This window comes from Bacillus sp. es.036 (assembly GCF_002563635.1).
In the GTDB taxonomy this organism is placed as follows: domain Bacteria; phylum Bacillota; class Bacilli; order Bacillales; family Guptibacillaceae; genus Guptibacillus.
On the sequence record NZ_PDIZ01000001.1, the window covers coordinates 1,609,754 to 1,667,424 of the forward strand.

At 34.9% G+C, this 57,671-nt stretch carries 64 protein-coding genes and 2 pseudogenes (2 of these 66 running past the window's edge); 9 read left to right on the plus strand and 57 right to left on the minus strand.

The annotated features are described in order from the left end of the window. Positions 1-154: the 3' end of an acetate uptake transporter gene (locus ATG70_RS08170; RefSeq protein ID WP_202407228.1), read on the plus strand. It extends 470 nt beyond the left edge of the window; 154 of the gene's 624 nt are visible here — the last part of the coding sequence; its start codon lies off the left edge, out of view; it ends in the stop codon at positions 152-154. Between the two features lie 358 nt (positions 155-512). Here the strand turns inward: ATG70_RS08170 and ATG70_RS08175 are convergent, their stop codons facing one another. After that, entirely contained in the window at positions 513-956 is a 444-nt protein-coding gene (locus tag ATG70_RS08175) for a DUF6376 family protein (RefSeq protein ID WP_098443836.1), read from the minus strand. 164 nt (positions 957-1,120) lie between these two features. Continuing rightward, complete coding sequence (locus ATG70_RS08180) at positions 1,121-1,489, minus strand: nuclear transport factor 2 family protein (RefSeq protein ID WP_306472694.1); 369 nt, start codon at positions 1,487-1,489, stop codon at positions 1,121-1,123. A 318-nt stretch (positions 1,490-1,807) separates the two neighbouring features. Between ATG70_RS08180 and ATG70_RS08185 the strand changes: the two genes are divergently transcribed. Both ATG70_RS08185 and ATG70_RS08190 read left to right on the plus strand, forming a co-directional pair. After that, on the plus strand, positions 1,808-2,239 hold the full coding sequence (locus ATG70_RS08185; protein ID WP_098443837.1) for a DUF1641 domain-containing protein: 432 nt from the start codon (positions 1,808-1,810) through the stop codon (positions 2,237-2,239). A 30-nt stretch (positions 2,240-2,269) separates the two neighbouring features. Then, positions 2,270-3,451 carry an NAD(P)/FAD-dependent oxidoreductase gene (locus ATG70_RS08190; RefSeq protein ID WP_098443838.1) on the plus strand — a complete coding sequence of 394 codons (1,182 nt, stop codon included), beginning with the start codon at positions 2,270-2,272 and terminating at the stop codon, positions 3,449-3,451. A gap of 60 nt (positions 3,452-3,511) precedes the next feature. Here ATG70_RS08190 and ATG70_RS08195 read toward each other — a convergent pair whose 3' ends face one another. The 8 genes and pseudogenes from ATG70_RS08195 to ATG70_RS08230 all read right to left on the minus strand — a co-directional run bounded on the left by ATG70_RS08195 (position 3,512) and on the right by ATG70_RS08230 (position 12,364). Beyond that, positions 3,512-4,975: a glycoside hydrolase family 32 protein gene (locus ATG70_RS08195; protein ID WP_098443839.1), complete on the minus strand. Its 1,464-nt coding sequence runs from the start codon at positions 4,973-4,975 to the stop codon at positions 3,512-3,514. A gap of 39 nt (positions 4,976-5,014) precedes the next feature. Then, positions 5,015-6,424: a PTS transporter subunit EIIC gene (locus ATG70_RS08200; RefSeq protein ID WP_098443840.1), complete on the minus strand. Its 1,410-nt coding sequence runs from the start codon at positions 6,422-6,424 to the stop codon at positions 5,015-5,017. Between the two features lie 198 nt (positions 6,425-6,622). After that, positions 6,623-7,585, minus strand: a complete 963-nt coding sequence (locus ATG70_RS08205; RefSeq protein WP_098445762.1) for a LacI family DNA-binding transcriptional regulator — start codon at positions 7,583-7,585, stop codon at positions 6,623-6,625. 118 nt (positions 7,586-7,703) lie between these two features. Next, positions 7,704-8,753 (minus strand): PQQ-dependent sugar dehydrogenase, encoded by a 1,050-nt coding sequence (locus ATG70_RS08210; RefSeq protein WP_257147645.1) that lies wholly within the window; start codon positions 8,751-8,753, stop codon positions 7,704-7,706. 32 nt (positions 8,754-8,785) lie between these two features. Further along, positions 8,786-9,133 (minus strand): VOC family protein, encoded by a 348-nt coding sequence (locus ATG70_RS08215; RefSeq protein WP_098443842.1) that lies wholly within the window; start codon positions 9,131-9,133, stop codon positions 8,786-8,788. A 281-nt stretch (positions 9,134-9,414) separates the two neighbouring features. After that, on the minus strand, positions 9,415-9,852 hold the full coding sequence (locus ATG70_RS08220; RefSeq protein ID WP_098443843.1) for a cell wall hydrolase: 438 nt from the start codon (positions 9,850-9,852) through the stop codon (positions 9,415-9,417). Positions 9,853-10,010: 158 nt separating this feature from the next. Then, a pseudogene (locus ATG70_RS08225) lies at positions 10,011-11,270 on the minus strand (LVIVD repeat-containing protein); the annotation flags it as partial. Positions 11,271-11,584: 314 nt separating this feature from the next. Beyond that, positions 11,585-12,364 (minus strand): alpha/beta fold hydrolase, encoded by a 780-nt coding sequence (locus ATG70_RS08230; RefSeq protein WP_098443844.1) that lies wholly within the window; start codon positions 12,362-12,364, stop codon positions 11,585-11,587. A gap of 360 nt (positions 12,365-12,724) precedes the next feature. Here ATG70_RS08230 and ATG70_RS08235 point away from each other — a divergent pair, with 360 nt between their 5' ends. After that, complete coding sequence (locus ATG70_RS08235; RefSeq protein ID WP_098443845.1) at positions 12,725-13,120, plus strand: hypothetical protein; 396 nt, start codon at positions 12,725-12,727, stop codon at positions 13,118-13,120. Between the two features lie 123 nt (positions 13,121-13,243). Here the strand turns inward: ATG70_RS08235 and ATG70_RS08240 are convergent, their stop codons facing one another. After that, positions 13,244-13,690, minus strand: a complete 447-nt coding sequence (locus tag ATG70_RS08240) for a hypothetical protein (protein ID WP_098443846.1) — start codon at positions 13,688-13,690, stop codon at positions 13,244-13,246. A 267-nt stretch (positions 13,691-13,957) separates the two neighbouring features. Here ATG70_RS08240 and ATG70_RS08245 point away from each other — a divergent pair, with 267 nt between their 5' ends. Next, positions 13,958-14,407 (plus strand): DUF1569 domain-containing protein, encoded by a 450-nt coding sequence (locus ATG70_RS08245; protein WP_098443847.1) that lies wholly within the window; start codon positions 13,958-13,960, stop codon positions 14,405-14,407. A 559-nt stretch (positions 14,408-14,966) separates the two neighbouring features. Here the strand turns inward: ATG70_RS08245 and ATG70_RS08250 are convergent. The 9 genes from ATG70_RS08250 to ATG70_RS08295 all read right to left on the minus strand — a co-directional run bounded on the left by ATG70_RS08250 (position 14,967) and on the right by ATG70_RS08295 (position 20,890). Beyond that, complete coding sequence (locus ATG70_RS08250; RefSeq protein WP_098443848.1) at positions 14,967-15,197, minus strand: hypothetical protein; 231 nt, start codon at positions 15,195-15,197, stop codon at positions 14,967-14,969. Between the two features lie 165 nt (positions 15,198-15,362). Continuing rightward, a complete protein-coding gene (locus ATG70_RS08255; RefSeq protein WP_098443849.1) occupies positions 15,363-15,599 on the minus strand; it encodes a DUF3953 domain-containing protein in 237 nt (78 codons plus the stop codon). 174 nt (positions 15,600-15,773) lie between these two features. Beyond that, a complete protein-coding gene (locus ATG70_RS22455) occupies positions 15,774-15,932 on the minus strand; it encodes a hypothetical protein (RefSeq protein ID WP_179886223.1) in 159 nt (52 codons plus the stop codon). A 172-nt stretch (positions 15,933-16,104) separates the two neighbouring features. Continuing rightward, on the minus strand, positions 16,105-16,404 hold the full coding sequence (locus tag ATG70_RS08260) for a hypothetical protein (RefSeq protein ID WP_098443850.1): 300 nt from the start codon (positions 16,402-16,404) through the stop codon (positions 16,105-16,107). 219 nt (positions 16,405-16,623) lie between these two features. Beyond that, the gene (locus tag ATG70_RS08265; RefSeq protein ID WP_098443851.1) at positions 16,624-16,815 is read right to left on the minus strand and encodes a hypothetical protein; all 192 of its coding nucleotides are present in this window, start codon (positions 16,813-16,815) and stop codon (positions 16,624-16,626) included. A 473-nt stretch (positions 16,816-17,288) separates the two neighbouring features. Next, complete coding sequence (locus ATG70_RS08275) at positions 17,289-17,621, minus strand: hypothetical protein (protein WP_098443853.1); 333 nt, start codon at positions 17,619-17,621, stop codon at positions 17,289-17,291. A gap of 551 nt (positions 17,622-18,172) precedes the next feature. Then, positions 18,173-18,421, minus strand: a complete 249-nt coding sequence (locus ATG70_RS08280) for a hypothetical protein (protein WP_098443854.1) — start codon at positions 18,419-18,421, stop codon at positions 18,173-18,175. Positions 18,422-18,609: 188 nt separating this feature from the next. Further along, a complete protein-coding gene (locus ATG70_RS08285) occupies positions 18,610-19,254 on the minus strand; it encodes a hypothetical protein (RefSeq protein ID WP_257147770.1) in 645 nt (214 codons plus the stop codon). A 1,450-nt stretch (positions 19,255-20,704) separates the two neighbouring features. Further along, positions 20,705-20,890 carry a hypothetical protein gene (locus ATG70_RS08295; protein WP_098443857.1) on the minus strand — a complete coding sequence of 62 codons (186 nt, stop codon included), beginning with the start codon at positions 20,888-20,890 and terminating at the stop codon, positions 20,705-20,707. Positions 20,891-21,399: 509 nt separating this feature from the next. On the opposite strand from ATG70_RS08295, the gene ATG70_RS08305 reads away from it, so the two are divergent. Together ATG70_RS08305 and ATG70_RS08310 are read left to right on the plus strand one after the other, a co-directional pair. After that, positions 21,400-21,603, plus strand: a complete 204-nt coding sequence (locus tag ATG70_RS08305) for a hypothetical protein (RefSeq protein ID WP_098443859.1) — start codon at positions 21,400-21,402, stop codon at positions 21,601-21,603. Next, positions 21,600-22,199 (plus strand): zeta toxin family protein, encoded by a 600-nt coding sequence (locus ATG70_RS08310; protein ID WP_257147646.1) that lies wholly within the window; start codon positions 21,600-21,602, stop codon positions 22,197-22,199. The genes ATG70_RS08305 and ATG70_RS08310 overlap by 4 nt, the downstream gene beginning before the upstream one ends. A 155-nt stretch (positions 22,200-22,354) precedes the next feature. On the opposite strand, the gene ATG70_RS08315 is transcribed toward ATG70_RS08310, so the two are convergent. From ATG70_RS08315 to ATG70_RS08370, 11 genes are all read right to left on the minus strand, one after another. Further along, positions 22,355-22,819, minus strand: a complete 465-nt coding sequence (locus ATG70_RS08315) for a GNAT family N-acetyltransferase (protein WP_098443860.1) — start codon at positions 22,817-22,819, stop codon at positions 22,355-22,357. Positions 22,820-23,049: 230 nt separating this feature from the next. Next, positions 23,050-23,733 carry a VOC family protein gene (locus ATG70_RS08320; protein WP_098443861.1) on the minus strand — a complete coding sequence of 228 codons (684 nt, stop codon included), beginning with the start codon at positions 23,731-23,733 and terminating at the stop codon, positions 23,050-23,052. After that, positions 23,730-24,209 carry a VOC family protein gene (locus tag ATG70_RS08325; RefSeq protein WP_098443862.1) on the minus strand — a complete coding sequence of 160 codons (480 nt, stop codon included), beginning with the start codon at positions 24,207-24,209 and terminating at the stop codon, positions 23,730-23,732. Before ATG70_RS08325 ends, ATG70_RS08320 begins: the two co-directional genes overlap by 4 nt. Positions 24,210-24,883: 674 nt before the next feature. Continuing rightward, positions 24,884-25,081: a hypothetical protein gene (locus ATG70_RS08330; protein ID WP_098443863.1), complete on the minus strand. Its 198-nt coding sequence runs from the start codon at positions 25,079-25,081 to the stop codon at positions 24,884-24,886. 211 nt (positions 25,082-25,292) lie between these two features. Further along, positions 25,293-26,567: an FtsW/RodA/SpoVE family cell cycle protein gene (locus ATG70_RS08335; protein ID WP_098443864.1), complete on the minus strand. Its 1,275-nt coding sequence runs from the start codon at positions 26,565-26,567 to the stop codon at positions 25,293-25,295. Further along, positions 26,564-26,980: a PadR family transcriptional regulator gene (locus tag ATG70_RS08340; RefSeq protein ID WP_098443865.1), complete on the minus strand. Its 417-nt coding sequence runs from the start codon at positions 26,978-26,980 to the stop codon at positions 26,564-26,566. Before ATG70_RS08340 ends, ATG70_RS08335 begins: the two co-directional genes overlap by 4 nt. Further along, on the minus strand, positions 26,980-27,519 hold the full coding sequence (locus ATG70_RS08345) for a sigma-70 family RNA polymerase sigma factor (RefSeq protein WP_098443866.1): 540 nt from the start codon (positions 27,517-27,519) through the stop codon (positions 26,980-26,982). The genes ATG70_RS08340 and ATG70_RS08345 overlap by 1 nt, the downstream gene beginning before the upstream one ends. A gap of 154 nt (positions 27,520-27,673) precedes the next feature. Then, entirely contained in the window at positions 27,674-27,904 is a 231-nt protein-coding gene (locus tag ATG70_RS08350) for a DUF3953 domain-containing protein (protein WP_257147647.1), read from the minus strand. A 194-nt stretch (positions 27,905-28,098) separates the two neighbouring features. Next, positions 28,099-28,731 carry a type 1 glutamine amidotransferase family protein gene (locus ATG70_RS08355; protein WP_098443868.1) on the minus strand — a complete coding sequence of 211 codons (633 nt, stop codon included), beginning with the start codon at positions 28,729-28,731 and terminating at the stop codon, positions 28,099-28,101. 74 nt (positions 28,732-28,805) lie between these two features. Next, positions 28,806-29,768 (minus strand): helix-turn-helix transcriptional regulator, encoded by a 963-nt coding sequence (locus ATG70_RS08360; protein ID WP_098443869.1) that lies wholly within the window; start codon positions 29,766-29,768, stop codon positions 28,806-28,808. Positions 29,769-30,652: 884 nt separating this feature from the next. Continuing rightward, positions 30,653-31,006, minus strand: coding sequence for a hypothetical protein (locus ATG70_RS08370; protein ID WP_098443870.1), 354 nt, complete (start codon positions 31,004-31,006; stop codon positions 30,653-30,655). A gap of 368 nt (positions 31,007-31,374) precedes the next feature. On the opposite strand from ATG70_RS08370, the pseudogene ATG70_RS08375 reads away from it, so the two are divergent. Further along, positions 31,375-31,899: pseudogene (locus ATG70_RS08375) on the plus strand (DDE-type integrase/transposase/recombinase); the annotation flags it as partial. A gap of 262 nt (positions 31,900-32,161) precedes the next feature. Here the strand turns inward: ATG70_RS08375 and ATG70_RS08380 are convergent. The 6 genes from ATG70_RS08380 to ATG70_RS22460 all read right to left on the minus strand — a co-directional run bounded on the left by ATG70_RS08380 (position 32,162) and on the right by ATG70_RS22460 (position 38,009). Beyond that, entirely contained in the window at positions 32,162-32,875 is a 714-nt protein-coding gene (locus tag ATG70_RS08380; RefSeq protein WP_098443871.1) for a hypothetical protein, read from the minus strand. Between the two features lie 2,122 nt (positions 32,876-34,997). Beyond that, the gene (locus ATG70_RS08390; RefSeq protein WP_098443873.1) at positions 34,998-36,044 is read right to left on the minus strand and encodes a DUF1835 domain-containing protein; all 1,047 of its coding nucleotides are present in this window, start codon (positions 36,042-36,044) and stop codon (positions 34,998-35,000) included. A 140-nt stretch (positions 36,045-36,184) separates the two neighbouring features. Next, entirely contained in the window at positions 36,185-36,739 is a 555-nt protein-coding gene (locus tag ATG70_RS08395; RefSeq protein WP_098443874.1) for a CPBP family intramembrane glutamic endopeptidase, read from the minus strand. Positions 36,740-36,844: 105 nt separating this feature from the next. Continuing rightward, entirely contained in the window at positions 36,845-37,030 is a 186-nt protein-coding gene (locus ATG70_RS08400; protein WP_098443875.1) for a hypothetical protein, read from the minus strand. 214 nt (positions 37,031-37,244) lie between these two features. Beyond that, positions 37,245-37,799: a DJ-1/PfpI family protein gene (locus ATG70_RS08405; protein ID WP_098443876.1), complete on the minus strand. Its 555-nt coding sequence runs from the start codon at positions 37,797-37,799 to the stop codon at positions 37,245-37,247. 60 nt (positions 37,800-37,859) lie between these two features. Then, positions 37,860-38,009 (minus strand): hypothetical protein, encoded by a 150-nt coding sequence (locus ATG70_RS22460; protein ID WP_179886224.1) that lies wholly within the window; start codon positions 38,007-38,009, stop codon positions 37,860-37,862. A gap of 389 nt (positions 38,010-38,398) precedes the next feature. On the opposite strand from ATG70_RS22460, the gene ATG70_RS08410 reads away from it, so the two are divergent. Continuing rightward, on the plus strand, positions 38,399-39,619 hold the full coding sequence (locus tag ATG70_RS08410; RefSeq protein WP_098443877.1) for an MFS transporter: 1,221 nt from the start codon (positions 38,399-38,401) through the stop codon (positions 39,617-39,619). A 152-nt stretch (positions 39,620-39,771) separates the two neighbouring features. On the opposite strand, the gene ATG70_RS08415 is transcribed toward ATG70_RS08410, so the two are convergent. The 20 genes from ATG70_RS08415 to secD all read right to left on the minus strand — a co-directional run. After that, complete coding sequence (locus tag ATG70_RS08415; RefSeq protein ID WP_098443878.1) at positions 39,772-40,215, minus strand: hypothetical protein; 444 nt, start codon at positions 40,213-40,215, stop codon at positions 39,772-39,774. A gap of 83 nt (positions 40,216-40,298) precedes the next feature. Beyond that, positions 40,299-40,757: a hypothetical protein gene (locus tag ATG70_RS08420; protein ID WP_098443879.1), complete on the minus strand. Its 459-nt coding sequence runs from the start codon at positions 40,755-40,757 to the stop codon at positions 40,299-40,301. Between the two features lie 156 nt (positions 40,758-40,913). Next, complete coding sequence (locus ATG70_RS08425) at positions 40,914-41,453, minus strand: GNAT family N-acetyltransferase (protein ID WP_098443880.1); 540 nt, start codon at positions 41,451-41,453, stop codon at positions 40,914-40,916. Positions 41,454-41,576: 123 nt separating this feature from the next. Continuing rightward, complete coding sequence (locus tag ATG70_RS08430) at positions 41,577-42,410, minus strand: GNAT family N-acetyltransferase (RefSeq protein WP_098443881.1); 834 nt, start codon at positions 42,408-42,410, stop codon at positions 41,577-41,579. Positions 42,411-43,438: 1,028 nt separating this feature from the next. Then, positions 43,439-44,005, minus strand: coding sequence for a class I SAM-dependent methyltransferase (locus tag ATG70_RS08440; RefSeq protein WP_098443883.1), 567 nt, complete (start codon positions 44,003-44,005; stop codon positions 43,439-43,441). Then, positions 44,002-44,919 (minus strand): NAD(P)/FAD-dependent oxidoreductase, encoded by a 918-nt coding sequence (locus tag ATG70_RS08445; RefSeq protein ID WP_098443884.1) that lies wholly within the window; start codon positions 44,917-44,919, stop codon positions 44,002-44,004. The genes ATG70_RS08440 and ATG70_RS08445 overlap by 4 nt, the downstream gene beginning before the upstream one ends. Before the next feature lies 1 nt (position 44,920). Further along, positions 44,921-45,517, minus strand: coding sequence for an SAM-dependent methyltransferase (locus ATG70_RS08450; RefSeq protein ID WP_098443885.1), 597 nt, complete (start codon positions 45,515-45,517; stop codon positions 44,921-44,923). Further along, entirely contained in the window at positions 45,514-46,053 is a 540-nt protein-coding gene (locus ATG70_RS08455; RefSeq protein WP_179886225.1) for a TetR/AcrR family transcriptional regulator, read from the minus strand. The genes ATG70_RS08450 and ATG70_RS08455 overlap by 4 nt, the downstream gene beginning before the upstream one ends. Positions 46,054-46,866: 813 nt before the next feature. After that, positions 46,867-47,067 (minus strand): hypothetical protein, encoded by a 201-nt coding sequence (locus ATG70_RS08465; RefSeq protein WP_098443888.1) that lies wholly within the window; start codon positions 47,065-47,067, stop codon positions 46,867-46,869. A 421-nt stretch (positions 47,068-47,488) separates the two neighbouring features. After that, on the minus strand, positions 47,489-48,148 hold the full coding sequence (locus ATG70_RS08470; RefSeq protein ID WP_098443889.1) for a hypothetical protein: 660 nt from the start codon (positions 48,146-48,148) through the stop codon (positions 47,489-47,491). A gap of 586 nt (positions 48,149-48,734) precedes the next feature. After that, complete coding sequence (locus tag ATG70_RS08475) at positions 48,735-49,808, minus strand: DUF4030 domain-containing protein (RefSeq protein WP_098443890.1); 1,074 nt, start codon at positions 49,806-49,808, stop codon at positions 48,735-48,737. After that, positions 49,798-50,367 carry a sigma-70 family RNA polymerase sigma factor gene (locus tag ATG70_RS08480; RefSeq protein ID WP_098443891.1) on the minus strand — a complete coding sequence of 190 codons (570 nt, stop codon included), beginning with the start codon at positions 50,365-50,367 and terminating at the stop codon, positions 49,798-49,800. The genes ATG70_RS08475 and ATG70_RS08480 overlap by 11 nt, the downstream gene beginning before the upstream one ends. A gap of 779 nt (positions 50,368-51,146) precedes the next feature. Beyond that, on the minus strand, positions 51,147-51,338 hold the full coding sequence (locus ATG70_RS08490; protein WP_098443893.1) for a hypothetical protein: 192 nt from the start codon (positions 51,336-51,338) through the stop codon (positions 51,147-51,149). A gap of 209 nt (positions 51,339-51,547) precedes the next feature. Then, positions 51,548-52,801, minus strand: coding sequence for an aminopeptidase (locus tag ATG70_RS08495; protein WP_098443894.1), 1,254 nt, complete (start codon positions 52,799-52,801; stop codon positions 51,548-51,550). 595 nt (positions 52,802-53,396) lie between these two features. Further along, positions 53,397-54,113 carry a permease prefix domain 1-containing protein gene (locus tag ATG70_RS22465; RefSeq protein WP_179886226.1) on the minus strand — a complete coding sequence of 239 codons (717 nt, stop codon included), beginning with the start codon at positions 54,111-54,113 and terminating at the stop codon, positions 53,397-53,399. Further along, the gene (locus ATG70_RS08510; protein ID WP_098443896.1) at positions 54,100-54,450 is read right to left on the minus strand and encodes a PadR family transcriptional regulator; all 351 of its coding nucleotides are present in this window, start codon (positions 54,448-54,450) and stop codon (positions 54,100-54,102) included. The genes ATG70_RS22465 and ATG70_RS08510 overlap by 14 nt, the downstream gene beginning before the upstream one ends. Positions 54,451-54,630: 180 nt before the next feature. Then, a complete protein-coding gene (locus ATG70_RS08515; RefSeq protein ID WP_098443897.1) occupies positions 54,631-55,389 on the minus strand; it encodes a serine hydrolase in 759 nt (252 codons plus the stop codon). 199 nt (positions 55,390-55,588) lie between these two features. Next, the gene (locus ATG70_RS08520; protein WP_098443898.1) at positions 55,589-55,870 is read right to left on the minus strand and encodes a hypothetical protein; all 282 of its coding nucleotides are present in this window, start codon (positions 55,868-55,870) and stop codon (positions 55,589-55,591) included. 161 nt (positions 55,871-56,031) lie between these two features. Further along, positions 56,032-56,502 (minus strand): hypothetical protein, encoded by a 471-nt coding sequence (locus ATG70_RS08525; protein WP_142329566.1) that lies wholly within the window; start codon positions 56,500-56,502, stop codon positions 56,032-56,034. 291 nt (positions 56,503-56,793) lie between these two features. Continuing rightward, on the minus strand, positions 56,794-57,671 hold the 3' portion of the coding sequence (gene secD / locus ATG70_RS08530; protein ID WP_098443900.1) for a protein translocase subunit SecD. Its footprint extends 382 nt past the window's final position; the window shows 878 of its 1,260 coding nt (coding positions 383-1,260); its start codon lies off the right edge, out of view; its stop codon occupies positions 56,794-56,796.

The following is a 57,671-nucleotide window of genomic DNA, read 5'->3' on the forward strand; positions in this document are numbered from 1 at the left end:
TTTCCCTGAAGGCATGCACTTCTTAGCCGCAATTGCTGAGTTCTGTATTGCAATCTTGAGTTTCTACGGTTCAGCTGCTAGCGTATTAAATACCCATTTCGGCAAGGTGACACTACCTGTCGGAAAGCCTTTTGGTATTTTCAAGCAGGCTTAATAAAGACAGATGAAAGTTAATTCTTTCATCTGTCTTTTTTGTATCACTATTTGCTTTTTGAACGAGCTTATTTTGCTAAAACCCATCTTTCAAACGCTTTCCAAGTAAATGAACATTCTCTTTGCCCTCTAATCATAAATCGTAATTCTTTCATCCCTGCAAACAATTTTCTTTGTTCCATTCTGCTTCACCATGACGAGTAAGATAAATTTTCAACATACTCCACTTTTAGTTTACAATAATATAATTATGTAAAAAATATTCTTTCTTGAAAATTATTTAGCGCATTTAGAAGTTTTTGTATTCGACGAATAAAAAAGAGGCAAAGGATCCAAGTCCCATGCCTCACCAGCTGTTCTTATTCATTTAACTGATTAATCTGATCAATGACATCATTAATCTCTGTTAAGGTTTGGAATGCATCCGTATTTTCAACCATCGAAGGATCCAAATTTCCATCTTCTATATTCTTTAAAAATTGATCAATTGTATTCATAGCTTTTTCATTTCGATCAACAATGTTTTGATGGAGTTCCGCTCCAACTTTCGGCGCTTCTAACTCGTTAAATTCCTGTATATCTTTCTTCATCTCTTCAAGTCGACTTTCAAATTCATTCAATGCCTGTTCATCATTAATCGCCTGTTTGGCTAAAGTAGGAGCTTCATTCGCAAAATCACTCGCCTCACTAGCGTATTCACGTGCCTCATCGACATAGTTTAGCGTACTGTTCACATCCTCGAGAAAAGAACAGCCTCCGAGAAATAAGATTGTCGTAACAAAAACGATCGCTATTTTCTTCATTTGTATTCCTCCCTTAATTTCCCGAACATATAATAGGCTCAAAACACATCTTTCATGCTTAGCTTTTATACGAATCAGAAAAAATTAGGTTTCATTAACAGTGAAAATCATCTCATCTAGTCAATAGGAAGTATTTCATTTACTCCGGATGACTTATTGGTGATTCATGACTTAGCTAATGTTCCCTGGTGAAAGAACAGTTGCCATTGATCCTCATTTTTTCTCCATATCGAACTTCGAAGCGTTTGTTGATTTCTCGTTTTATCATGAACCCGATATGTAGCAAGCATCACATCTTTTGCTAAAGGGTGAATGTCAAAATCAGATAATGTCATTTCTCTTAGCGAAAGCCCTCCTTCTACTGCATCCTTTTTACTCCAAATCGTTCCCGAACTTCCAAACTCAAAAAAATCAGTAGCGAGTATAGAATTTAACTTCAATGAGTCCTCCCTCAATTGAGGCGTAAGTAGCTCCTTTTCCAGATGGAATATCTGTGTTTTGATTTCATCGATTCTCATGTTTTCACCTCTCATTTTTTACCATTACCTCCATTTTACTCCTTCAAAAAACCAGTAGCAGCAGTAATTTTAACGAAATTATTGATGTAAGCGGTTAAGTGAACGGCTATGCATTGAAATTCACTCAAGGATAATTTAACCTATTAGGGTAGGTATAAAAGATAACTGGATGATGGACACTTTAAAAGAAAAATACAATGAGTTACGTCCCATTTTTCTTCTGTCGCTTGATTAGTGCCTTTTACATATAATCAGGCTTTTGAATACCTTAACATGGTTTTGCCTTACGATAGAACAAACAAGCGTAATTGCTTAAAAGAAGGAGAAGTGACTATGTCAGAATCAATCACAACCGAAACAAGCGAAAAACGCGTTCCTACTCAAGACGAGCGCGAACTGCTTGATCAGCTTTTAGATCCTAAAGTTCAGGAGTCACTAAGCGTACTTGTAAAGGAACTACCTAAAGTAACAGAACTTGTCAATATGATGTCTAAATCATATGATACCGTACAAGCTCTCGCAACAGATGATGTATTAAAAAATGATACTGTCGAATTCATGTCTGAAATTCTTCACCCTGTCAAAAATTCAGTAAAAGACGTTGCTGCTAATGCTATTGAAGCAAAGGATGAAGCAGAAAAAAGCTCTGAAGTTATTGGCCTTTTCGGACTTTTGAAAATGCTCAAAGATCCACAAGCTCAAAAACTTTTCAGATTTGTAAATGCCTATCTTAAAGTTTCAGGCGAAAAAAGCAACCAAAAATAATACTGATCTGCTAGAAATGGAGGAACAATCATGTCAAAACAAATAGTCATTTTGGGCGCAGGTTATGGTGGGCTTCTTTCTGCTTTATCCGTACGTCAATACTTAAACGAATCAGAAGCAACTGTTACATTAATCAACAAAACACCAACACACCAAATCATTACTGAATTGCACCGGTTAGCTGCTGGTAATATCTCTACTGAGGCTGCGGCACTTCCACTCGACAAGTTATTAAAAGGAAATGACATTAACCTTAAAGTTGCAACGGTTGATTCTTTCTCTGTTGATAACAAGGAAGTGAAGCTTTCAGATGGCTCTACACTTTCTTACGATGCACTAGTCGTTGCACTTGGTAGTAAAACTGCTTACTTCGGCATTCCAGGACTTGAAGAAAACAGCATGGTTTTGAAGTCTGCTGAAGATGCAAACCGTATCCACGCTCATGTGGAAGAACGCATTAAGAGCTTTGCAGCGTCAGGTGACGAAGCGGACGCTACGATCCTTATTGGCGGTGGCGGTCTTACAGGAACTGAGCTCGTAGGCGAACTAGCTGATGAAACACCTAAGCTTGCTCGTAAGTACGGCGTAGATCCAGCTAAAATCAAATTGAAGCTTGTTGAAGCGATGCCTAAGATTCTTCCAATGCTTCCGGACGAATTGATTAATCGTGCAATGACTAGTCTTGAAAAGCGCGGCGTTGAATTCCTAACAAACCTTCCTGTTACAAATGTTGAAGGTAACGTCGTTGAACTAAAAGACGGTCAAAAGATTGTAACAAACACATTCGTTTGGACAGGTGGCGTTCAAGGTAACCCGCTCGTTGGCGAATGCGGTATTGAAGTAAATCGTGGCCGTGCAACGGTGAACAATTACCTGCAATCCACTTCACACGAGAATGTGTTCGTAGCTGGAGACAGTGCTGTTTACTTCAAACCAGGAGATGAGCGTCCTCAACCACCTACAGCTCAAATCGCATGGCAGATGGGTGACCTAATCGGGTATAACTTATATGCTTACCTTTATGACAAAGACTACAAAGAATTTGAACCCGTTAACTCAGGTACATTAGCAAGTCTTGGTCGTAAGGATGCAGTTGCTCAAATCGGCGGTAACTCAACCTCTCTCAAAGGACTTCCTGCATCTGTGATGAAAGAAGCAAGTAACGTTCGTTACCTTTCACACATTAAAGGTTTGTTTGCATTAGCATACTAAATGACGAATCACTTTCTATAAAGATAAAAAAAGTGCTGGGAATTGTCCCAGCACTTTTTTTCATATAATAAAATCTGGTTTTGTACCTTTTACAATTTGATTTAAAGGATATAAGTCACCTGTAACTCCGTGGCAACATACGACATTCATGCCTTCTAAAAACATTCGACTCGTAAACACAGTTTCGCCATGATCACAAAAGATTTCAATGCTTGAGGAATCTATAAAAAGACGAATTTGATGCTTCTCTTTTTGTTTTCTTAAGGCATATCTTTTTGTACCAAATTCTTCAGCATAAACTTGGGTCATATTTGATCGATCAAGACAATACTCTTCTCCATTTGAAGAGAAAACCACGGTTTCATTACCTTCATTTCTAAAAATAACTTCAAATTCTTGGTCGACTTCAATGACCATTTCAAATGAACGGGAAGTTAATTGGTGATTCGTTTGCAGATCCTGCCCCTTTTCCCTCAGCTCTCTTAGCTCTTGAAGAGGCTGTTGTAATAAACGATTCCCCTCAACCTTAACTTCTCTCGGCAACGTTAACATGTGAGCCCACATATTTTGGTCTGTCGGATAGATGCTCTTTGAATTGCCTAACCAGCCAATTAGAATCCTTCTTCCATATGCATCCTCATAAGTTTGTGGAGCATAGAAATCAAACCCTTTGTCTAGTTCGAAATATTCGTGGGCATTCAGTTTACCCGTAGCAACATCTAATACATCACTAATACAATACACCACCGAAAATACATTGTTATACTGATACTTATTTGTACTCAGCTCACCCTGAGGAGAAAAGATAAGAATACCTCGATTATTTTGTTCAAAATAGTTGGGGCACTCCCACATATACCCTGCATCCTTAAAATTCGTCTGGAGTATGCCACGATACGTCATTTCATTTGGTTGGTCTCCTGAATAAAGAGCAATTGCGCCTTTATTCTTAGTTGTTTCACCACCCACAAGCATGTAGTATTTCTTGTCTCGTTTAAAAACAATCGGATCTCTAAAATTATTGCTGAATTCGGGAGGCGTCCCTTCGATCATCACGTTTTCCTTCGATATCGTTTGATCTTCATTTAGGAATCCATACACCTGACTAGGTATGGCTACACTCTCTTCAGTTAGATGATTTCCTGTATAGAACAGGTGCATCTTATCCCCTTCAACAAAAGCGGATCCTGAGTGACACCCGTGAGAATCATATAACTGATCTGGATAAAGAGCGATACCGTGATCTTTAAAATGAATAAAATCTTTCGTTGAAACATGATACCAATGCTTCAATCCATGAACAGGCCCTAATGGGAACCATTGATAGAAGATATGGTGTTCTCCTCTAAAAAAAGCTAATCCATTTGGATCATTCATTAACCCATGGTGAGGTGCTAAATGATAACTCGGATAAAACGGATCCTCTTTTGCAATTTTTTCAATCGTACTTAGATAGTCATTCGAAACATCTGACAAAGTAACGAAACGATTCTGGCGGTTAGAAAAATCAATGTAATCAATCATGTAAAGCTTCCCTTCTGTTAAACCTTAAGAAAATGAACATTAGCCATGTTTAATATTTAAATTTAATGCAGGTTGTTCAGCAGACGGTTTGTCACGATAAGCAATGAACGTAACGAGAAACGAAGTGGCCAATGCAACTAGAATCACAAGAATGTATTGAAAGAAACCATCGCCTATATATAACAATAACCCCGGTAACATCGTCGAACCAGTCCCCGCAGCAGCAATGCCCAAGATCGAAGCAAACCCACCGCCGACAGCGCCACCTAAACAACCGTAAATAAATGGCTTTACTTTAGGTAAGTTAATCGCGAACATCACAGGCTCAGTTATACCAAAGAAAGCAGGTATAACGGAACCTAACATATTAGATCGCTTAATCTTATCTCTTTGCTGAATAACGACCGCAAGAGCTGCTCCAGCTTGACCGGCGATTGCTGCCGTACCAATTGGATTGATTAAATCATATCCCGTTTCTGCAACCATCTTTACGGTTATTGGAACAATCGTATGGTGCATACCTGTTATCGCTAATAGCTGAATGGTACCTCCATAAACAAATCCACCGATCCCAAATGGTAGTTCAAAGAAATACATGATGCCAGAAGTAAGTAAATTTTCTATCCCCAAAATCACCGGGCCTACGATAACAAGTCCAAGAATTAACGAAAACAGTAATGTGACAAATGGTGTCAATATAAGATCGAGCATCTCAGGAATGTATTTTCTCGCGATTTTTTCCGTTTTGGCAGCTAACCAACCCATAAAGACAGCAGGTAGAATCGAACTTTGCATACCTGTTATTGGAATATCAAACCCTAATATTGTAAAAAGTAGCGGATCTACTTCCCCGAAAGATACAGCCCATTTATCCGGTAACTGTGGCGCTACTAGCATTAAGCCGAGGGCTATTCCAATGACGGGTGATCCTCCAAATTTCTTCATAGCAGACCAGGTAATTAACACCGGAATGAATGTAAACGCTGTATCTGTTAGTACTTGAGACAGCACTAAAATAGTTGAGGAGAGTTCCATACCGAAACCGTTTACAAGTAATCCTCTAAGTCCCATCAATAGACCTGTTGCTATGAGAACGGGAATAACAGGGATAAAAATATCTGCAAATGTTTTTGTTAGTTGTTGGATTTTAGAATTGTTTGAATTTCTTGGTTCATTAGAGCTGTCTTGACTGTCAGTAACTCCCCCTTTTTCAAGTTCAGCATAAACTTTATTTACAAAACCAGTACCAAGAATGATTTGATGTTGCCCACTTTGATAAAAATATCCGCTTACGCCTTCAATTGAATCCAATGTTTCTTTCTTAAGCAATGTATCATCATTCAGCTCGACCCTTAATCTTGTTGCACAGTGTGAGATGCGATAAATATTCTCTTTTCCACCTAATGCTTGTAATACAGAATGAGCGACTGTTTTAGGATTCTTCGCCATGATCCTACCCCTCCAATAGCATATTCGTTATCCACACAAAAGCGGAAACGTTTCCACTTTGTCCTAAAAAGAAAATTTCTGATTAACTCCTCTTAAATGGAAACGTTTCCAGTTAAGATTAAAAATGAAAGCGACTCTAGAAATCGCTTTTGAATAGTTAAATGATATCGTTTACACATAAGGGAGTCAAGTGTTTTTTTAATTTGTACTATTTCCATCAAAAAAGGTAACTGGAAGAACATTTTTCTTTTCAACCGGCTGTTCCTTAATTAGATTAATAAGTACTTCTACTGCTTTTTCAGCCATCTCAGCAACAGGTTGGATGATTGTTGAAAAAGTTAATTCATCTTCCTTACTGGAAGTAACGCCATCAAAACCAATCACTTGAACATCCTCAGGAACTCTTCTTCCTACATTTTTTAGGGATCGCAACAATACTTTCGCCCACTTATCATTCATGGCAAAAAATCCATCCACATCAGGGTTTTGTTTTAAAAACCGTTGGATGACCGCTTCAATGTCTTTGACAGGCTCTCTTAATTCGTAAATACAGTGATCAACATTTTTGCTTAAACTCTCAGTTTCAAATCCAAGCCGTCGTTTCATCGATTCATTTTCAATGTTTGATACACTACCTAAATAAGCAATACGCTTACAACCGCGTGTCGTCAGTTCTTTAGCTGCAAGCTCTCCGCCGTTCTTATTATCACTCGTGACAAACACGACATCTTTTGTAAAGTGTCGATCGATGCTTACAATCGGTAGGTGACTTGAAATATATTGATCAAGTTCAGCACTATAGGTAATCGCAATTAACCCATCTATTTTATTTTTTTCAAGCATCGAAATATAGCTTATTTCTTTCGCACGTTCATTTTGAGTATTACAAAGGATCATTTTATAGCCAAGATCAGACAATTTCTTTTCAACATGATAGGCAAATTTCGAAAAGAATGGATGCCAAATTGTAGGCACAATCAAAGCGATCGATTGACTTTGCTGCATTTTGAAATTCCTTGCCACTTCATTTTGCTTATAATTCAGTGCTTCAATCGCTCGTTCTACTTTTCGTCGGGTTGTTTCTTTAACAGGGCCATTGTTGTTAAGTACTCGTGAAACAGTACCTAGTCCTACCCCAGCTTCTCTTGCTACATCTTTCATATTTACCAAAGTTCTGATTCACCTGCTTTGTTAATGAATTCATACAAAAATTATTGTAACATAGAAAAATTTTTCAAGTTGACCGACAACCTCATTAAGATAGTATGATAAGGTTATCCTATTCCACATTTACCTTTATCATCCGATCATCTTCTTTAACGGGATCCCCTCGCCCATCTTTATTATTCGTGATCGCATATAAGTTTTCCTCATCTAAAAATAATGAACGAACTCGTCCAATTCCTTCTTTTACAACTGTTGTTCCCTGTCCTTTAAGCTGAAACGACCGAATTGCCTCACCTCGTAAGCAAGCGACATACAATTGATCATTCCAAAAAACCATTCCTGACGGAGCCCAAGTGTCGTTACCAGAATGATAAAGTGGCTGTGTCATCCCATCAGCAACTTCATCACCTTCAATCACAGGCCAGCCGTAATTATTTCCTGGATCAATTTGGTTGATTTCATCATGTGCAGACTGCCCATGCTCAGAGCTAAAAAGCTGTCCTTCATCATTCCAGGCAAGTCCCTGCGGATTTCGATGGCCATACGAGTAAACATAGGAGCCTTTAAATGGGTTGTCTTCAGGAACGTTCCCCTCTACATCCATACGAAGAATTTTACCCGCCAAACTTTCTTTATTTTGAGCTAGATCTGGTTCACCGGCATCGCCAGTTGTAATATAAAGCATGCCGTCCGGTCCTAATTTAAGTCTCCCACCATTGTGGAATTGCGACCCTGGTATTTCCCCAAGAAGCTCAGCGGTTTCCGTCCACACCCCTTCTTCTAATCGAACTTTAACTACCCTATTCAATGTTTTCCCATCCTCTAAATAAGTGTGATAGAGAAAAGCTATTTGCGATTCTTGAAAATCTTCTGATAGAGCCAGACCTAAAAGACCCCCTTCTCCTTCGCTATGGATCTCTTTTGAAAGTTGCAGAGACTGCCGTTCCAAACGATTTGTAACGTTTGCCATCATGCCAGAACGTTCCGTTAGATAAAATGTTTCTTCAGATCGTGTGATTTCCCACGGAACATCCAAATTTTCTATAAATGGTTCCTCATCATAATTTTCCTCTGCCACATGCTCATCAGAACGATCGTTAGGTTCATGACTAGAGCATGCTACCAAAAGGAGAAATACTCCGATCACTCCTATTATTCTCACGATGTATGCCTCTTTTCTCATTATTTATAAAATCACTCACAAATCATTAATACATTTCCGTCAGGATCCTTAAAATTAAACCAATGACCGTTTTCAATTTCCGTCACAAGTTCAATCCCCTTTTCCTTCATAAAGGAAAAGGCAGCTTCAATGTCTTTCGTATCAAAATGAAACGCAGGTGTTTGGAATATGCTTTCGGATGAATATATTTTACTATCAAGCACAAGTCCAGTCCCATTCATAGGAACAATATAAAGGTGTCCAGCTATAATATCCCCATCTGCCTGGAGGCCAAGCAAATCACAGTACCATTTTTTTGCATCCTCGGTGTTTTTTACTGGGATAAAGACCGCACCAACTCGATTTAAGATTGGGGTCAATTGGCTAACCTTCCTTTCAACATAAATTTCTCATCAACTATATCTCTTCTCGATTCCGTGTGTTGATCCTGCTAATGAATAATAAATCAAAAAAAGAAGTACTTATTTTGAAAATACTTTTGCTTCCTATGTTAAAATAATTCAACAAAATTACCCATCTACATTTATGCTTTCTAGTCAGTAGCTGAGGTAGGGTAGATAAAGAAATAGTTCTCAAACAAAAGGAGCCTATCTACGTTCAGATAGGCTCCTCTTCATGCTAAAGGAAAAAATCCTTAATCTTAGTTATAAACACTAGCACACGTGCCAGCTTCTGGTTCATAATAACAATGATTTTTAAATTGACCTGCAAAAGGTTGCCCGTACCAGGTAGGAGGACAAGGAGCATAAGGATTGAAATACCAAAGAGCATATTTCCCTGGATGTTCTCTCCAATAATCCAAGTTCTTTTTTGCTAACCGTTTTTCAACAGACCTTGCTCTGTTATAAAAGACATTCCCTTTTTGAACAGCCTCAAAGGAATAATTCCCTCCCTGCACTTGATAAATCACTTGGGGAATTGTTCTCAGACCTACAAAGTCTAAACATTCTGCTTGTGCACGGTTCACAATGACATTTCCTACATACAACATTCCTTGCTGACCTTCACCTTCAGCTTCCGCTCTCATCATTCTAGCCATTAAATTAACGTCTGAACTTGTGTATTTAACTCTTGGCATATTTTTCACCCCAAGTACATTGTATGAAGGAAACTTACTTTTATGTCATTCTTTTTATAACACCATAAATCATCGAGACAGTTCTACTAATTTTTTATATTAGTATAGAATTAGTATCAGAACGAATCGCTAAACGTTCATAAACCTACCCCACCAGGCTAGGACTGTGGAACAGATTGATCTTTCTGTTTATTCCCGTTATTCTGTAGCACTTTTAATCCACTACCGATGTGATGCTAGAATGTAATTTCGATCCACGAACACACCCCACACATCTGATTGCTCTGGGTTATATTGAGCAATTTCTGTCGGTTTAGAAGGATTCGTAATGTCTACCGCTATAACTCCTCCGGCATAGTGAGAAAGATAAAGGATATTTCCATGGACTTTTGGATCGTGAACTGTTTTCGCAAAGGTGACATTGTCTTCTTCTGGAATATCATAGGTTAAATCTGTTTTAAATTCACTCAAAAGTTTTGGATTACTCTTATCTTTTATATCAAAAATACGTGTATAACCATATGCATTTTCATACCCGTCCTTAACTGGGTCATAGACTTCTCTTGTTTCAATTAAAATCGCCCCACCTTTTGCACGGGTCGAGGAGTGAGCGGAGCCCTGCTGATCAGATGCAAAATCAGTTCTTCCAAGGTACTCAGGTTCCTCTGGATTCGATATGTCAAATATGACTGTGCCAAGATCCCACATCGAGACATATGCGTACTTGCCAGTTTCATCTACCATTGTACTGTGGTTAAAGAGTGGTCTGGTTTTACCATCCGGTGAGTTCCAGTGATAGCCATTGACCTCAGGAAGTGTTCTCGGCTCAAACTGCCAGAGTGTCTCTGGGTTCGTTGGATCTGTCACATCAACAATTTGAAAGTCTTTTTCCTCTCCATCACTGTAATAATCAGCATAAGGGTTTGCAGCTACGACTATTGCGCGATTACCTTGGGTTGTTAAGTATAACTCATGTGTTCCTCTTGTTTTTTTAGTCAATTCCCAAAAGCCAAGTTTTTTAGGGTTTTCCGGCTTCGTTACGTCATATAAAAGAAATCCACCTTTGGAATCGGGATTGTTTTTGTTTAGCTGTTGAACGGAAACGACAGCAAGATCACCTTTAAACTCAGGAGTGCTAATGGATTTCACAATTACTTTTTCCTGCCATGTTTCTGGAATATCGTTATTTGCAAATACCGCTACCTCTTCTGGATTTGCAGGTTCTTTCAAATCAAACACCCGAACTCCGCCATTACCATTGTTCTGCACATGCGTGCCTACATAGGCATATCCTTTGTGAGCGTAAACTCAGCAAAGGAATTTTGCTTATCGTCTTCACGAACAATATCCATCTCTGGTGCTGCCACTTCTTTTAAGAAATTAAGGTTTTTACTTCCTTCAAGAACCGGAGCTCCAAAACTATTATAAATCGCCCTATTATTCTTATGACGGGGCTGATAATGAAGGTGTTATTCAATTTGTCCCTATCATTGTTTTTTGTTGTTATTTATTAAGCAAAGCTTATCGTTATTAAACCGATAGTTTTCTACACCTTAATATAAACTCCAACCCTTTAAATGTGTTGCTCTAAAATCTGAACGATAAAAAACCCTTTCCTATTAAAGAAAGCTGAAATATTGTTTGAGGATTTAACGATTCATATATACTCTAAACCATACAAGTCCAGCCACTCTTTTCAATAATGTTTAATAATGTAGTAGTTAAGACATTATTACTTGAGAAAGTTCGAAAGTATGGGCAGTAGTTTTTTTCCGTTAACCATATGGTCTTGCTTTGCAAGTTGTACAAACTTTGCGTTTGGAATTGCCTTTGTTAGTTTTCGACCAACATTATTTATTGAGGTCGGGCTTTTTTCGCCAACGATTATTTGTGTAGGTATAGAAATTTGAGTAGCTCGTTCAAGGGGTGGCATATCCTGAGTTAGAGTAATATCATAAGCAAGGGTTGGAGCTAGAGCTTTCGTAGTTTTCCAACCAGGAAATAACGGTAAAAATAAAACAAATACTTTTGGCATCCCAATCCCCTTTAAAAAGGTAAGCATTGCTTTTGAATTATTTTCGTTATCGAGAAGTTTGTATATTTTTTGGCTTAATTTTTTGTATTCGCTTCTTTCCTTCTCATCACTTACATATGGCGTATCATACATAGTTACTTTTTGCACTTTGTTGCCAAGTCGAAGTGCTGCTTCAAGTGCGATCACAGCACCAGAAGAATGGCCATACAAATGCGCCCTGCCTCCTGCCGCGTCAATCATAGCTTCGATATCTTCGATTTCACGTTCTATAGAATAAGGGAGTGTGTCACCACTATCGCCGCGTCCACGGCGGTCGTAATTGTAAACTGTGAATTCAGAGGCAAATATTTTGGCATCTCGCACTATGGGCTTAAATGAGCGATGACAGCTTGCTCCTGTTATGTAAATGAGCGCTGGACCATTACCGTAGACATCATATGCCAAAGTTGTGCCGTCTTTTGAATGGGTTATTTTCATATACCTCACCTTCCCCTCAAAAAATGGATGAATTTATCTATCTATATCTTTCAACGCTTCAATCACTATACTGCTTACACATACATTGAAATACATAAACATTATTTTCTGCATCACCCCTGCTCTTTTGAAATAAGAGGTTTACTTGTTGGAGATAAGCTCCCAGATTGCTTATAAGGAATTTATATTAGATCAGTTTCTAGAGTCCATCGTAAACGTCTAACCCACTCCTGTCTAACTTCCTAAGGTGCTCAACTGAAGAGTGAATATTATACTCACAAAAGTCCTAATTCGCTCCAATATTTTGATACAATGTAATTAACAATAACTCGAAGTATTTGCAGAAAGGATTAATTCACTTTGGTATTTGTTTTAAGGATGATAGCAGCTTTTCTTTCATCAACTATTGCAGGAGTGTATATCGTAGGTGACCTCTTATCTGGTATATTTATTTTTTTACCCATCTTTATCCTTGTTGCAGTTCCTGTTTCGCTCTTTGTTGATAGATTTAGTGAAGAAAGAAAAAGCAAGCAAAGAATGTATATTATGAAGCTCTTTTATTACTTTATATCAGGTATTTTAGCAGGTTGTTTAATGATTGTTATGTTTGGTATAGGCGGCGATTTTACAACCATAGATATGCCTTCAGTAATATTAATCACTCTATGCTGCTCAATATTATATTATCATTTTCTTCTATTGCTTAAAAAATGGCTAAAATGGTATAAAAACGTCCCATTGCCTGTCTCAAAATAAGGTAGAGAACATCCTAGATGGATATTCTCTACCTTATCTCTATCCTGGGAAACGCATAAGAACAATAAGGGTTTATAGGTCTTGCAGAATCACTCCGAGATTATGGAATATCTCAAAACTGATTTATTTTTCAAATTCGATGTTTGGTAGAAGCGTAAGATTAACTTGTTTGTTTAAAATATTTGTTACATCTTTTACCGACCCTTTTTCCAATTGGTATGTTAGGCTATCTTCTGGTAAAAGACTTTGAATAAATCCTTCTCCATCTTCAGTAATCCATAAATGAAATCCTTTATTATTGCTTCCTGCAATAATAAGATCGTAGGTCAATACTGAAGGGGTTTTAATAACCTTTTGATCATCAAGTTCTTTTGCATTGTTGGTGGCACCAACGAATACATCTACTTCTTCTTTCTCTTTAAACGCTACTTCTTCTGATTGTGTTTCATTTCCTATCCAAAAGCTTGCTTCTACTTTTTCAACATTTTCTAATTCATTTGTTGAACAGGCGCTTAGAGATATTGAAAGTATAAGTATAAGTATAATCATAATCAATAAATTTCTTTTCATTATTTGTCCTCCTGGTTATTCTACAATCCTTCCTAAAGCCTACATAGACTTACAATTTATTACGCAAACGCTCCGATTTAACAGAACAATGGACTCAATTCCATATTCTTGAGTTGCCCGATAATCTGGAAGACTTGATACCGAGATAGATCTTGAAGTAGATTTTAAACTAAAGCACCAGTTAGACTAAAGGATTAACAACGGTGACGGTGAACTCTATAATAATTAATGGGATTTTTTAGTTTAAAAAACTAAAGGAGGATTCTAATGAATAATATTTTCGAGATCAAGCATACAGATGAAATATTAAATCGTATCGAAAACTTAAATGTAAATTCACAAGCAAAATGGGGTGAAATGGATGTTTCTCAAATGTTAGCTCATTGCACATCTTTCCAAGATATCGCAATGGGAGATTCTTTCCCTAAAAGAGGTTTGTTAGGATTATTAGTAGGTAGATTTGCAAAACCCATCTTTTATAATGACAAACCTTTAGACCAAAATATGCCGACTACTCCAACCATTTTAATTACATCTAAAAGAGATTTTGAAGTTGAAAGAGAAAAACTAAAACAAAAAATAATAACATTTCAAAAGAATGGACCAGAGTCTTGTACAGATCATCCACATCCTTTTTTCGGAAAACTTACTTCCGAACAATGGGGAAAAGGCATCTACAAGCATCTTGACCACCATTTAAAACAATTTGGAGTTTAGTGGCAGGAGTTTAAATATACCGTACCATCTTAAACTAACCTGCTTTGTCAATAGCCCTGATATTCCTTGTGCTTATATAAAAAAGAGCTAGGACTCTATTGAAGAATCGCTCCGAGATTGCTTAATAACTTTTTATTTTCTTTTAGAATTACTTTGTCGTCTCTTTTTTCTCTTTCCAATGACTTACAATAAGACTTGAAGAGAAAATTAACAATAGCAACATAAAAATTGAGGAGATTAGTGATATAATTCCTGTTTGATTACTAATGTCATTATAGAGTTCAAACAAAAAACAAGGAATTAACAGTATGCTTATTACAAATATAAGAACTTCAACTTTCACCTTTCGTACCCCCCACATTACAAATTTTCCCTTTTGATTATATCCATTCTACGGATGGGCATGTAAATTGTTTCACTAAATTTCCAAAATTTACAATACAAATTGTTTCAAAAAATCCGCATAACTCAATCTTTAATTCCAGCTAAAAGGAGCCTATCTTATTAAAGATAAGCTCCGAGATAATTGAATATGAGATAAAACTTATTTCTGTCGAATTCACCACTCAATATCTTCATAAATATCAGAGATAAATCTTCCATCAACTTTACCCTCTTCGAACAATTGTGTCGCTGTACTAAACTCTTGAGTAACTGAGCCTTTTACTTTTGTTAAGTAAAATCTCTCTTCATCTTGGCTAATCCAATATTCATTATTTCCATATTTGAAATTGTACTCTTCTCCAATTTGAATTCCATTTTGAAACTCTTTGAACTGATCTTTAGTCATTTCATCACTCCATTCAAGGGTTTCAACTAGAGCTTGTAAAAATCTAAACGAAAATATTGAGAAATAGAGTTGATATTCATGTTTTATCCAACATTAGCTCAGATTTACTTGAAGACTCGTATTCGAAGCAATCAGATATATTTTGCTGGAAATTCTTACTCAGGTTTACGCTAGATTACTTAAAAAAGTAGAAATCCCAACGAAAATACTAAATCCAGCAACAAGGAATGATGTGAAAGCGACTGGTTTTCGTTTTTGAAATTCAGTAACCCCCATAACAAGAAACATTCCACCCATTGATAGCATTAAATAAGGCAATATAATTTCAGCTGTTCCAGTTATCAAACCATAAATAGATAGAGAAACTACAATAGTTGCCAAAATTATTCTAATTATTTTCACCAGCACTTCCCCCGCAATAATGAAATTAGGTACTTTACTAAAGTCCCCTGTAATTCAGTAAAAATGAGCGCAAACCTCTCTAGATTAACGCTACGATTTAATTGAATAATCTCTAGTTTTAATCTCTCAATTCTATTTAGTAAGAAAATAAAATTTCGCTTCTTTAACATATGTTTATTTTTTATAATCTGGATTAATATATTTCTTTAATATACTTGGATTTACGAACCGTATTGAAACTACTTCCCCACAATCCAAACAGACAGTTAGTTCTTTTTCAAACTCTGGTACTTTTACAAGTGAATCTCCACCACAGCTTTTGCATTGTTGCATCTTATATCTCCCCACCCTTGAAGGTATTTGTTTTTCATTATTTAATAAATTCCATTTAAATGGGCATTAAACCCTTTCGAAGTATACTGTCCTAGTATTAAATTAAACAAAAAGGAACGTAATCCTTTTCAAATCAACGCTCCGATATTATTGAAGATGTGCTGCTACATAATTAGTTAATTAACCCTTGCGCCAACCATTGATCAAAATACTTTTGATAGCCCATTTCAGTGGCTGTGGCTGTCATTGTATATTCCTTATCCTTAATCTTAAAGGTATGCAACCCTGACAGAGCTTCATAAGTTGGGTTTGTTTTAACATCACCGAAAAGTGTTTCGAAAGTAATCACATCAACTGAATTTGTCGTTCCGTCTTCCGAGGTTTCAAGAAGAATAAAATCAACTTTTCCATACTCACTATTGTCCTTAAATATCAAACCAGCTTTCTTTAATGACATATATAATTGATCCATACTTTGGCTCCCCTCCCTTGTTAGTGCATTTATGAGTTACTCTTGATTTTCCTTTTTTACCTTGATTACTCTTGAACACTCACCGAGTCTTCAATACCAATTATTTCAAATCAGTATGAATAACTCAATCTTTCATTTCACATCAAAAGGAGCCTATCTAATTACAGATAAGCTCCGAGATACTGGAAGATGGTAAAAAACGATCCTTCTGTCTTAAGGTTAAGACTTTTCTTCTTTTGATAACAGTCCAACAATGAACATGACAATAGCATATATAATAATCGTAGTTATTAATAAAGTTAATGGATTAAAATGATCATGCAAAAATGGGGACAAAACTATTACTATCACCAATAGTATTGCACCAGCTATTTTTTGGTTTTTCTTCTTTTTTGCAACTTCCATTTTCAATGATAACCTCCCTTTATTCCTGGGTTGCTCTTAAATAATGAAATAGCTGCAAAGACACCTTACTCAACATTCGCTCCGAGATTATGGAAGACTTGATTTCTACATATTTTCAAATAAAAGTATATTATATATACTACTTTAAAAGAAGCCATATCACTACTAAGATGATAGCTATTATCCCCCAAAACAAAACTTGTTTATTTCTCAATCTTTCACCTTCCTTCAAAGTAAGTGATCATCTAAGTTGATCGTTGTTTTCTTTTTTTATTTCGTCCAATTAAAATAGCAATGAATAGGCAGCCTAGCCCTACTATATTCATAATGATATTACCTAAGTTGCCTAAGTCATTAATTTTCAACCCGACTAAAAAACCACCAATCAAAATAAGTGGAATAACTATAAAAAATCTCAAAATTATTCCCCCGAACCTATTATTATGTTTACTACAGAATTGCTCCGAGATTGTTGAATATCAACTGATTATTTTTCCTTTTTTACTAAGTAAAAAAAAGATGATTGGATTAATAATACTAAAAATTAAAATGATCAAGAACATATAAGTAGTCATTTCATCGCCACCTAAACCTAGTTCATCAACAATTATTGCATCATAGTATAGTAATTGACTAGATGCAATCACTGAAACGATTGATAGTCCAATAACTGATAAACTCTCAGCTTTTATCTTTAGTTGAGGTACAGTGATGATTAACAACAGAAAGAAATTAGCTACAATAAATGTTACAAAAATGGGTCTCAATAAAGTGAATACACCTGCAATTTCAAACGAATTGTATGTATACATAGAAATCCTCCATCATTTTCATTCGTAGTCCCGCACTCTAATTCCAATTATTTCAAACCGATGAGCATAACTCAATCTTTTATTTCAACTAAAAGGAGCCTATCTTATTACAGATAAGCTCCGAGATTGCTTAAGACTCGTAGTATCTATTGTATGCACTAATAGTAACTCCACTGAAATTGAAAAAAGCTGCTCTCAATTCTATTTTTCTTTCTTTCGGAAATATTTCCATTTGTATGCGGTACTTAATGCCAATAAAGCGATAATTAGAAAGGACTTAAAATAAGGGTTTGATACTGTGAAATATACGAAAAAAGTAGATATTACTATAAATAAGTAAACAAGTAATAAAGATAAAGGTAAAGGCTTATCTGACTTCAAAGTATCACCTCTTTAAATTAATTATTTATAGTCTCTTTCTAATACAGTAACAAAGGAGTAAGATGACTTAATTCTCCTACCAACATTCCAGAATCATCTCCTAAACCTACATTGAGAGCTTACTTTTTATTAAGTAAACGCTCCGATTTAATGGAAGAACGAAACATTCATTATATTAAGGATACGTATAATTCTTCTAGAACTGCTAGGGACATAATAATAGCGGTACCTATATAAAAATAGCCACTTTTAACTTCACTATTCTTTACTTTTTCAATTCCTGTCAGCAGAAAAAACACTATTAAAAATGAAAAAATTATAGATATGGGTAATTCAATGGCTTTAATAAAAAAATGTGTAATACCCACCCCAATTCCAATAATAGCGAGTATATAATTTACTATTTTTAAAAGCTCCACATTTATCCCTCCTAACTTTCTTGAAGAGCAAATAGGTTATTAGACGGGAATTCAGGCTTATTCCATTAATGCTGCCCGTAATTAACTTAAAAGAAAAGAGCATAGTCCTTTCTAGATTAAAGCTCCGATATTCTAGAAGACTTAGTTTCAAGATAAATTAGTACTTTAGCATTCTAAAGATACTTAAATCATCTTAAAGGATACACTAAATCTATATTATTAACTTTCTTTAATGATTGGTAATACCAGTAATTATGATCAGCACCATGAATACAAAGAATTCTCTTATCAGGATACATCTCAATTGTATTCTTCACCCTAGAAAGCATAATATAATGTCTAGAATTCCACACAATGTCTTGAACATCAGGGTTAATAGTTTGTAACCAATTATACATATCTTTGGTTATAGTGTCGTAATCATATGAGTTTAGAGGGATGTTACCAATCTCCCAAGTTGAAAGTTGCTTATCTTGCCACTGTCTTAATTCTAGCTCTAACCTTTGCCTAGTTTCATAATTGTATTTATCAAACGGTTCTTCTTCAAATACATCCTCTTCGAACCAATTTATCGGGACAAATTCAATGCCCCTCTCTTCGCATAATGGATATATTAAATCAGGATATTCATTTTGTGTTTCTCCTAAAATTCCAAAAGGTTCCCCTTCATCTAGATAGAGTTCCCAACTACTCGGATGTACTTCACCACAAATCACATCAGGTTTAAATTCTGTAATTAACTCCTTTACCAGTGATAAGGGATAATTATACTTTTTTTGCATTTCTTCATCATGTGTCATTCCTAAGATACCTACTACAGTCAAAACAAACACTCCCAAATTTATTGCATGTCACAAACGCTGATATGCATTTCAATTTTCTGTACAATCCATTAATACCAATTATTTCAAACCACTGAAGATAACTCAATCGTTTTCTCTAATAAAAAGAAGCCTATCTTTATTGCAGATAAGCTCCGAGATAATAGAACAATCGCTTCTCTATGAATTAATAACTAATTTCGACTCGCTTTTCTTAAAGTTATAATTATTGTTAATTGATACACTGTAAATGAAATCCCAAGCAAGGCTATAAATATTAGTGATAACAGTGAACTATTGATACTATTACTTTTAAGCAATAAAAAAGATACTCCTATCCAAAAAACTATTAACCTTATTATTCTATTTGTTACGTGTGATTTGAACATTTTACACTTCCTTTAATTAACACTCCAACCCTAAACCTACATGGAGCGCTTACTTATTGTTAAGCAAACACTCCGATATTAACGAAGATTTGACTTTAAGATTAATCCGTATTACCTCGTTTACTTACCCATGTCACTTCAATTAACCATTTGAAAAATGTTGCACAAATAGAGAAAACTATTATATCTAAAATGGATTCGTTAAAAGATGAAAACAACACTTTCCATAATGAAATACCAACGATCATGAATAAGAAGAACCTAAAATAATATAAAATCTTACTCACCTCGAATTATTACGTTGTGATTTTTATTATTGCTCCGATTTAACGGAAGATTGAATTACTACCTACTAGCCTTCGTAACAAAGTCTATATTAAAGTCACATTTATTCAAGTGCCAAATATCAGAGTGCCAAGGAAGAGATAAAAAAATGGGAACATTATTAAGACGCCGTTTCCTACTATTGCAGCTATTGAAAAAACACTCTTTTTATAACCCAAAGCCTTCGCCGCGAAAAGGAGCCCTATTGTGCAAAATAGTAATGGAAAGAATATTGGCAATCCTTGCAGCTTGTTGAGCGTAATAAAATCCAAGAAAAAATTAGCGATGAATAAAACGGGAATCAAGAATAATAAATAAGAAATTATTAATAGTAATCTATACAATTTAAAGCCTCCATCCAATATTCTTAAAAAAACTTTTGATTTCATCAGATGACCATCCCTCTTCCAGATATGCTCCTTTTTAAAGACAATCAGTCTCCTATTCTATTCATCTTAGTTCTTACTCCAACTTATAATCTCTTCATTGCTTTTACTAACTGTATTAACCCCCACGTTGCTATTGCAAGAGATATACCAATAATCACCACTGCTATTAGGATTCCAAAAAGTGTTTCTATCACTATTCCCCCTAAATATGTAAATCTGGATTATTAAAAATCAAAACAGTTTCCTCTAAATTCACTCTCTATACTTACGTAGCAATGCTATTTAAGTTTCATATAAGCGCTTACCAATATTAAGCATACGCTCCGAGTTTGCGGAAGACTCGAAAACGAGATATATTCACTATTTTTCTCCATCCCCTTGCTTACTTATCTTAGGAATAATAAAGTACCAAGAAATAAAACCGCCTATCATTAGTCCTATTACGACTGTCCATTTTATTTCTCCGTATTTGAAATATCCAAAGAGAATAGCAACGACTGCAAAAACGAGTGCAGAGATAATACCCTCTTTAATTCGTTTATTCATTAGAAGATCTCCTTCTTATATATAAATCCCTAAAATTATGTATCATAATATTGAACCAGCGCTCCGAGATTGTAGAATAATGTATTCACTCCACTTTCTTATCTACATATACTCCTACGAGAAAACGAAGCAATAGATATAACAAAATAGTGACCCCACCCACTATGAATACGTTATAATCATCAAATAATACCGTTGCCAAAATTATTGCGATAACTAAATAAATAACTGCAAACCCTTGCTGATATCTCCTCTTTTTAGATAACTCATTTAAATCCCTCAATTCATTCACTCCAGTCCTAAATCTGAAAGTCAATCTACATAAAGAGCAGACTTTTTATTCTGTAAATGCTCCGAGATTGTTTAATAACTGTTATTTCAAAGACATTTCTTCCTCAAGTGATTGTCGTTCCATTTCTGGCACCTCAGTAGTCAGCTATTGTGGAGCCTTATGAAAATATTCATTTCATCTGATATAATTAAATTACAAAATAAAGGTGGTGGTTTATGTGTTAGAACGTGAAAGTGAATCACAAGGAAGAAAGTTTGCTTGGGTGGGTAAATGGGCAAAAATGACTGGTGATCGTGCAAAAATTGATGCCAAGGTAAATAACACCTATATCGTTTATGATACAGAAAATGGCCTTGTGAAAGAGTATCCTGATGGAACCGTTGTAAAGTTTGACCAAAAACCAGATGGTGATATTGAATGACAAAGCCAAAGCTCCCTCCTATGATGTATGTTTTTGCTGGTAACAATGGGAGTGGAAAAAGCACGCTACGTAACCTTCTAATTGATAAGTTAGGCATAGACATTAATATTGATCCTGATTCCATTGCGCGTAGATTGGATCCACAATCACCTGAGACGAAACAATTAGCAGCAGGTAAAGCAGCCGTAAGACTGATTTACGAGTGCATTGAAGAAGAAAAGAGTTTTTCAATTGAAACGACGCTCGCTGGAAAAAATGCGATTCACCAAATGACCAAAGCCAAGGAAAAAGGATTTGAAATTACAATGTTTTATGTTGGATTAAGCCACGTCACGCAAAACATTGAGCGAGTCGCATTACGAGTGAGGAATGGTGGCCATCATATCCCAACAAAGGACATCCTGAAAAGAGATATCACTTCCAAAGAAAACCTACTTCAACACTTGTCACTCATTAACAACCTCGTCGTTATCGATAACAGCAAATCAGATGGAGAATTGATTTTAGAAATATCTAATAACCAATTAACCTTCGAAACTGATGAGATACCTGAATGGGCAGACCCTATAAAACAGAAATTTAATACTCTAAGGTGAAAGCTTCTTCTATTGGTTCATAGAAGAAGCTTTTTAATGTAACTAAGGAATGAACACAAACTAAACAATCGCTCCGATTTTATGGAATAAATCAAGATCTTTCTCATGACAAAAGAACTTTCATAACAGATGGCTTACTCTAAATTAATTAGGTCTTAAAGAGTTTTCTCCATTGATATTCTCGTATTTGAATATCCCATTTTCTTGTACAATCTATAAGCTCCATCATTCTTCCCAAACACACTTAACCCTATTGAATTCACACCAAGTACTCTAAGCTTGTCTTGTAGCATCTCAATAGTCTTAGTTCCAAATCCTTTTCCTCTATGATGTTCATCAATTAAAATGTGATACAAGTAGGCAGAATTAATTTCTGGAATGACACTGTACCAAAGAAGCCCCACTTTTTCATTTGAGTTAGCTTTCATAATATTATAGAGACATTGTCCCTCAGTGGCTAAGCCATCCTTAAACATGTCGTTGATCATCATTTCTGATTCCTCTAAAGCCTGCTCAATTGTTAAATTGAAGTTTTTTGTAATTTCATTAGCATGATCAGGAATCATAAAATCCAAATACTCCTTGAATTCCACTTCATTAACCTTACTTAACTTAATCATGTTATCTCTCCATTCTATAGGGCTGCATTCTTTGTTTACATAGTAGTTGAGTAGAAAACAGATCAATTTTTAAATGATTAAGTTTTAAGTTAATCATGAATAAACAATCTGTTCACCCATGACCATGGCACACACCGAAAGCCTCGAATCATCTTCATTCCTCCTTTATGGACTTTGTAATTATTGATCTATTAAAGCTCCGAGATACTTGAATAACCACCTAAAATCTATTAGCTAGTGGAATTAATTGTTACTGCATGGTTCTCATTTACTACTATTTGATCATTCGTATTTACCTCTAGATCAATTGGATAAATAGCAGAAACCTTATCAGAAAATATCCATCTTCTACCTGGTTGAACTAACAAAATAAAGACGCCAATTGCACGATTCCCCATAAAATTAAGTGATTCGTCGCTTATTTGTTTGTTATCACGCTCGTTAATCCCAAGGTACATTAATTGTCTTCCAGTTTTTATTGCATCATCCACAGTAAGGCTAATTTCACTAATACTTAGAATGCTACTTTGTGAAAATGGTTCATCACTAGCTTTGGTTATAGAATGTCTGGAGATAAACTCAACTACATTTTCAGAAGGGTCATAAAAGTATAGTGAATGGCCAGGAAGGTTTGGGAAATCCGCCTCATCTTTTCCTTCTTCTTCATTAAGTTTAACTTTACCTTCTAGCCACGCTTTAGCCTCTTTAAATTTATTTGAAGGGATATTGAAAGCAAAGTGGTAATAAGGATCGCCTTTTACATTTCTTGATGTGAATTTCAATTGACTTGAACCAATTGATACCTGAAAACTTTCTTGGCATTCTTTTGTTAATGGCATACCTAAAGTTTCTGTATAAAAAATTTTCATTTTATCAAGATGTTTTGTTTTTAAAGTAAGCCGCCTTATCCTCACAAGGTATTCTCTTCTCCTCTTAGGCGTACTATTTCCATCCACTTTGTCATTTCAAATTTCCCACTTTCTTGTTTGAGTTCGTCCGGAACAGAAACAAAACTCATGAACTCCAAACTGTTTCCATCTGGATCTTTAAAATAGACAGAAGCATTCCCCTGATTAGGCCTTACAAATGGCTGCACTGATGCCCTGTTTCCGAAAGGTACAGCTTCTATTCCTTTACTATGCAACCAATTCACAGAGTTCTTCATCTCTTCAAATGGAATTCTAAAAGCCACATGTCTTAGTGATGGGTGGTATGCGGTTAAATATTCTTCTCCTTCCCAGAGCCCTAGCCAACTTTTATGCCTCTCAATCCAGATAAAAGCAATTCCATCTCCTTCCCAAGCAAGCTCTAACCCCAAGCTTTGATAAAATTGAATAGAACATCTTAGATCTTTAACTGGTAAATGAGCTTCGTAAAGTCCTTCAATCATATTTATCCACTTCCTCTTTTCATATTTTCTATGAATTAAGTGTATATAGGAATTTAATATGACGCCTCGGCTGCGAGCATTAAATAAGCTACAACTTTAGAAGGAGACTTATACATGAGCCAGATAATCTTACTAGAGTTTAAAATTCCAGCATTTAAAAGAGCCTATCTTATTAAAGATAAGCTCCGATTAAATGGAAGACTAGACTTCAAGATATCTTCGATACTTAAAATAAGTTTTCTTTCAAACCTCGAACCATTTTCATAAGCTCCACTATATGATGATTAGAAAGATCTTGATTTTAAGATTTTTCAAAAGCCCACTCATATAACCATTTAAAAAATGTTGCAAAAAAAGAGATGCCAATTATACTTACAACTGTCTGCTTATGTGATAAGAACAACACATTCCATATTGATAGGCCAACAATCATGAATAAGAAGAACTTAAAATAACTTAACACTTTCACCACCTCTATTTTTCACACTAAGATTTGATACACAGACTTCAATATTTTCATTTCGTTTCCAATACATTTACGAAAGAAGGTCCTACTTTGTTTCAACCTGTCTATTATCTGATAACTGATCCTTCTATATAAATACTCTAAACAAAAAAAGAGAGCCAATTCTTTGTTAAAGAATCGCTCCGAGATTATGGAACATTAATATTTGTTATGATTGTTTCCAACCACTGGTTTGTATCCTTAGAACAGAAGCCATTACCCCTATGAGGCAAAAGATAATTCCTACTGGCAAGATGATGAATAGTAAAAGGTCCGGAACTATTCCAAGGTACGGTAGAATTGTACATACCGGAACTGCAACGGTCAGGGTTAATAAGATGATCAAATCAAGTTTTTTGGTATTCAAATAATAATCCTCCTAGAGCATAAAGTAGTTCGATTAGCATCTAATTTTAATCAAAATGCTTAATACCAATTATTTCAAATCAGAGCTAATAAATCCATCTTTTTCACTAAAAAGAGCCTATCTTATTACAGATAAGCTCCGAGATAATGGAACAAGCTGTTTCATCCTATTAATTTGATTACTCTTTAAAAAAGATCCATATTAGTCTAAGCTATCTTGTAATACTTTGTTTAAACACTATGTTTTTTCTCCTGTACACACTGAGCACGTTGCCAAAGACTATGGAGTTCATTATTGTTGGCGTTAATCCATAACTGATAAAAGGTAACGAAATCCCTATTATCGGAAGAAGACCAAGGGTCATAGCAATCGAGTAGAGAAACTGAACCGAGAATAAGCTTAGACCTCCTACAACAAGCATCTTTCCAAATGAATCATTTATTTTAAAGGTGACGTAGATCATTCGAGTCATCAACATAGCTAGAACTAAAAATAGAATGATTCCTAACATCCAGCCGAAGTGATAGGTAAGGCTTAGAAAAACAAAATCAGTGTGGCCTGTTGGTATAAAAACTTGTTCCCCACGTTGACCGAACCAACCGGCAGCCTTTAATAATTCCTTCGCCTGTAAGTACATATAACCACTAGAATCTGCATATTCGGTTGGATTTAAATAACCCAAGATTCTATCTTTCTGATAATCATCTAGATTTCCCCACAATAAATATCCTGCTGAGAACATGACAGCTAGACTACTTACCGCTAACAACAATATTCTTTTTTTTCTTACGTCACTAAACCAAAGCAGAACAACTGTCATGGCGCTAAAGACGAAGATTGAATTAGGGTCGAGGACAATTAAAAAAAAGAAGATTGGCACAGAACATAAAAGAAGAAACTTCCAATAGGATACCTTGCTACTTATGAATAAAGCTGAAAATCCTACGTAAAAAAGTAAAAGCGTTTGTGTACTGTCAATCCCGAATGGACCTACTCGTAATACTGGAATGCCATTCGTATATGTTGTTGGAAACAGGACTAAAAGAGCTAAAACAAATAGACCCATGAGATAAAAAAACCATCTCCACTTATATAATTTTCGATAATCAAAAAACATAAGCCCAGTTATTATCATTACACTAATAACAGAAAAAATGATTTTCCTTTCAAAATAGTAATTTAAGTCTAAATTCCAAAACATCAAAGGCAAAAAACTCAATCCAATCGTAACGACTAGCAAACTAATAAGCCACCAGTCTGTTTTTGGACGATGAAGTTTATTTAGACGTTGGCCAAGCTGAACTGGGCTCCCCATTTGCTTAATAGCTACTCTTTCAGCTTCTTCTTCCTCTACCCCTGTTTGAACTAGTCTTTTTTTCTCACTATTTATATGATGATTAAGTTCATGGGAAATCATTTCTTTCGCTTCTATAGCTTTTATTTGTTCTTGTACTTGGTCTAAGAAATCATACTTTTTGTCACTCATAATTCATAGTTTCCAGTCAAATTACTAAGCTTAAGAACGCCTCTCACTCTTTTGTTTTCCATTTTCTTTAATACTTTTCTACCCTTACTCGTTAGTTTATACATTTTTGAGTAATCGCTACGCCACCTTACGATTAAGTAGTTTTTTTGTTCAAGAGCATGTAGAACTGTATATAATAGTCCTTCCTCATCTTCAAACTTCAAAATTCCTCTGCTACGCAATTGTTTCGCCACGTCATGACCCGTTTTCTCTTCCAGAAGCAGCTGTAATACTGCGAGAAGGATCATTTCATCATCTTCCACTTCTTTCTCTATCTTTTTGTGTATTTGATTCCTATCATCCTCTGTGAATTCCAATTGACTAAAGCATGTTGTTTTCATCGATTTCTTCAAGTTCTTTAGCCTTTCCTCCATCAGATCATTCCTCCTAATTGTTCCTTAAGCAATTGCTTAGCTCGTTTCAATCTCGTTTTAACCGTGTTACTATTTTGATCTGTCACGCTACTTATTTCTTTAATCGACATCTCTTCAAAATAAAAGAGATAAATGACCTCTCTATAATGAATTGGGAGATCCATGACAGCTATGACCAGCTCTTCGTCTTCTTCCTGTCGAATAACTGAATCTTCCACACCAGATTCTTGTGCTGGAGTAAGAGCAACTTCAACTTCAGAAGGAATCACTTTTCTTTTGTACCAGCTCTTAAGATAGTCTTTGCAATGATTTATGGCAATTCTCCAAACCCAGGTCTTCATTTTCGAATGTTGTTTGTAGGTATGTAAATTCTTATAGCATTTCACAAAGACCTCTTGAGTCAAATCTTCGGCTATTGCCTTGTCTTTTACATAGGAATACATCAGATAGAGAATTTCTTCTCCAAAGTTTCTCATCATCTCGTCTATTAAATTATTTTTATCAGCCGTATCAACTATATTTTCAATGTACTCTTCCACTTTTCACCCTCCCTTACATTAGACGATGTACCGACTTGAAAGTTTTTGAAAAATAGTTATTTACTAAAAAATCTATTCGTGAGTTAAATTAACACTAAAAAAGGCAATCTCCATAATGAAAATTGCCTTTTTCATATCCAATTAAAGCTCCGATTTAGCTTAATAAAAAACCCTTAATTGATACAAATAATGAGAAGATAAAAACACCAACAAGTAAAATACCAATTGATTTTCGTTCTTTTTGAAATTCTTCTATTCCCATAACTAACATTGTAAGTCCTAATAGAAATATCATTATATGACTAAACTCAAAATTACTTGTAATCACCCCATAAACAGCAAGTGTAAAAGTTGATATTGATAGAACGTATCGTAAAATTTTCAACCAAATTCTCCCTTTCATCTTCCTCAAAAATACTGTAATCATCTGTAGTTCCAATTATTTCAAATCATTGAGAACAACTCAATCTTTTATTTCAAATTAAAAGAAGCCTATCTTATTACAGATAAGCTCCGAGATAACGGAACTATAACGAAATGATTTTAACTAATATAAAACTGCTAAGTTGATTTTTCAGCTCAGTTATTTATTGAATTCATTAACTGAAAGAAGTATTCAGGTTTATGAGTCTTATTTAGGTTATACCATGAATGTAATGTATCTGGTGCAAATACATCTAATTTTTTCAGTACTTCCATCGCAAATTCCAGAGGAGCTATTCCTGATGCAGTAATTAAATTCGCATCAGTTACGGCAGATCCCAACTCATAAAACTTTTCTCCTTTATAGTTAGGACATACCATTTTAGTATATTCTAAGTTATTACTTGTATGCTTTCTAGTATCTAAGTATCCCATATTCGCGAGGCCCTCAGTTGCACCACAAATTGAAGCAACAATAGTGCCAAGCTTTAAAGCTTGGCCAATACTTTCCAAGATAGGTTGATGAATTTCTTCACTCCAAGTAGTCCCTCCTGGTAAAATTAAAAGATCTTTACTCTCAAGAGTACATTCATTAAGGGAAATATCTGGTATTATGTTCAGTCCTCCCATAGTAGTAATCATTTCTTTATTAGCTCCTACTGTAATGACTTTTAAAGGTGCTAAATCTTTTTTGAAATATCTTCCTGAGTTTAGTTCAGCAATTAAATATCCATATTCCCAGTCTGACATTGTATTAAATACATATAAAACAACCTTTTTTGTTTGCATCCAATAACACTCCAATCACATTTGATATAGTCAGTATAATAAAACTTCCCTGACAGTTAGCGTCAGGGAAGTGATTATACTTCATGAAATTTCATTAATTCCGACAGAACTTCAATAAGTCTTTTCTTAAGACTTATTGGCTCAATAACTTTAATAGATTTGTTGTACGGTAAAAGTAAATAAGGTACATATGTATGGATCACATCTTTTTCAAGAAGAAAAACGGCTCGATTTGAAGACCGTTCTTTTAAATAATGTCCTAAAAACCAATGCTGACAAATATCATCCAATACACTCTTATCCCCACTAATGACGAAAGATATTCCCTCTTCCTTATCTTCTACAGTTGGAAGAAGACTTTTTATAAAAAAGTCTTGTGCTGAAAAATTTTCTGGCCGGTTAAACTTATTTTCGGTTAGCATTAGACTTTCTATTCGATCTACTCTAAAACTACGGATATCATTCCTAAGATGACAAAAGCCAATCACATACCACTTATTATTCCAATAGATAATTCTGTATGGATCGACCAATCTATCATTTAATTGCTTTTCACTACTTTTATGGTAAAGAATTTTTACTGAGTACCCGTCAGCTACGGCCTGCTCCAACTCTTTCAAAAGAGGTTCAATAGAGAGTGAGCTTAATCGACTTATTACTTCAAGACTAGTTAAATGTTGGTTTATCTTTGTTTCCTGCTCTTGATTTGAGTATTTACTTAGTTTTGAAATGGCCCTATTCAGTGCTTCACCTCCATAATATCCGGCTTCTTCTGCAAAAACAGCAGCGTGATACAATGAAGTTTGTTCCTCAAAATCAAAGAAAAGAGGAGCCTCAATAAAATTATTCAGTAAAGTGTATCCACCGTTATGTCCTGGTTCTGAAATGATAGGTACGCCACTTGTTGAAATGGTATCAATATAACGATACACAGTTCTTATATTCATCTCTAACTTTTCTGAAATTTGTTTTGCAGTAATTTTTTCACCTGAACGAAGCATCCATAGAATTGCTAACATATTGTCAATTTTAGGCATATAATTCCACCTCTATATGAAATGTATTTCCGATTTTTGGTGTTCCGATAGCTTTCTATATTATGTGGCCCTTACAGGAGCAGTATCTAAATTAGTTAGGGGTACCGTTAGAAATATGCGGACTTATAACGCTAAGCCTATTTTCCTATCGCCCACACATCTGCAATACCAATTATTTCAAATTAGTACAAATAACTCAATCTATTCTTTCACACTAAAAGGAGCCTATCTTGTTACAGATAAGCTCCGAGATTATGGAAGACTTGATTTCTACATATTTTCAAATAAAAGTATATTATATATACTACTTTAAAAGAAGCCATATCACTACTAAGATGATAGCTATTATCCCCCAAAACAAAACTTGTTTATTTCTCAATCTTTCACCTTCCTTCAAAGTAAGTGATCATCTAAGTTGATCGTTGTTTTCTTTTTTTATTTCGTCCAATTAAAATAGCAATGAATAGGCAGCCTAGCCCTACTATATTCATAATGATATTACCTAAGTTGCCTAAGTCATTAATTTTCAACCCGACTAAAAAACCACCAATCAAAATAAGTGGAATAACTATAAAAAATCTCAAAATTATTCCCCCGAACCTATAATTATGTTTACTACAGAATTGCTCCGATTTAATGGAATATCGTCATATTCCAGCTACTGAATTAATATACCGATGGTAACGCTTCCCATTGAGAGAGCATTTTCTATAAGAGTAATCTTCCACAATCTTCGTTCTAACTTGTTCGGGCGTTAAGTACAGTTTTCGGTTTTCATAATTTCTACTGGCAATTTAATTCCCCCTATAATTTTTTCTGATATGTTAACGACTGTTCAATATATAAAGGGGAATTTTATAAAACAAAGTAAACCATTTTTAAAATTAGTTAGTTTTTTTCCTGAATTTCATCATTATTAAAAATGCTAATATGAGGTAAGCGACCAAACCTACCAACATAGGAAGTAATGCTTGTTCTTCACGGAGGAAATCAAAGTTTCTCAGTACCCCTGCAGCTAGAATAGCAAAAGCGATGACAATTAATCCCAAGATTAATTTGTATTGTTTTCTTGAGGGGGAATCACTTAATGGATAGTTCATTAATATAACTACCAAAGAACCTACAAAGTAATAGTTTAAAGAAATCATTTCCGCACTTAGCGATTCTGCATTCATCAAGATAGCCATTTCTGTAGCTGATGCAGCTATTATTAAAAGAAACCATTTAAAATATTTCATAACGCCTCTCTTTCCAATATTAATATCTTTGGAACCTTATTTAAGATTTCTTTCTTCATATTAAACCACTCAATTCATTAAAATATCTCGGTATTAAAGACTTCACCTATGCTGCGCATACCTCTAATACCAATTATTTCAAATCTACCTACATAACTCAATCTTTTATTTCAAATTAAAAGGAGCCTATCCTATTACAGATAAGCTCCGATTTAAAGGAATAATCCTTCTAAGAGTTATCTCCTTTTTCGCATTATAAGAAGTATGGCAACTACTATTAGAATGATTGGAACTAGAGAAATTAATGCTATACTCATTCCGCCCATCCCCATATTATCCCTCCTATCAATAGCGAATGAATCGGCTACGCTCAATTCAAACCTACGAAAAGCTCGTGCAATGAGTCTGAGCAGACGAACGAATTGAACCGAGAATTTCATCAGGATCAAGAGTTGAAAGTCGTTGTCAGTGATTTGACGTATGTCCGTGTGAATCAAAAATGGCACTACATCTGTGTTTTTGTCGATCTCTTTAACCGCGAAATAATTGGTTACAGTGCTGGCCCGCGAAAGGATGCGAAGCTTGTCTACCGGGCTTTTTCTTCTATTAAAGGAAACCTGAATGATATTGAGTTATTTCATACAGACCGTGGCAATGAGTTTAAAAATAAATTGATGGATGAGGCGTTAGAAACCTTCCAAATCAAACGCTCCTTAATCTTCAAAGGATCACCTTATGATAATGCCGTCACTGAAGCGACGTTTAAGGTTATTAAAACGGAATTTGTGAATCATGCCCATTTAAAAAAACAGGCACAACTGGATATTGAACTTTTTGATTATGTACACTGGTACAACCACATCAGAATCCATGGCACTTTGGGCGCTATTTAAAAATTCTTACCCACTGTTTTTTATTATATAGAAAAAAAAAAGATCGTATCAAATTCGATACGACCTTGAAAAGCTACATGAGATTGAGGATGACAATATTCATTATCACTATTCCCAATACAAAAGTTATAAGAAATTGCTTTAATGGGAACTTCTTATTTTGTTGCTTTCTTTTTCTAGAAGAAAGAATAAGCATTAACACAAGAATGATGCTGAAAATAGAATAGAGAATTGTCATATTCACAATCTCACCGCCTTTTTATTATTGAGGTTCAATATCGAAGAACCCAGCATACGTGATTTCTACAATGATGCCGTAACCGTGGTTGTTAGCAGCAGCACGAGATGACATTAATGCAGGGTAAGCCCCTATAACACCAATAGCAGCTCCTGCTCCAGGGAACCAATAAGCTGTAGCAGCAGCTACTCCAGCTGTTCCAGCAGCAATTCCTGCTAGGTCTGCAGAAAATGTATCTGCTGCACACCTATCCATATAGCGAGAATAACCCCACCAGTGATATTTAACAGCAGAAGTCGTTCCGTAACAACCAAGGTATGCAGTAGTTACAGAAGGTGTAACAACACTATCATCTGGTGTATTAGGTTCGATTACAGGAAGATCAGGATTAGCCTGTTCAACTTCAACTGAGGAATCAGAATTTACTGTAACAATCTCAAGATTGTTTTGAGCTTTTAGTTTACCATTCTTGATCTCTTTGTTGATGCCAGAAAGGTATTCTTTTTGCATTTTAACTAAGTCTTTTTCAAAGCCATCTTTTTTCGCTTGGATTGCATCAAACTTAAACTTGCCATTCTTAACCGTTACATAAGGCTTTAGTTCCTTAATGTCATCATATGTATACTCTGTCACCTGTTGCTGATCTTTACCATTCGAGCTTGCTGCATGTGCAGAGCTTCCAGCGAATGATGGCATGATCATTAATACTGCCATTAATGCTACAATAATTTTTTTCAAATGTGTCTCTCCCCTTGGTGTATTTTGAACTTCCCAAATACTAAAGGAGATGTTTTGTAAAAAATAGCCTAGTAATATTTTTCTATTTATGATATTCCGCCTGTTTTTTAACACCATTAAAAAACAGACGGAACATTCCTGTTTTTCAAAATAAAAAGCCACTCTTTCGAATGAAGTAGCTTTCGCTAAGATATGCCAGGAACCATTAAGCAGATAAAGAACAGAAAGCATGATAATGCTACAAACAGAAGATCTGCTTTCATTCTGTCTCGCTTTCTATTTGCTTTCTATTTGTGAAAAACGGTTTGGGCTTTGTAAGGTAGGTGATCAACAGAAGCACTATGGATGCCATCATCATCGAAAAGACAATTGTTATGAAATAACAAATTGAATTCAAAATAAAATCCATTAGATAATATCCGCCAACGTGTACGTATTTTCTACTGTCTTGTAGTTAGTTGCTGTATCTGTGGACAACAAAGCAGATGGGTGATTATACTCACCTATCACAATGTCGATTTCGAACAATAGGTTTTCAAAAATGTCACCTCCGCAAAGTCAACAGTAGTCATCCTGCTTTACATTCACAACCAATTATTTCAAAACCACTTCATTTACTGAACCAAATAAGATAAGGAACCTATCTTATTACAGATAAGCTCCGAGATTGACGAAGATCTGTCTTCAATATTAATCGGTATTTTCTGGATTTCTTTCGCATGTCACTTCAATTAATCATTTGAAAAATGTTGCACAAATAGAGAAAACTATTGTATCTACAATTGATTCGTTAAAAGATGAAAACAACACTTTCCATATTGAAATACCAACAATCATGAATAAGAAGAACCTAAAATAATATAACATCTCACTCACCTCAAATTTTTATGTCGTAGTTGTGGAATACTCGAGTTCAGAACGAGACTCAATTCATCTTTCAGTACAAACTTAATAACATATTAAATCGTCCCCTAATGAATAGTAGAGGTACCCTTCTTCTTTCTATATATATAAAGAAAAATAATGAAGAAAATAATTAACGTATGAACGCCAGATTTTAAGTAATAGAACCAATTTCTAGTTTCCTCTATAGATCCACCAATTGTATTTAAGAACAAATCAAACAGAAAGCTTAATACCAAAAAAATTAAAGTAGAAGTGAAAGAAATTATTAATATCTTACGTATTTTCAAACCTTTCACCCCCTCCTTATAGTTATTGATCATTCTTATTGTAAGATTCAATACCTTGTCAGATTAGTATTTTTTCTAAAATAATTACGCTTGCTTCCATCCCCAAAATATTCAGAAGTGGGAATGCAATCAAAACTTCAATACCAATTATTTCAAATTAATCCACATAACTCAATCTATTATTTCATATAAAAGAAGCTTATCTTATTACAGATAAGCCCCCTTTAGTGTAAGACTTGAATTCGAGGTAAATTAAAACACACTTTAAATAACACGCCTATTATTTAACTACACATCATAGATATCACTTAAAAAAATAATCCTTTTATCCCTTCAAAAATTGCAATTCCTACTACTACTCCTAATAAAAACTTTACGAAGTTCATATTTTTCCTTCTCAAAACGATTCCCCCTTTATCTTAGCTTCTATTTTATTAAACATTATTAGTGGGAAAGTTAGCGTTATATTGAGCAATAGTCCCCGTTTATTTAAGACTTGAATTCGAGATATAAAAGAAGAACACTAACTACTAATGCATCATTCTATTTATAATAATACACTCCATTTATTTCTTCTTTTCTTCATCATCTTTTATAAGCTCGATGTAAGAAAATACCCCTATTAATATTATTGGAACCCATATCACCCAGTTCAAATGACCACCGCCTCTATTAATAAATAACAAAACACACTACCACTTTCATAAATAGGTTTCAACACCCTTGTATAAAATACGAACAGCCCTTTTTAAAGTTCCAAAAATCATCCACTTTTTAAATATCATCTCGAAACTGAGTCTTCAACTAACCTGGCCAAAAAAATAAAAAGGCAATTCTTCTGTTAAAGAATTGCCCCCTTATCCGGAAGATTTGAATTCGAGATATATTGGCGTAAGTCTTATACTAACGAACCCGTTAGTTCAATATTATTATTCGTATTTGAGCCTAACACTATAAAACCTCATAGCTTTTGGAACACCTTCTATTTCAAAAACACCATTCATGATTAAATGTCTTACTCTATACTCAAAAAACACGTCACCAATATATTGATTTAAATAACCAATAGCTTCACCAATAAGACGTGCAGATTTCATAAAATCATTATTCTCTTGCTCTTTATGTAATTTTTCAGCTTTATTGATTATATAGTCATCATAGTATGCTTCTTCTACACTCTTTATTTCTTTATTTTCCCATACCCTTAGGACTTCTTGTGTAGAAGACAACTCTTGCCATTCTTTCTCCAATTTTTCACGTTGTTCTTGACTTAATGGAGGCATCTTACTACCTTTTTCATAAATTAACCTTAATTTTTCAGGTATAATTTCACCAGTGTGTAACGGATAACAATCCGTATCTGGAACATCAAATTGATTTTTATATTGCTTAGTGGTATCCATTAAGACAATATCGTAATTTTTACCTTTTAATAAATACAGAACATACCTTAAAGCAGACTGTTCATGAGAGTTTTCCCCAATCCAAATTATAACTGTTGTATTTTTAGGAATAGCTTGAATCATCGTGGTAGTATTATTAAAATTATGTTGGTATTCATCTATATAATCATCATCTAAGATTAGATGATTTTTTATCCATTCATACCTTTGATTAAGCCCCACCTTATCTTTCAATTGATAAACTGGACCAATAGAAAACAAATCCGAAAATGAGATAACCTTTTCTTCTTCTTGCAATCCCATTTCTTTTAGTGCACTTTTTAAACTACCAGATGCTGAATCACCAAAGAGAATATGGACAGCCTTATAGTTTTTATTATTGTTTAAATCAGTTTGGTTTCTTTTATAATTCAGAAAATCATTATATGTTTTTTTCAAGTCAGCCACAAATTGCCCCTCAGTATATTGTCCTGTTTTTTCAAGCATATTGATTCGGAAAAGAATTTGAAATAAAAGTGATTTTACTTCATCTTCAGGAGAATTTTTAAGGATTCTTTTTAATTCATCAATCAATTCATTGCCCCCCTTTTGAAATAATACTACCACTAAAATCCATTATAGATTATTAAACCAAACTGCTTCGTTGGCACAATAAGCGATAGCCAATGTGCAGCTATCGCTCCGATTTAATGGAACATCTAAAATGATGATTACTATATGTAATTAAAATAATAGAGTGAAAATAAGTTCCATAGAAAGTGAACGAGTATACCGGGAACAATAGACTTAGTTACTCTATAAACAATCCCAAAAACGATTCCCATTATGACCCCGAATAACGGATACTCTGAGTGCATCATTCCGAATATTATCGACGAAACCAATAGTGCGAAGATGAAATAGGAATGTCTATTCATCCAAATAGATAATGGTACTCTGAACATTAACTCTTCAAACACTGGAGCAATTATAAGCATACCAACAAGAAGTGATCCTAATTCGAAGCTATCTAAAAAAAGTGTTTGTGAATAATTACTAGTAAGTAAATTAAAGGTTGATGATAAACTGCGCTTGAAGATGATTAGATTCGCAAAAAATATAGTCAGAAATGCTGTTATAATCAAAAGGTAAGTTTGGATTTTCTTTAAAACACCAAAATCAAATGATTTTTTATAAAGCTGCCTTGACTTTGGGGAAACCCAGATTAAACCTAAAAGAGCACCATAAATAATAAGTGCCCAGTGTAATGAAAAAGTTGGTGTTTCCACGCTTCCTCCTTATTGTCTTTTACTTCATAATAAGAATGCTATCCAAACCTACATTGCAAGCTTATTTACTTACTCCGATTATAATAAGTTATTAACCACAAAAATCTAATAAATCAATCCGTAGTAGATAACTCCAGCTACGACGAATAAGGATATAACGCCAATTAAACTCTTTTTAAATGCTTTAGAATAAGACCCAAAGCCTTTACCTTTATCATCCACGGTTGCTATTTCCATCGCTAACCAAATAACTGTAACAGCACCTAACCCAATGCCAAGTACCCACTTCAATTTCGCCACCTCCATAATTTACCTTTTTTCTATATTATCATAAAATGGATTAAGTATACTTTTATAAATCTTCGACAACTTTTATGTAATCAATATCATTTCATTATCTTGGTTTAAGTCTTTCACAAAAAAAGAGCCTATCTTATTACAGATAAGCTCCGAGATTATTGAACTTACATTCTAGTTACGCTTGTGACGTTGACATAAAAATACTTTAGCTGTTTGAAAAGAACCAATCTTTTTCATATTTAAGATTTAGCTGATCTCCAACTCCAAATGCAAACTCTATAAATGCTGATCCTTTCGCTGTAATAAGATAATCATCCACAACAACTGGTGAGTTTACATAGTTATCATTGTTAAATGTACCTAAGAAATTCCTTTGTTCAGTAGTTAATCCTGTAGTATAACGCTTCTCCTCTAGCACACCACTTGCTGATAATAAATAAGGAGCACTAGAAATTGCAGCAATTATTCGATTTCGATCATCAATTTTATGTAAAAAGGAAGACAACTTATGATCGTCAACAAGATGCTCAAAATCATCAACTCCAGGAAGCACAACACTATCTAAAAGATTAATATCAAACTCATTTATTGTAGATTCTGGTATACAAGGTAAGCCAGCTTCTCCTTTTATAGGATGACTATTTAAACCTAGAAATATAGTTTGTTTTCCACCTTGTTTCAATACCGATAATAGTACAGAAAGCTCATATTCACTGAATCTAGGGTAAATCAGTATGCCTGTATAAAGGGATTCTGTCATTTTTGCACTTCCTCCTCAACCATCGCTCCGAGATAATGGAAGATACTTTCTACATCTATTTTAATCACGCTGCCTTTTACCTATGTTATAACCAGTAATAATCCCTACTATTGTAAGAAATAAAATATCCTCTTCAAAGTCATTGAAAAATACCCCATATAATGCCCAAACTATTATAAAAGTAAATATTGCAATAAATAATCCTTTCATCTTCATCCCACCTTTTTAGACCTTCAATTCAATATCTAAAACTTTATTCCAATTGTTTCAAAGGAGTGTAAATAACTCAACCAATTATTTTACAAAAAAAGCCTATCCTATTACAGATAAGCTCCGATTTAATTGAGTAAATAAAAACTAGCTACCAAATCGTATTATAAAACAAATATTATCCAATATGGAAACTAAAACCAAATAATTATTTGAAATATCTATAAATTAATGAAACAATATTATAAAACATCACGAAAGGAATGTGGATATTGATCGATATACCTTACCTTAACCCTTCAGATCATTAAACTCTTGCCTTTATCAGGGGACCTCCAATGTAATACATCAATCATTCGCACAACACTTTACATTGGAGGACGAATCTCATGAATAAACAACTCGTTATTCTACTAATTGGTAGAATTACTACTAATTTTGCAGACAGTTTTTATATGATTGCTACAATCTGGTATGTTAAAACAGTTACTGATTCAGTATTTTTAATAGGATTAACTAGCGCAATTGCCATGCTCCCCATTACTTTGCAATTTCTCTATGGCCCTATTATTGATCGCTTCTCAAAAAGAAAAATCCTGTTCTTGGCTGAATTGGGACAAGGCTTATTCATTTGTTTTATTTCCATTCTCTATTTCACAAATGCTTTATGGCTTCCCCTTTTGTTATTATTAATGTTTTTAGCACTAGCATTTTCAGAGGCTACTTATCCTACTGAAAGTGCTCTAATAGAAGGACTTTCTGTTAGAAAAAACTTAACGAAGGTAAACTCTGTTTTTGCATTTTCCTATCAAACACTTGATATTATTTCTGATGCGATATCAGGAATCTTGATTGCATTTTTAGGTATAGGCTTCATTTACGCTTCTAATAGTGTACTACTCATTGGAACTGGCCTTCTTTTTTTCTTTTATTTGAAAGTTCCTAAATCGAAAAAAGAAGAACAACCATCTACCCTAACTTTTTTAGCACAATATAAAGCAGATTTCATAGATGGATTTCAAGTGGTTAGAAAACAAAAAACACTTCTTAAGATTCTTTTTGGCGTAATTGGAATCAATGTAATGGCGACGATGGGAATTGCTATGCTGCCAGTTATTTCTTCCAATTCAGCTAACTATGGATTCTGGTTAACAGCAATGTCAGTGGGTACATTAATAGGCACTCTAGTTGCTAATCGTTTAAATCATATGCCACTAAATACTATAATGCCTATAACATCATTCATATCGGGTGTTTGCTGGATTGTTTCTATTTATACATTAGATTTATATCTAGTTCCCTATTTATTGTTTGGTGCGGCCTGGATAGGAGTAGGAATTTTAAGTATTTATATTCAAACACTCATTCAGGTTAACTTACCTAAAGAATATTTAGGAATAGGGTTTGCCTTCTTATCTTCTTTACTAGGCTCGTTAAGTCCTCTTGGCTATTTTCTTGGGGGTGTATTTGGGGAAATAACTTCTGCTTTATTGATTCTTTTGCTTTCAGGTGTTGGTTATATCGCATTTTCAGTTTATTTTGTACTGCATCCAACATTGAACAAATTAACGAATGAATTGAATGTCAGTTTTTCTGAAGATCTTCAATAACTAAATAACACCTAGCCATATAGTTAATATTGGCTAGGTGTTTCTTTTGATAATCGCTCCGATTTAACAGAAGACTCGATATCGAGATGTTTCTTAATTGAAAGCTCCATTTAGCATACGATCACCTTTACTAAATAAGCCCATAAAAACAATTAATATTCTATGATATTGAGCCATTGCGCATCAGGACCGATCGTTATATGAGGAATCTTATTTAATTCAAAAAACCTGAAAAAATCATCTATATTCTTTTTAGTGATTTCACTTAATTTATCTGTTAAATCAATCTCCGATAAAAGCAAATGATCGAGTGTATCAGAGCGTTTATACAATTCGTATATATAACGTTTAGAATTACTTTTTATATACCCTACATAACCGTATGATCTTGGAAAACAGAGTGTTAGTGGGAATGTAATCTTGTTTACGATTACCAAATCATCGGAAAGCTCATCTAAAAGGTCATCTTCCCATTCAGGGATAATAATAAAAATAATCACTTCTCGTTTATAGATATTATCAAGGATAGAAATAAAACTTCGTTCATTAATATCCTCATCGATCGATAGTTCTCTTATCTTCGGAACGCTTTCCAATAACATCACTCCCTTTCTAACAGCAGCAATAACAAAGTGCGCTCACTTTTATGAAACAAACGCTCCGAGATAATTGAATTAACTTATCCCGAGTAGTCTAATAACTCTTGCAATATTTTCTGCAGAGAAGATTTTAAATCATTATTCTTGAGATCATATAATGTTCCTGTACCCTTTTTATAGTCCCCAAAGTAATACCAAAGTTCAAATGTCTCGGCATAGAACTCTTCATTAAGTTTTGGACCATCATAATCGATGACTATTTGAGAACGGTATTCTTTCTCCAAACATCGTTCATAAGTTAGTTTCTCTAATTCATCGCCATCAATGTCCCTGGCCACCCATAATATAAGGTTCTTCTTTCCTCTTTCTTCAAAACATTTCACATAATCTCTTTGCAAATCCGTACAAAATTTAATTGCCAACTGCTCTAATTCAATGATGTTCTTTTTTAATTCTTCACTTATATCACTTTGAGGGACTTCAACATAACTATTTTCGATATTAGATTCTTTTTCTGAATTTCTAATTCTTCGAAACAAGTTTCTCACCCTATTTCAAACAAAATATACAACTGTTATTCAATTAAACTGCTTAGACATTGAATACCAATTATTTCAAATCATTCAGAACAACTCAATCTCTTATTTCATATTAAAAAGTCTATCCTACTACAGAAACGCTCCGATTTAATTGAATTAAAACTTCTTAATTAATTCTATATCAGCGTAATGATCAGCTCTATATTCATTATCTCCATAAAATCCATTAATTGTATCTAATCCAAGTCCAGTCCAAAATCGAATAGCTGGCCAATTTTTTATTGCTACACTTGCTCGGACCTCTGCAAATTTAGACTCTTTTAAAATACTTAACAATTCACTAATGACTTCTTTCCCTAGTCCTTGTTTGTGATATTCCTTGTCAATGTATAGATAGTTAATATAAAAAGTTTCATTCTTCGGATATCCTTGATAGGTGGTAAGTATTCCAACAATAGGATCCATTTCCTTCACTCTAATTACCTGGATTTTATACTTGTCTTTAGTTCCATTAGGAGGTAAGTCGCCATCAGTGAAACAGCGATAAGCATATTCATAATCTAGGCTACCGCCGTCCCATTGGTGTATGTAACTCCCTTGTTCATATAACTCTTGAACACTTTGTATTTCATCTTCATCAAGGTCTTGGATTGTGAGACTTTTAGTTTCCCACATCGCTGGAATTGTTTTTATCACCACTACTTACTCCACTCCCATATTCAATACTTCTATTACTCAGTTATTTAACGATCCTGTCTAAACCAACAAAAAGCGCTTACTTTTTATTAAGCAAACGCTCCGAGATTACTGAATACCAAATTAACCTTGTTCAAGTGGAAAAATGTATACTAAGTAATTCATATAATTGTCTAATCCAATAGTTTTAGCAATGAGATTAGAAGGCTTATTTGCCTCCTCACAATCCCAATATGGAACCATACCTTGCTCAACAGAATCCTTTACAACACATAGGGCTACATTCTGACCTAATTTATTCCCCCGATGTTCCTCTACTGTTTCAATATCTATACCGTGAACATTTTCTGCTACAAATCCTGAAAAACATAAACTCACAATCTTATTTTCGTAAACAATACAGTACCCAATACCTTTTTGAAAAAATTGTTCAGGTGAAGACCAGAATTCTAAGATTTTCGAGTGTAAAAATCCTATGTTATCAATATAATTTCCATCATTCTCATATAGAGATTCATCGATTTTTAATGCTTCATAACCTTGTTTAATGGAGGGTACAATATCATCATTAAAATGACCTCTTAACTTATAAACATTTTGATGTGATACCTGTATATGACGTTCTTCAAAGATCCTCTCTATCGTCTTCTCCCATCTTGAATTGTTACCAATCGCTATAAAACTATTTAGTCCAAGCTTCTTTGCTTCAGGATAAATTATCTTATCAATAAAACCTTTTATATGGTTATTAAATAACTCATTCTTCTCATCCCCAATAAAGAAAAACCCATCATTATTACCTAACCAGATAAGTCCTGTACTAGGAGAGTTGATATGATCTACAAAAATCCGACCAGGGTTATTCCCTTCTATTACAGCTTTAACTTCTAAATGACCCATATCATTTATTAACTTTTCGCATTTATAGAATTCAGTTTTATCAAGTTCACAAATCATTTTCAATCCTCCTACCGGCACACCAAAATCACTAAAAATCACTCGTACCTATTACCAAATTTATTCACGGAGATCACAATTTGTGACCATCCACTTGCTGCTATCGCTCCGAGATTGTTGAACACTTTAAGTAAAACATTTACGAGCGCAATTTTAGTTAAGTAAACTTCCAAAAAGTAAAATCCCACTCAGAAAAACCGCCAAACTGAGGGATATTATCATTGTGAATAGGCTTCTCGTCATACCTTTCCAGTCTCTAATACCAGACAAACCAAATACTCCAGCAAGAAATGTAAATAACGAAATAAATAAAACTATTGTTAAAGGGTGAATTCCGATTATGGAATTACTGAACCAACCTGAGAATGAAACTATTAAAAATAATAACACGCAAATAAATGAACAGATAAATGAACAAATGTTGATCTTCTCCTGCATCCCTCTCTCCTCCAAAAATAACATCTTAAATTCCTTCTACCGCATTCTGTGAAAACGGTCAAATTCATTTTGCTCCGTTACATATGTTATAGAGGCTTGCACTCAATTGAGCAATTGCTCCGATTTAAAGGGATAATCCTTCTAAGAGTTATCTCCTTTTTCGTATTATAAGAAGTATGGCAACTACTATTAGAATGATTGGAACTAGAGAAATTAATGCTATGCTCATTCCGCCCATCCCCATATTATCCCTCCTATCAATACCGCACGCCCTGCACAATCTGTATAGAGCGCTTACCTTATCTTCAGCAAAAGCTCCGAGATTGTGGAAGACTTGCTTAGAGATAAATATTTTTTCTGCGTTCCCCTCATAAATCTTTTAACTTCTCCACATCTTTCACATTGTTGGAGAACCTCGATCCCAATTCATATAATCATCTACCTATCCCAATCTAATATCTATTTAGTTTCCAGCTTGATACCCACTTGTCTTATCGCTACAGAATGTTGAACTTGTTGTATATTTATATTCTCAAATACGGAATTCAGGAATACTAGATCACTTAGTTGTTCTCCCCCAAATTGAATTGTTACCGTACACTCAACTGCTTTTTTTTCACGATATACATATGATAGTGCGCATTGAATTCTGGATAGTCTGTATAGCGATCAGCAAGTACTTCCCACTCGTTCTCCGTCTCATCCAGCACACGTTTCAAGTATGCCTCCCTCTTTTGCCCTTGCATCATAAAAATGGCCAACACCCCACCGTTTTTCAGCTCCGCAGCAATACGCTGGACCAGGTTCGTTTCGCCCTCGACATTCCTTTTATAAAAATGTAGCATCGAATCCAACAGGACAATATCGTGCTCCGCGCCTACTGGGTACGTGTAAACATCTCCTACTTTCCCGGTCACGTTCAGCTGCTCGTCACGGGCGACTTGATTCATTTGATCAAGCCCGACAGTGGACATATCGACGCCTGTCACCGTATACCTTAACCTTCCTAAGCTTAATGAATCTCTGCCTTGTCCGCATCCTAGATCTAGGACATGCCCTTTCGGTTCATATGCCTCAAAGAATGCCACGAGTCCAGGGTAGGGATTTCCGAAATAATGCTGTTCTTGATAATGCGTATCATAGACTGGTTTCGTCATGATACTCCACCGCGTTCCCAATCTTCCATCGCCATTTCATGGTTGATTTCAGCGGCGACTTCATACCCTTCACTCGCAGCCTTCAGCAATCCAGAGAACACATTCTTCGTGTCACCAATGACATATAATCCCTTTACAGCCGTTTTCGCTCCTTCTTCAGTTTCGACTCCTCCCATGTCTGTATAGTCGATGCCAAAATGGTCGAGAGAAAATGCCTGGGATTCGCCCGTATCCATAATAAATCCGCCAGATCGATGGTACGCCTCCCCAGACGCCATCACGACCTTCTTTAGCTGACCCTCGGTTGAAATAAGTTCATCAATTGCCTCTTCCACAAGCTCCACACCATGCCCTCGTAAATCTTTCCGATCTTCTTCCGAAAGCGCTGTAGCACCGTTTGTAAAAACGATTAGATCCTGACTCCAGTTATAAATCAATTTTACGTAATGAATAAGCCAAGGTTCGTTTCCAAAAATCGCCAACGGCTCATCTTTCCGCTCCCAGCCGTCACAATAAGGACATGGAAAAACTGTGGAGCCGTATACGTCCTGTAGTCTTTTGATCGCAGGCAGTTCCTCTTTCATCCCCGCTGCCACCACGACGCGCCGGCTTGCATAGCTTTCCCCGTTATCTGTCTGAACGGTAAAAACGCCCTCTTCCTTTTCAAGTGACGTAACCTTCGTTTCAACATAGCTTACCGTCGGATAAGCCTTGATTTCACCCAAACCGATCGACTTGAACGATTCAGGCTTCACACCGTCTCGTGTCAGATATCGGTGCGATGCATGCGTCACACGGTTCCGAGCGGCATTGGCATCCAGTACAAGCACCTTCCGCTTTGATCGTCCAAACACAAGCGCTGAACTTAAGCCAGCAGCCCCTCCCCCTATTACAATCACTTCATATTGTTCCAACTTATCCTCTCCCCTTTCTAGCTTTCACACTTGCCGTTTTCGCTTCATACGTACCTTCCGCAACCCCTATTGGTAGTTCTCTCACCTGGTCTCCTAGATTTAGGACGACGAGCGAAGGAGGAGTCTTCATTTCCTCCGCCACTTTCTCAGATGATGGAAATTCCTCCAAGAGCCCTCCTGGCGGAAGCTCGTCCTCAGTTTTGACCAACCCAAGATACACGAGCAGACCGCCTTCCGCGAGCTGCTTTTCTAATCTGGAGAAAAGCGTCTCCCGCTCCTCTTTCGAAAAATGGACAAACGAGAGAAGAACTAAATCAAACTTTCCTTCGCCCGTGTATTTGAGTGCATCGGCTACTTCCGCTTCGATCGAATATCCTTTTTCCCGAGAATGTTCCTCGATGAACTGAACAGCCGCCGGAGCAAAATCGACACTCGTCACGTTCCATCCCTGCTGCGCCAACCAAAAACTATTACCGCCTTCCCCGGCACCGAGATCAAGCGCACGGCCTGCCGGAACAGCCTCCAGCCATTCAACAACCCGCTCATCTGGTCTGGTCCAACGCGTTTTGTTCTGTAGATATTCCTCGTCAAAACTCATGACAACAATCCTTTCTTAAATGTTCTCCATACAAGCTCCGGGATCTCTCTAGGAGCCACCGTCCCGTTGTGCAATGTCTCCCAAGCCGTCAATAGCACCCCGTCATACATATGGAACACCCAGGCATCTGGAATAGAAGAATCGATATGCCCTGCGTCCCTTAAACGCCCGATCAATGCATACAGCCCTTGGTTAACCTTCGAAAACTTGCACGTTTCCGGATCATGCTCTTCATGATGCCCATGCTCACGGAATAAAAGATGGAATCCATGCTTTCCCGCATTCGTCTTAATAATCGATTCCATCTGCTCCAGCGGATCCTCAAATCTGTCCATCGACTCATTGAAAATGACTAACGTCCTTTCAATCAGCACCTCATGTATGGAAGAAAACAACCGCTCGCGGTTCTTGAAATAACGGTGAATCGTCATTCGACTCACGCTCGCCTGTTCCGCGATTGTCTCCATCGATGCACTTTCGTCTCTTGAAAGAACATCAATTGCGACGTTCACGATGTTGGTTTGTGTTTTGTTCATTTCTTCACCCCTTAACGTTACAACTATGTAACATATTGTACAAAGAAGTAATATTATAGTCAATAAAAAAGCAGGCACTCGTTCAGAATGCCTGCTTTTTTGAGAATGGTTTCTATTTGAAATCCTTTCTCTACACCACATATATGTACCCCACCCCTTACTCGGCAAAATTTGCAAATCAGAGATTTTTCGTCCTGATCCAACTTCTAAGGTTTATTTTTATTTAAACTATCGCTCCGAGATTGTTGAACACTTTAAGTAAAACATTTACGAGCGCAATTTTAGTTAAGTAAACTTCCAAAAAGTAAAATCCCACTCAGAAGAACCGCCAAAATAAGGGATATTATCATTGTGAATAGACTTCTCGTCATACCTTTCCAGTCTCTAATACCAGACAAACCAAATACTCCAGCAAGAAATGTAAATAACGAAATAAATAAAACTATTGTTAAAGGGTGAATTCCGATTATGGAATTACTGAACCAACCTGAGAATGAAACTATTAAAAATAATAACACGCAAATAAATGAACAGATAAATGAACAAATGTTGATCTTCTCCTGCATCCCTCTCTCCTCCAAAAATAACATCTTAAATTCCATCTACTGCATTCTGTGAAAAAGGTCAAATTCATTTTGCTCCGTTACATATGTTATAGAGGCTTGCACTCAATTGAGCAATAGCTCCGAGATAGTTGAATAGGAACTCTTCATTTAATACCCTGATTTTTAGACTGGATAATCATTTCCATAATCACATCTTATTAAATTAGCTTCTACACAGAATCAGTATGTTTAAATGACTCTCTTATCCTCAATTCAAACTTCCTCCCCTAACAATAAGGCGCAAAATAAAAAGAATGACTCCTGCAACTAACCCATATATGAAAAAGGTTATCAGACCCTCTAAGGTCACTTTTTGGTTTGTCCATAATGGATCAATGATTAACTTAGCCAATGCCATACCAAAAGCTGGCGCAAGAATAAATGCTATCCCCATTAGCACTTTTTTCATAGTTATCCCTCCCTATGAATCCCCCTATCTGGAAGCGTATGATAAATCGGCTACATCGCTGTGTTAAAGCCTATTATTTATTGAATATTCGCTCCGATTTAACAGAAGACTCGATATCGAGATGTTTCTTAATTGATGGCTTTATTTAGCAGACGATCACCTTTACTAAATAAGCCCATAAAAACAATTAATATTCAATGATATTGAGCCATTGCGCATCAGGACCGATCGTTATATGAGGAATCTTATTTAATTCAAAAACCCTGAAAAAATCATCTATATTCTCTTTAGTAATTTCACTTAATTTATCTGTTAAATCAATCTCCGATAAAAGCATTCTTGAGTTGCCCTCTGAAGACTGGAAATCAAGATTAATTTACAAAATCATCAATGTTTACTTCAATGAACCCAAAATAAAAGCTTATTGCCCTATGTAATAATATATGTCCAAAGCTACAACGACACTAATAAGTTTTATAAATACTTTTGAATCCAGTTGAGTGTTGTCTATAAAGAAAGCATCATTGTCAGTGAGATTTTTTCTTATAGTAGAATGCACTAATGAACGCTTCTTTATAGTGAAAATTTCCTTTCCAGTCTGTTTGCTTTCGATAGAGAAATCCATTAAGTTTGATTTTACCCATACTGCATATTGGTCATTACTTTCTGAACTAATTACTGAAATGACTGGAGTGTTCTTCTTAGTTGAAAAATTCAATGTCGCCAAATGTTCATTTGATTTAGTGTACACTTTAAGGTCACTAAAGAATCCTGCCTTCTTACGAATATTTGCAATAAGTTGTCCGTCTTGGTCTAGCAAGTTCAATTCTAGTGCTTCTACAATAACTCCTTTTAAATTTATAAAAAACAAACTTAAAACTTTCAATAAACTATTACTAAAACTTATTGATTCTTTATCCGTTTCTTCTACTTTTCCAATTTCTTTTTCTTTAAGTACTATCGAATATGTTAAGTTACCTTTATGCTTAAAACTTTCAACCTTTTGTAAATAAAATTCACCAGCAGCATATGGAACTCTATCTTTTTGTTCATTGTAATTTAACTTTGTAGAATTTCTCACTTAATCTCTTCCTTTAATATTACCGTTAGTTTATTGGTGTTTGTATGGGTATTAATTGTTTCAAGAAATCTTTCCGTTATTTATTCCAACTGACTAAAGCATCTTGAACAATATATAATTTGTTCAGGACCCCAGGCTTTCAAAAGAGCCCATCCATTTGTCTTTTTCGGTGTAACAATAATTGCCATCTTCTCATCTTTTTCAACTTCTCTTCCGCAATTTTCACAAGTAAACTTATCGCCAATAATAAGTATCCATCCTCTCGATAAATTTCTTATTTAATAACTTATTAGCTTCACCTTTTAGAGACGTTTGAATAAAAAATCCGTTTCACAATTCAAATTAGCTCGAAACTGAGTCTTCAACTAACCTGACCTATTGCCTAATTCCAATTATTTCAAAACTCAACCACTTACTCAACCTTAATTTGAAAGAAAAGACGTAATTCCTTAGTGCGGAATTACGCCCGATAAATGAAGATCGTTCTTCAACGTTTGCGCTGTTATGATATTACAGAATTGCTCCGAGATTGTTGAAGATCGGTCATGAATATTAAGCTACATCTAACTTGCAGATATCCTATTATTTAATTTATTTTTTTACCGTCCTTGCTTTTAACAACAATCTGATATTCATCTCCATTTACAACTTTCTTTATCTCTTTTGAGTTAATAAATGTGTTCATCTCATCTTCAATCTCTTTTGCTAGCATTGAAGCATTAGGATTAGACTTATCAATTGAAGTGTCAACTGATAATGTATAAGGTTCTGAGTAGAATGTAAAACCAACTAATTCAACTTTAAGCTCTTTTTGACCAATTAATCCTTCTGTAAGAGTATCGATAACAGGACTCCATCTCACTTGTGCTTCTTCTCTTATAATATCAAATGTATACACTTTTATTTTAAATTCACCTGGTTCTTTTTCTTCTGCAACTTTCCTTACAATATCCTTCATCTCTTCAACTCTTGTTTCTGAGACAGGTATTTCAAGTGGTATAAACCTCTCTTTGTCATTAATTCGAACATCAGCTGATTGAACCTGATAGTTTTGCTCTTTTAGTTCACTCATGATCTTTTCGCTAAGAGCAAGACTTCTCTTCTCATAATCATCGTACTTCTTTTGCATTTCTTCTGTAATGCCATCGTCGTATGACTCTTTTTCTTCTTTAGGACCGGTTACTTCAACAGTGTATGCTCCAAGACCATGCGCTTCTAAAAAGCTATTACTTCTTTCAATAATATCTTTTTCGTATTTTTGATAATAATCTTTAGTGCCTTCTATTCCTACGTAAATGGTTTTTTCCCTAAAATCAATATTTGTTCCCTGACTAACTTTAAAGTTGTCTTCTCTTAGTTCATGGATTAGGAGATCTCCGATAGAATCGACACCGATAGAATCTTCCTTATCCATCAATTCATTTAGAAACGGTATATTAGAGATAACAGAAGCCATTGATGGTGAAACGAATGATAAACTGACAATTAAACCAAATAACAAGACTGCAGCACAGGATGCATAAATAAGCTTATAATTGATAAAAGTGGGATTATCGCGTTCCTTAATCCTTTCTTTCACTCTTTCTCTAATTCTGTTTTCTCTATCTAAAGAAAATTGCTCGTCAAATTCTTTTTTTCCTTTTTGAACTTCACGTTTCATAGTTGCCTCCTTCCAAACCACTAATTTTTTCTTTTAAAAGAAGTCTCCCCCGAGATAATCTCGTTTTAACTGTATTCCTATTCATTTTTAAAGCCAGCGCTATTTCTTCTGTATTGAAATCTTGAAAATAAAAAAGGATAATAACTTCTCGATATTTTGGCTGAAGAGACAGAACGATGTCCATCACACTTTGTCTATTCTCTTTCTCAAGAAACTCATCTTCTGAACTTTTCCTTTTAACTAGCACCTCCAAAAGATGAGAGTGAGAATGAAATAAATTATATTTTCGTTTTCTCAAAAAATCTTTTGAAGTATTTACTGTGATACGGGAAATCCAAGTTTTTATTGATGATTCTTTTCTAAATTTATGTAGGTTTTTGTAACACTTATAAAAAACTTCTTGGGCTATATCCTCGGCTAAAGAATGATCTTTCACATATGAAAAAGCTAAAATAAACACTTGCTTTGAGTGTTCTTTGATCAACAAATCAATCTCCGTTTCACTAGCTGTTTCATCGTCAAATCCTTCCCTATCAAATAATGAATCTCTATTTTTCACTTTTCAACCTCCTTTCAACTTTCATCCTTCACCTTATAGACTATACATTTATCAAAGCAGTTTCATTTTCTATAAATATTTTTAATAAAGTAATATGACTTTAATTCAAGAACTACTTTTCAAACCTCACGCAAAAAAGCTCGGAGTTCAATAACTCTGAGCTTAGCTAAAAATTGCTTGAGCTTATTTAATTTAGTTGCCTACCTAAAAGGCTTATTTTTATTTCACAATCGCTCCGATTTTACGGAACTAGAATAAAAATGATATATTAGTTTTCGTTATTCAATCCTTTAAGTCGTTGATACATAAACACGAAAGTCAATATAGTAAGTAATGAAAATAAAGATATTCCTATGACCACGAAAGTGTCATTATATAAAAGTGCACACAGAGTTGTCCAAATTATTACACCTATTACAAAAGAAGTTCTTGGATAAAAAACTTTGATTGCAACTAAATTAAATATAGTCAAAAAAAGAACTAATGTGAAACCATTGTAATACCAAAACTCGATATCCTTTATATCATAAATAAAAAAAGAGAAAAAAAACGGAAATGCCAATATAACTAACAATTTACTTCTATTATCTTTGGTCATATTAATCCCTTCTGATTCCATATAGGTAAAAGTTTGGTTTTAGTTCCAAGACTCTCAATTATGTCGAATTCAATCCTTTCATTACACTGCCCAGTTACTAGCAAAAAATAGAGCATAATCGTTTTAGAGTAAAGCTCCGAGATACTGGAAGATGGTAAATAACGATCCTTCTGCCTTAAGGTTAAGACTGTTCTTCTTTTGATAACAGTCCAACAATGAACATGACAATAGCATATATAATAATCGTAGTTATTAATAAAGTTAACGGATTAAAATGATCATGCAGAAATGGGGACAAAACTATTACTATCACCAATAGTATGACACCAGCTATTTTTTGGTTTTCCTTCTTTTTTGCAACTTCCATTTTCAATGATAACCTCCCTTTATTCCTGGGTTGCTCTTTAATAATGAAATTGCTGCAAAGACATCTTACTAAACTTTCGCTCCGATAATACGGAAGACTTGATTTCGAGATATTGAAACGGATCTTTACCTAATGCACCAGTTTGTTTTCACTATAACTAGCACTAAGTTAATCCCCCAGAAATCAGTTTTTACTGTTTTAAAGTTGGAGATGTATTAGAATTCGAAATCCCCATCCTTCATTAGCAGGACTTCAGCTCCACCTTCTTTAATTCCCTCCACATTTATGTCTTCGGTACCAAAGGTCACATTGACTAACAAAAGTGAAGTATTCAGACCCGCTGCCTTCAACTCTTTCTCAGATTGGTCATTGCCATTTTGAATGTTGGAAGGAGATGCATTTCCAATTCCAATATGACAGGAAGTATTCTCATCAAATAAGGTATTGTAAAAAAGCGTATCTGCCTGAGCAAGAGGAGATTTATTAGACACCAGGGCAATTTCACCTAGATAATGTGATCCTTCGTCTGTTTCGATGAGGTTTTGTAACACTTCCTGTCCCTTTGCAGCAAAATAGTCGGTAACCCGTCCATCATTAAAAATTAGATAAAATTCATCGATGACACTTCCCCCATAGATAAGAGGTTTGGTACCTACCAATTTGCCATTCACCTTATTTTTATGAGGAGCAGTAAATATTTCTTCCGTAGGAATATTCGGAAAGAAAGGGATTTCATCTTTATCTATGACACCCCCACCGATATAGAGATGATCTTTAGGTAGACCAACTACTAAATCAGTTCCAAGGCTATTTGTAAAATGCAGGGATTCAAATTGGCACTCGTTTAGGATCTTTTTTCGAGACTCGAAGGATCTATTGTGACTCTCCCAATCTTTTATAGGGCTTTTCCCATCTGCCCGTGACCCTTTTAAGATTAGTTTCCATAAGGATTGTAAAGCTTCTTCTTTACTTAGGTTGGGGAATACTTTCATTGCCCATTCAACACTCGGGACAGTTAGAAGACACCAGCGCACCTCGTGTGACATAATTTTCGCATTATGATCCCTCAATTTGGTACGAGAAGCTTTTTGGAAACGATTTATCTTTTCTGTAGAAACTTCCTTAAAGACCTCTAAGTTTTCAGAAATAATATGGATGTAAGCAGCACCTGCATCCTCCCATTCCTTAAAACGAGCAGCCTGCCAATCAGGAAAGTGATCGATGACAGTATCTGCTGCGTGTAAGAAAAACTCTTTGGTAGACTGTTCATCTGTCCAGTCTATAAATACATTGGACGCTCCTGCCTCGTAGGCCACCGTTTGGATTAAACGTGCAAACGTAGCATGTTGTATATCACTATGAATAATCAATAATTGATTTTTCTGCAGGTTTACACCAGCTCGCACAGCAAGTTCTGCATACTTTTTTAACTGTGCTTCACTTATAAATTCATATATTCCTTTAATCATTTACTATCTCCCCTGTGATGTTCTTGGATAACTACACAATAGGACCCTGCCACTACTTTAGCTAACCTGATTCGTTAGCATAACAAGCGATAGCCAAAGTGCAGCTATCGCTCCGAGTTTGTTTAATAATTTTTATCCAAAAGTAGTAGTAAATAGCTGCTTCCTAAAAGAAGAAATGCAATTTGAGTTAAAGCGTAAACTGTTAACTCAACTGGATTCAGCTTCCTTTCCCGTTTGATTTTCTTAAAATGAAAATAATAATAAATTGCACATATGAGCAACACAACTCCTGATACTTGAAATATAATCTCTAATATACCAATCACAAATATCACCTCTAGCCCGATTGTTGTTTGAACAGAAACTACCTTCTTAAAAATCCTGCTCTACTCGTCAATACCAATTATTTCAAAATACTTCTAATAAATCCATATTTCATTTCACAATAAGGAGCCTATCTTATTAAAGATAAGCTCCGATGATAACGGAATAAACTGTACACTACAAGAATCCTAAGATGTTCTCTTTTATTGGAACATAGAACGTAATTAATAAGGTTTTCTGTTGATAGTATATTCCTAATCAATCGAACGAATTAAACGAAGGCTTTAAAGCGAATCTGATTGTAATAATGTACTATTCTCCAAAGAATAAATAAAACACCAGAAATCGCGAAGAAAATATAATAAAAAGGTTCATATTTCAAAAAGTCATAATTTGCATATTCCCACTCAACATACCAAGTATTGTCTCCAGCGACACCTTGTCTCATCAAACCAGACTCTCCAATACCTTCACGCCCCTGAAGAAATAACTTTTTACTGGTATTATCTCCTTCTTCTTGAGTATTTTTAACAACAGCAAAATAACTAATATTATTAAAGATTTCTGAGTTCCGTTCCACCATATCTTTTAGCGCTCTTTTATCATCAGCATTTAATTCACCTTTGTTTTCATAGGTTTTTACTACGTGAGACATCAAATCAGAAGTTTCTCTGTATGTATTATCTTTCATAGTTAAACTAATTGAAACGACTAATCCAATCAACAAAATGGCAATAGCAGAACGCATTAACCATTTTGCAAATTTATTTTGATACTGAAAAATGGTTAGTAAACCTTTTGTAATTTGCTTTTCATCTCCAAACCTCTCTAGCGCAATTGAAATCGCTTCTTGCTCAGATTTTCCTTCTAACTTTAATTCCTCAACAGCCTCCACTATATGTGAGCGCATTTCTTGTTTTAAATCTTTAGCTTCTTGGCCACTTACATTGGCATAGATCGAATTTACAAATTCATCAATTTGCTTCATTTTCTTCTCCTCCTTCTAAAAATGAATCAATAATGCTTTTTACAAATTGCCATTCTTTACGTTTTTCTTGGTAACCTGCTTTACCCAGAGATGTAAGTTTATAATATTTTCTTCTTCCACCTGGACCTTGTTCATCACCCCAATACGAAGAAATCCATTTATTTTTTTCTAATCTTTTCAAAGACAGATAGAGTGTCCCCTCTTTTAATTCAAACTGCTCTTCGCTTTTTAATCTAACTTGTTTCGCTAACTCATAGCCATACATATCTCTTATACATAGTAACGATAGGATTAGGGTATCTATATGCCCTTTCAAAACTTCTTTGTTAATTTCCATCTGTTCACCTCCTATACTAATTTAAAATACATTACCTAATAATGCAAGGTATACTAATAATAAATGATTAAAAAAGAGGTAATTCCTAAATGTGGAATTACCTCTGATTAATGAAGACGATTTTCAATTTTTAAGCTGCTTTATTATTCTAGAATTGCTCCGAGATAACGGAATAAGGAGTTACTGCGCCTTGAATTGTTTGTAAATTAAAGTTACTGCTTCAATAATCTTGTTATCAGCATCTAGATTACTATTCCTATTTGGTAAATTAGTAGCTCCTAAAACAAATACATAGGGATAATTATTGAAATCACCTATTATTCCTAAATCCACTACAACATTTTCTAAACCACCAGTCATATGATTTAGATGATGTGTAGGTATACCCTCTATCTCTCCTTTTTGTCTAATTAATCCGTTGATGATTGGAGTCCATAATAAAGGATTCTTCTTGTAGTTTTGAAAAATGTTAAGCATCAAATCACATAGTTGGTCTAGTTGAGCTTGGTTTTCAGCATTCCGTGGATCCTCAGTAACCGTTATCGATGGATAATAGGTTTTTAATTGGTTGTTTACCTCTTTCCAACCTCCACAAAATTCCACAATACTCTTAGCAACATAACTATCGTGGCAAGCAATCATAACCTCAACAGCTTCCCTTAAGGGAAGAGATTCTCGTAATTGGAAATGCGGGTACAGTTCTCTACTATCTTCATTTGGATTAAAGAAAATGTCTTTAACAATGTCATCCCAATTGATTAATTCCTCTTCTACCCATTTGGTTACACAAAAACCTATTGCAACTTTTGCTGCCGATGCAAGGGGAACGATTAAGTCATTGTTAAATGCAAGTTTATGTATGTCATCTTTGGTAGAATATATTTTTATTCCTACTTCTCCAATTTCTATTTCTTTTAGCTTCTTCAAAACGTTCTCTATTTCAACTCACCCACCTTGGCTCTTTACATTCAACTCTTTAAATACTTCCAATCAGTTCAATACCAATTATTTCAAATTAGTACATATAACTCAATCTTTACTTTCAAAAAAGAAGCTTATCCTATTACAGATAAGCTCCGAGATACAGGAAGATCATTTTTTCTTCTATAAGCTAGCATAGCTTAAGAAAGTGACTTCTTTATTTCCTTCGAAAGTATAGAGCAATGACTAACTGAACTATACCTAAAAAGCCGAAGTAACTACCTATTGAAAACCCAGTGATATAAAAAGTTATGAATGAAATAACAACTGATGCCAAATTAAGCCTGAACATCAAATCCTTCTTAAATCCTTTAGCTAAACAAATTAAAAATGCGACGGAAGCTAAAAAGCTTATTCCAAAAATCAAAAACCAAATGGGCAAAACTCTTTCCCAAAAGGCAAATGGGATTATATCCCCAGACAATAAATATTTAGTCATAATAGTCACCCCTTGTTTATTAATTTAGTAACCTCATTTTTACAAGTGGACCTAATTTGACCTAATATTTTTCAAGAAAAATACAAAAGTTCATAAGGAAATAAAAACTAAAAATATTGTATTGATCTTCAACTTTCGCTCCGAGATAATTGAAAAAGCAATTATTCAATTGAATAGAGTATCTCTTCTCTTTTTACACGACTTCCATTTTTATATACCTCAAAATGTGTTGGCTTCTCAGATAATAGGGTTTGTAATACTTTGTGCTGCTCTGCTTGATTATTATTGTTTACTTGATCTTCTTGGACATATATTTTTAACACTTCTCCATCTAGTTGTAAATTAACCGTTTGGGTTGTCCCCTTTTTAACCTTTGAATAGATGGTAAATGCGTGACCAGAATGAGCATCCAAACCGTGTACATATACATCTGGCTCGATATCTTCTACAGTATACTTTTCAAATTTCATAGCTCTTCCAGTGTAGAAATCAATCATAGTAGGGTCAAATTCTCTTTCAATGACTTTAGCATTGCCCAATGCCCCACCGACTGTGGCTTGTTTTGTAATATCTTCAATCACTTGTTTATTAGTTGTTGATAAAGCCTGTGTTGAATTTTTAATATGTACCATCGAAAAAATCAAAACCAATGAGCACACTACAATACACACAGCGAGAATAGTGATTTTTTTGAAAATTATCTCCCCCCGCAATATTAAATTTTAAAATTTCCGGAGAACTATATTATCGTATAGTAACAAACTTATTAATTCCAAACTATTTTATTCCTTTATCCTATTCTCTCTACTCTTTAATACCAATTATTTCAAAACAATTCTAATAAATCCATCGTTTATTTCAAAAAAAGGAGCCTATCTTATTAAAGATAAGCTCCGATATTATGGAAGATTGCTCTTAGAATGCTAATATTCCTTTTTTTTACTTTGCCACCATTCAACGACCCTTGTTTCGCCAACCATATATAGTAATAGCCTTAACAAGGCATAACACGTTAAAAATCCACTGATAATACTAATAAAGAGCATTGTAGCAAATCCTTTTACCATTCCTACACCAAATAAGAATAGTCCAGCTGCAGCTATTAATGTTGTTAGTTGAGAATCTCCTATTGTTTTAAATGACTTATTGGACGCTTCCATCACACTTTGTTCGAAAGATTTCTCAGGCTCAATTTGTTCTTTTAGACGTTCAAATTTTATAATGGTTGCATCGACTGCAATGCCTAATCCAAGTATAAAGGCAGCTAACCCAGTTAATGTGAGAACGCCTTCTAGAAAGACAAATATCGCGATTGTTAGATAGAGATAACTAATCAGACAGAGGACCGTTAGTAGCCCTAGCCATCTATAACGCCACATCATATAAGAAGAAATGAGAACCATTCCAATAATTCCAGAGATGATGGTTTTAGTAAGTGCCACCTTTCCTAATTGACCACTCACAGACCGAGAATATACTTCCTCTAAAGGAGCTGGTAAATCACCTGTGCTAATCGTTTTTGCGACTAACTCTGCTTCTACCTTTGTAAACTCCCCCGCCAAAGCTATACTTTTGTCTGACCAATTCCCACTGACTTTGCCATCGAAAAAGATTTTAGAATTTTCTTTTGCTGCCTCTACCTTATAAGAGTCTCCTTGTTCAAAATCGAGCCAGAATGCTAAGTTGTCGTTTTCGTACTTTTGAGTAATCTTCTCGATATCAACAGAATCAGACAAATCCATAGTCACAATAGGATATTCTTCTCTAGATGATGGTTCAATATCAATAGAGTCAAAATCAG

What these genes read in the sequence shown, in the direction of transcription:
- ATG70_RS08245 (WP_098443847.1), top strand. Translation starts at nt 13,958, where the DNA reads ATGAATAATATTTTCGAGATCAAGCATACAGATGAAATATTAAATCGT.
- ATG70_RS08315 (WP_098443860.1), bottom strand. Translation starts at nt 22,819, where the DNA reads ATGATTAAGTTAAGTAAGGTTAATGAAGTGGAATTCAAGGAGTATTTG.
- ATG70_RS08465 (WP_098443888.1), bottom strand. Translation starts at nt 47,067, where the DNA reads ATGAAAAAAGTGCTAATGGGGATAGCATTTATTCTTGCGCCAGCTTTT.
- ATG70_RS08355 (WP_098443868.1), bottom strand. Translation starts at nt 28,731, where the DNA reads ATGCAAACAAAAAAGGTTGTTTTATATGTATTTAATACAATGTCAGAC.
- ATG70_RS08430 (WP_098443881.1), bottom strand. Translation starts at nt 42,410, where the DNA reads ATGATTTGTGAACTTGATAAAACTGAATTCTATAAATGCGAAAAGTTA.
- ATG70_RS08250 (WP_098443848.1), bottom strand. Translation starts at nt 15,197, where the DNA reads ATGACTAAAGATCAGTTCAAAGAGTTTCAAAATGGAATTCAAATTGGA.
- ATG70_RS08450 (WP_098443885.1), bottom strand. Translation starts at nt 45,517, where the DNA reads ATGAGTTTTGACGAGGAATATCTACAGAACAAAACGCGTTGGACCAGA.
- ATG70_RS08370 (WP_098443870.1), bottom strand. Translation starts at nt 31,006, where the DNA reads ATGAAATATTTTAAATGGTTTCTTTTAATAATAGCTGCATCAGCTACA.
- ATG70_RS08335 (WP_098443864.1), bottom strand. Translation starts at nt 26,567, where the DNA reads ATGAGTGACAAAAAGTATGATTTCTTAGACCAAGTACAAGAACAAATA.
- ATG70_RS08220 (WP_098443843.1), bottom strand. Translation starts at nt 9,852, where the DNA reads ATGCCAAGAGTTAAATACACAAGTTCAGACGTTAATTTAATGGCTAGA.
- ATG70_RS08185 (WP_098443837.1), top strand. Translation starts at nt 1,808, where the DNA reads ATGTCAGAATCAATCACAACCGAAACAAGCGAAAAACGCGTTCCTACT.
- ATG70_RS08360 (WP_098443869.1), bottom strand. Translation starts at nt 29,768, where the DNA reads ATGCCTAAAATTGACAATATGTTAGCAATTCTATGGATGCTTCGTTCA.
- ATG70_RS08525 (WP_142329566.1), bottom strand. Translation starts at nt 56,502, where the DNA reads ATGGTACATATTAAAAATTCAACACAGGCTTTATCAACAACTAATAAA.
- ATG70_RS08310 (WP_257147646.1), top strand. Translation starts at nt 21,600, where the DNA reads ATGACAAAGCCAAAGCTCCCTCCTATGATGTATGTTTTTGCTGGTAAC.
- ATG70_RS08200 (WP_098443840.1), bottom strand. Translation starts at nt 6,424, where the DNA reads ATGGCGAAGAATCCTAAAACAGTCGCTCATTCTGTATTACAAGCATTA.
- ATG70_RS08230 (WP_098443844.1), bottom strand. Translation starts at nt 12,364, where the DNA reads ATGAAAATAACCCATTCAAAAGACGGCACAACTTTGGCATATGATGTC.
- ATG70_RS08440 (WP_098443883.1), bottom strand. Translation starts at nt 44,005, where the DNA reads ATGACGAAACCAGTCTATGATACGCATTATCAAGAACAGCATTATTTC.
- ATG70_RS08195 (WP_098443839.1), bottom strand. Translation starts at nt 4,975, where the DNA reads ATGATTGATTACATTGATTTTTCTAACCGCCAGAATCGTTTCGTTACT.
- ATG70_RS08275 (WP_098443853.1), bottom strand. Translation starts at nt 17,621, where the DNA reads ATGTATACATACAATTCGTTTGAAATTGCAGGTGTATTCACTTTATTG.
- ATG70_RS08205 (WP_098445762.1), bottom strand. Translation starts at nt 7,585, where the DNA reads ATGAAAGATGTAGCAAGAGAAGCTGGGGTAGGACTAGGTACTGTTTCA.
- ATG70_RS22465 (WP_179886226.1), bottom strand. Translation starts at nt 54,113, where the DNA reads ATGAAGCAAATTGATGAATTTGTAAATTCGATCTATGCCAATGTAAGT.
- ATG70_RS08510 (WP_098443896.1), bottom strand. Translation starts at nt 54,450, where the DNA reads ATGGAAATTAACAAAGAAGTTTTGAAAGGGCATATAGATACCCTAATC.
- ATG70_RS08175 (WP_098443836.1), bottom strand. Translation starts at nt 956, where the DNA reads ATGAAGAAAATAGCGATCGTTTTTGTTACGACAATCTTATTTCTCGGA.
- ATG70_RS22455 (WP_179886223.1), bottom strand. Translation starts at nt 15,932, where the DNA reads ATGCAACAATGCAAAAGCTGTGGTGGAGATTCACTTGTAAAAGTACCA.
- ATG70_RS08180 (WP_306472694.1), bottom strand. Translation starts at nt 1,489, where the DNA reads ATGAGAGGTGAAAACATGAGAATCGATGAAATCAAAACACAGATATTC.
- ATG70_RS08260 (WP_098443850.1), bottom strand. Translation starts at nt 16,404, where the DNA reads ATGGATCAATTATATATGTCATTAAAGAAAGCTGGTTTGATATTTAAG.
- ATG70_RS08475 (WP_098443890.1), bottom strand. Translation starts at nt 49,808, where the DNA reads ATGAAACGTGAAGTTCAAAAAGGAAAAAAAGAATTTGACGAGCAATTT.
- ATG70_RS08520 (WP_098443898.1), bottom strand. Translation starts at nt 55,870, where the DNA reads ATGACTAAATATTTATTGTCTGGGGATATAATCCCATTTGCCTTTTGG.
- ATG70_RS08325 (WP_098443862.1), bottom strand. Translation starts at nt 24,209, where the DNA reads ATGATTGAAGGACTTTACGAAGCTCATTTACCAGTTAAAGATCTAAGA.
- ATG70_RS08405 (WP_098443876.1), bottom strand. Translation starts at nt 37,799, where the DNA reads ATGACAGAATCCCTTTATACAGGCATACTGATTTACCCTAGATTCAGT.
- ATG70_RS08410 (WP_098443877.1), top strand. Translation starts at nt 38,399, where the DNA reads ATGAATAAACAACTCGTTATTCTACTAATTGGTAGAATTACTACTAAT.
- ATG70_RS08240 (WP_098443846.1), bottom strand. Translation starts at nt 13,690, where the DNA reads ATGAAAAGAAATTTATTGATTATGATTATACTTATACTTATACTTTCA.
- ATG70_RS08190 (WP_098443838.1), top strand. Translation starts at nt 2,270, where the DNA reads ATGTCAAAACAAATAGTCATTTTGGGCGCAGGTTATGGTGGGCTTCTT.
- ATG70_RS22460 (WP_179886224.1), bottom strand. Translation starts at nt 38,009, where the DNA reads ATGAAAGGATTATTTATTGCAATATTTACTTTTATAATAGTTTGGGCA.
- ATG70_RS08455 (WP_179886225.1), bottom strand. Translation starts at nt 46,053, where the DNA reads ATGAACAAAACACAAACCAACATCGTGAACGTCGCAATTGATGTTCTT.
- ATG70_RS08495 (WP_098443894.1), bottom strand. Translation starts at nt 52,801, where the DNA reads ATGATTAAAGGAATATATGAATTTATAAGTGAAGCACAGTTAAAAAAG.
- ATG70_RS08340 (WP_098443865.1), bottom strand. Translation starts at nt 26,980, where the DNA reads ATGGAGGAAAGGCTAAAGAACTTGAAGAAATCGATGAAAACAACATGC.
- ATG70_RS08295 (WP_098443857.1), bottom strand. Translation starts at nt 20,890, where the DNA reads ATGAATAAACGAATTAAAGAGGGTATTATCTCTGCACTCGTTTTTGCA.